This window comes from Actinoplanes auranticolor, assembly GCF_018332655.1.
In the GTDB taxonomy this organism is placed as follows: domain Bacteria; phylum Actinomycetota; class Actinomycetes; order Mycobacteriales; family Micromonosporaceae; genus Actinoplanes; species Actinoplanes auranticolor.
Genome location: NZ_BOQL01000017.1, coordinates 1 through 55556 on the forward strand (window position 1 = coordinate 1; position 55556 = coordinate 55556).

Sequence of the window (55556 nt, forward strand, 5' to 3'; positions counted from 1 at the left end):
CCTTATTTACCAGGGTCTAAGAGGTGCAACTTGCATCCGGGACCGATCGATAGGAGTCAGGTGAGCGCGGGTACGCAGGAGGAGTCGCCGACCAGCGGCCCTACCGTGCTGCGCATCCTGCTCGGTGCCCAGCTGAGGCGGCTGCGCGAGGGCAAGGGCATCAGCCGGGAGGACGCGGGTTACGAGATCCGTGCCTCGGGATCCAAGATCAGCCGGATGGAGCTCGGCCGCGTCAGCTTCAAGGAGCGTGACGTCGCCGACCTGCTCAGCATGTACGGCGTCAAGAACGACGCCGAGCGGGAGGCTCTGCTCAATCTGGCCCGCCAGGCCAACACTCCGGGCTGGTGGCACCACTACGGCGACATCCTGCCGCCCTGGTTCCAGTCGTACCTGGGGCTCGAGGCCGCGGCGTCGCTGATCCGCACGTACGAGATCCAGTTCGTCCCCGGCCTGCTGCAGACGCCGGAGTACGCCCGGGCCGTCATCCTGCTCGGCCACGCCGGCGCGAACGCCGACGAGATCGACCGCCGCGTCGAGCTCCGCCGCCAGCGCCAGCAGATCCTGCACCGGACCACACCGCCCCAGCTGTGGGCCGTGATCGACGAGGCCGTGCTGCGCCGGCCCATCGGTGGCCCCGAGGTCATGCGGGCCCAGATCGAGGCGTTGATCGAGGCGGCCAAGAAGCCCAACATCCGGCTGCAGATCATCCCGTTCCACGCCGGTGGGCACGCCGCCGCCGGTGGCCCGTTCGCCATCCTGCGCTTCCCGGAGCCGGAGCTGCCCGACGTGGTCTACGTCGAGCAGCTCACGAGCGCCATCTATCTGGAAAAGCGTGACGACGTCGACCACTACGCGATCGCGATGGAACGCGTCTGCATCGATGCCGAGCCGCCGAGTCACACCCAGGAGATCCTCGGCAAGTTGCTGCACGAGGTGGGCCGGATCAGCTGACCCGCAGGGTCGGCGTGATCACTGTGGGTCAATCGCCCCCTGGGGTGACTCACTGGAGCAGGTTGTCGAAGTCCCCGTCGCGGACGCCGCCCAGGAACGCCTCGATCTCCGCCGGGGTGTAGATCAGGGCCGCACCCTCCGGGTCGCGTGAGTTCCGCATGGCGACGCTGCCGTCCGGGAGTGCGGCGCACTCGACGCAGTTGCCGCTGGGGTTGCTCCGGCCGCTCTTCTGCCAGGTCACACCCTCCAGCTGCCCGGCGGGCATGCCGTTCACAATGCGCGTCATTACTTGCTCCCTAACGGTTTGACCGGTCCGGGGACCGGCTCTGTGTGTCACGCCGGCTACCTGCTGTGCAAATGCACGTGCATTTGGCCTTGCGTTCTCACATGATTGTGAGCATGATAACGCACGAGCCCCACAGAAGGTGGGTCACGGAGGGTGACATCTTTGAGTGACGGGTCGGTCGCGGAGAGACCTCCGCGGCTCCGGCACCGCGCGACGCGAGGCTCCCTGGCGGGGGCGTCCGAGCGGGAGGAAACGAGCATGACGGTCCCGAACGCCGGCCCGCAGCAGCCGGAGCCGGCCGACGCCGACGGCACGGACAACCGGCGCGGCAATCCGGCGCTGGTCTACCGGGACGAGCCGCTCACCGGAGGCATGGAAGCGGCGTCGACCCGGGCCACCGCGTTGTCGCACCGCTTCGGCGGCGTCCGCCACCCCCTGACCCGCCCCGACAGGTTCCCCCCGGCCGAGCAGGACCCGAGCGACGGCGGTGATTCCGACGCGAGTCACTGAGCACGTCCACTGCGCGCGCCGGCGGCGCACGGGGACGGCACCCGGCCGCAAGGTCTGGGCCCTGGCCGCCCCGATCATCCGCAGTGGACGCATCCAGCTGAGCGTCCCGCGCTGGCCGGTGCACGTCTTCGCGGAGACCGACTACTGCTACGGCATCGGCCCGCTCACGCTGCGGGTCGACCGGGTCGAGTGGGGCAAGCCGATCCCGTACGAGGGCGACACCTGGCTCGAGGTCGAGGGCACGGTGATCGACCGGGCCGGCCAGGAGGGTTCACGCCGTCAGGTGCTGGTCCGGGCCGGCCGGCTGCCGCACCCGCCACCGCGGAAGAGGACCCGCCTGCGGGCCTGAGAATTTCATACTTGCGAGCGACACCGGCAGGTGTCGCTCGGAGCGCGCCGCAGGGCGCGCAGCCCGACTCCGGCCGGGCGGTCCGGTTCCCCCGTGCCGGATCGCTCGGCCGGGCCCTTTTGCTTCTGGAACACACCTGAAACCCAGCACAGATGCAAGGTCAAGAGCTGGATGTCGTGCCTGAGTGGGTGGTGCTGGACGTCGCTCCCGCCGACACCGGTCGCTGCGCTCCCTGCCGGCTGATTGCACGGCTGAGCTCGCTCGCTGCGCTCACCAACCCCGCTGTCGCTCCGGACGAACCACGGCTTCAGGCCGCGGACGCGCTGTCGCGGTAGGAGCGGTGGCGGGCGTCGCGCGGGCCTGTGGAGATGACGCGGTCGCGGCCGGCGTGCTTGGCCACGTACAGGTTCCTGTCCGCCATGGACAGCAGGCTCGCCTGGGTGGCGGCCGGCGCGTCCCGGAGGCCGGCCACGCCGATGCTCACCGTCACGGGCAGGCCGCGGGTCAGCTCGGCCCAGTCGTAGTAGCTGACCGCCTCGCGGACACCGTCCAGCCGGTTGGTGGCCTCGGGCACGTCGGTGCCGGGCAGCACCATCAGGAACTCCTCGCCGCCCATCCGGGCCACAAAGCCGTCCGGCGACACCGCGGCCAGTTCCGTCTCCAGCAGCTTGGCCACCAGGACCAGGACCTGGTCGCCGACGTCATGCGACAACTGGTCGTTGATCCGCTTGAAGTGGTCCAGGTCGACGATCGCCACGGTGAGCGGTCCGCCGGCCTCGATCAGGCCGGGCAGTTCCTCGTCCAGGTAACGCCGGTTGCGCAGCCCGGTCAGCGGGTCGCGGCGGGCCTGCTCACGGAACCGCTCGGCCTCCTGCCGCGCCTCGGTCGTCTCGAACATGGCCTGCCGGGTGCGGGCCTGGGCCTCCCGCTGCGAGGAGTGCAACGCGTTGTGGGCAGAGAAGAAGATCTTGTGTACGGCGAACGCCTCCGCGAACTCACCCCGCGCGGCGTGCAGCTCGGCCTGCTCCTGGTGCACCCGGACCAGCACGTCGCCGAGACCGCGCTCGACACAGAGGGTGCGGGACATGTCCAGGTTGACCTGCGCGCGGTCGGTGGCCCGCAGGAAACGCTGGGCGCGGGCCAGCGTCAGCATGTACTCGGCCAGCGCGTCCGCGTCCTCGTAGTTGCCGTCGTGGTGGCGCCGGACCGCCTCGCGCAGGGTTCGCTCGGCCGCCAGGTAGTTGCCGTTCTCGATCTCGATGACGCCGATGGTGTCGAGCACCGCGGGGTCGAGGGTGAACCCGTGCCGCTCGGCCACCTGCTGCAGCCGGCGCGCGACCTCCTGGGCCCGGCCGTTCTCGCCGGCCGCGTGCTCGGTGTACGCGTAGTTGTTGAGCATGCCCATGAGCAGCCGGGGCAGGCCGAGATCGACCGCCAGCTCCTCGGTCTGCTGGTACCGCTGCCGGGCCGCGTCCATCGAGCCGGCCAGGCCGAGCGCGTCGGCCAGCTTGGCCCGGTGCCAGACCTGCATGTGCGGGGTGGCCTGCTCGTCGAGCAGCTCGACGGCGAGCACCGAGTGCTCCAGGCACTGGGCGGCGTCGCCCAGGTGCCGGTGGATGTTGGCCCAGACCAGGTGGGTGCGGGCCAGCACGATGGTGTCGGTGTGGTCGGTGGCCCACTGGTGGATCTTCCAGATCCGCCGGGCCGCCGCGGCCACTTCACCCTTACGCATTTCCATGTTGGCCTGGCAGAGCCGGGCCCGGAAGACGAGCCGCTCGTCGCCGAGGGCGAGAGCCTGCTCCTCGATCGCGACGGCGGTCGTGAGGGTGGCATCGGCGTCCCAGAGATACTGGTCCTCGATCTCGGTCAGGGCAGCCGACAGCCGTGTCGCTTCCTGCTTGCGTACGTCCATCCAGCTCACCCCTTCCCCTCCACGCGAATCATCGACACCACGGCCCCGGGTTGAAGAACAATGACCAACCTTTCAGGGGTACGGGACATCGCGCTCTGTCTCCAAAGGCTAGCCGTGAGTGACACCGGGTCCCAGCGTCCCAGACGTGATCCACCTCGCCGCCACCGCGGGTCACCCCGCCATGTACGTCGTACAGTTGCCGGATGGCCAAGCGGAACGACACCACCCGGGGACGGCTGAGCCGCGACGCGATCGTCCTCAGCGCGGTCGCTCTGGCCGACGCCGAGGGCCTGGAGGCTGTCACCATCCGCCGGCTGGCGCAGGAGCACGGCGTCACGCCGATGGCCATGTACTGGCACTTCAGTGACAAGGACAGCCTGCTCGACGGTCTCGCCGAGCATCTGATCGAGGCCGTGCGGCTGCCCGAGCCGGGCGATGCACCGTGGCACGCCCAGCTCCGCGAGATCCTGCAGGCGTTCCTGGTGGCGATCCGACCGCATCCGGCGATCGCCGGTCTGGCGCTGCGGCGCATCCTGGCCGCCGAGTCCGGGCTGCGGATCGCCGAACGGGTCCTCGGGCTGCTCCGTGAAGCCGGTTTCGCGGCCACCCAGGCGGCCGAGGTCGGCACCTTCCTGATCTGCTCGGTCATCACGCTGGTCGGCGCGGACCCGGCGCCCGGCCCGGCGCATGCCGGTGAGGAGCGCGAGCAGGCCCTGCGGGACAAGCGGGCCCGGCTCGAGTCACTGTCACCGGCGCGTTATCCGAACGTCATCGCCGCCGCGCCCGCGCTGGTGGTCTGCCGCGATGAGGACGCCTACTTCGCCCTCAACCTCGACCTGCTCGTGCAGGGCGTACGCGGCCTCCAGCGCGGCTGATCAGCGCGTCGTTCATCACACCGAAGCACCCGAACCTCCGCTTGACGCGCCTATACGCCGTACATCTACGGTGTACATGTACGCCGCACAGGGCGGCGCTCGGTGGAGGTGGAACCGGTGCAACGCAATCCGTGGTCGACCCTGGCCGTCATCGCGGTCGCCCAGTTCATGGTCGTGCTCGACGTGACGATCGTGAACGTGGCGCTGCCGGACATCCAGCGGGATCTGGGCTTCTCGGCCTCCGGGCTGCAGTGGGTCGTCAGCGCGTACACCCTGCTCTTCGGGGGTTTTCTGCTCCTCGGCGGCCGCGCGGCCGACCTGCTCGGCCGCCGCCGGGTCTTCATCGTCGGGATGGTGCTGTTCGGGTTGACCTCGCTGATCGCAGGTCTCGCGCAGAACCCCGAGCAGCTCGTGGTGATGCGCGCGATCCAGGGCCTCAGCGGCGCGCTGCTGTCGCCGGCCGCGTTCGCCATCCTCACGGTGACGTTCAAGCAGGGCCGCGAGCGCAACATCGCGATGGGTGTCTGGGGCGGGCTGGCCGGCCTCGGCGGCACGCTCGGGGTGATCGCCGGCGGGCTGCTGGTCGACTCGCTCAGCTGGCGCTGGGTGTTCCTGGTGAACGTGCCCATCGCGGTGGCGCTGGCCGCGATCGTTCCGCTCTTCGTCGGTGAATCGAAGGTCACCACGACGGGTACGCGCACCTTCGACGTGGCGGGTGCCCTGCTCAGCACGGCCGGCCTGCTGGCCATCGTGCTCGGCGTCATCCGGGCCGAGCCGCTGGGCTGGTCGTCCTTCCAGGTGATCGCGCTGCTGGCCGGGGGCCTGGCGCTGCTGGTCGCCTTCGTCCGGGTGGAGGCCCGGTCGGCGGCTCCGCTGGTGCCACTGAGCCTGTTCCGCTCGCGCGGCCTGACCACGTCGGTCGTGGCGCTGGCCCTCAACGGCGCGGCGTTCCTGGCGATGTTCTTCCTCACCGCGATCTTCCTGCAGCAGGTCCGCGGACTGACCGCGCTGGAGACCGGCCTGCAGTTCCTGCCGATGGGCGTCGCGGCGATCGCCAGCGCGGTGATCGCGTCGCAGCTGGTGACCCGCTTCGGCACCAAGCCGGTCCAGTTCGGCGGCGCGGCGCTCAGCGTGGTCGGCCTGCTGCTGCTCTCCGGCGCGGACGCCACCGGCTCGTACGCCCTGACGATCCTGCCCGGCCTGGTGCTGTTCGGGGTGGGCATCATCGCGGTGGGCACCCCGGCCTCGATCGCGGCCGTGGCCGATGTCTCGCACGACCACGCCGGTGCGGCGTCCGGGGTGGTGAACGCGGGCTACCAGGTCGGCGGGGCCCTGGGCCTGGCCGCGATCACGACGCTGGCCACGTCCCACGTCGAGTCGCTGGTGACCGGCGGGACGGGCCAGCAGGATGCGCTGGTCGGCGGCTTCGAACGGGGTCTCATGATCGCGGCGCTCTTCGCGGCGGCGAACATCGTGATGGCGCTGGGAGCGCCCCGGCTGCGCCCGACCGCCGACCAGATGGCCGAGGCCACCGCCGCGGCTTGATCCAGGCCGGCAAGGCGAGCGGCGCCTCGGCCCGGCTCGGGCCGGCAAGGCGACAGCGGCGCCCGGGAGGGCCGGGTCGCCAGGACGAGCAGCGGCGCCTGGGAGGACCGGGGCCGCCAGGACGAGCAGCGGCGCCCGGGAGATCTGGGCGCCGCTGCTCATTACATCGCTTACCGGCTGATCGATCCGGCCGGGATGGCCGACTCGTCCTCGGCGCTCTTCGCCTCCGGGGCGGCGCCGGCGAGGTCGATCGTCGAGCGCAGCGTGATCTGCCTGAACAGCAGGGCCGCGATCACGCCGACCACCGCGATGGCCGCCGAGAGCAGGAAGATGTGGCCGGTCGCGTCGCCGTACGCGGCCCGGACGATGTGCTGCATCGCCGCCGGGAGCTCGGCCAGGTTCAGGCTGCTGGTGTCGCCGCCGGAGCTGCCCGCCGGGACGCCGGCTGCCGCGAGCTGCGTGGTGATCGAGTCGGTGACCCGGTGGGCCAGGACCGCGCCGAGCACCGAGACGCCGATGGTGCCGCCGAGCGAGCGGAAGAACGCCACCGTCGAGCTGGCCGCGCCGATGTCCTTGAGCTGCACCGAGTTCTGCACCGCGAGCACCAGGTTCTGCATCGACATGCCGACGCCGATGCCGACCAGGGCCATGCCCACGCCGACGTACCAGAGCGGGGTCTGGTGGTCGATCACCGAGAGGACCGCGAAGCCGGCCACCAGCAGCAGCGTGCCCGCCACGATGTAGGGCTTGATCTTGCCGGAGTTGCTGATCATGCGGCCGGAGATGGTCGAGGACACCAGCACGCCGGCCATCAGCGGGATGGTGAGCAGGCCGGCTTCGGTCGGGCTGTAGCCGCGGCCGATCTGGAAGTACTGGCCCAGGAAGACCGAGCCGCCGAACATCGCCATGCCGACCGCCAGGCTGGCCAGGATCGACAGGGCGGTGGTGCGCTGCTTGACGATCTCCAGCGGTACCACCGGCTCGGCCGCCCGGGACTCGATCCGGACCGCGATGGCCAGCAGTGCCAGGCCCGCGCCGACCAGGGCGCCGGTCTGCCACGAGATCCAGCCGAACGAGCTGTCCACGAACGACACCCAGATCAGCAGGACGCTGACGCCGGCCGCGATGAGCGAGGCGCCCGCGTAGTCGATCTTCACGTTGTCCCGGCGGATCGTCGCCAGGTGCAGGGTGCGCTGCAGCACGACCAGGGCGATCACGGCGATCGGCGCGCCGATGAAGAAGCACCAGCGCCAGCCCAGCCAGGAGGTGTCCACGATCAGGCCGCCGAGCAGCGGGCCGCCGACGGTCGCCAGGGCGAGCACGCCGCCGAGGTAGCCGTTGTACCGGCCGCGCTCGCGGGGCGGGATCATCGCGGCGATCGCGACCTGGACCAGCGCCTGGACGCCGCCCATGCCGATGCCCTGGAAGGCGCGTGCGGCGATGAGCTGGCCCGCCGTCTGCGAGAAGCCGGCCACTATCGAGCCGGCGATGAACAGCACGATGGCCAGCTGGACCAGCAGCTTCTTGCTGTAGAGGTCGGCGAGCTTGCCCCAGATCGGGGTGGTGGCGGTCGCGGTCAGCAGGCTCGCCGTGACGACCCAGGTGTACTGGGTCTGGCTGCCGTTGAGCGAGCCGATGATCTTCGGCAGCGCGGTGGCGACGATGGTGGCGCTGGACATCGCGACGAACAGCACGAGCAGCAGGCCGCTGAGGGCCTCCATGATCTGCCGGTGGCTCATCGCGCCGGGTTCGGCGCGGGTGACGGTGGGTGCGCTCATCGCGCGACCTCCAGGTTTCGGTCGGTACGGGTCAGCAGGTCGGAGGCGAAGCGCTGGAGCGGCGCCGAGAGGACCGCGATCTCCTCGGGGCTCCAGTCGCGGAGGGCGTCGGCGAGGCGGTGGAACTCGTCGAGGGTGTGCCGCCCGTTGGGCGTGACAGTCAGCACGCTGGCGCGGCCGTCCCTCGGGTCGGCAGTGCGGGCGGCCAGGCCGGAGCGGACCAGGGCGGCGAAGGCGCGGCTGCTCGTCGAGGGGTCGAGGGCGCACCGGACGGCCAGGTCCTTGAGGTGGCACCCGCGTCGTGGGCCATGGCCACCTCCTCAAGTTGATTGCCACATACAACTATCGGCTGATGTTGCCCACTGCGCAAGTTTGCTCATTGGGAAGTGAATCACATCCTGGTTAGGCTCGGCCCATGAGCACGACGACCGCCGAGGTGGGCCTCCGGGAGCGCAAGAAGGCCGCGACCCGCCAGGCCCTGCACGAGGCCGCGGTGCGCCTCGCGATCGCCCACGGCGCGGACAAGATCACCGTGGAGGCCGTCGCCGACGAGGCCGGGGTCTCCCGCCGCACGTTCTCCAACTACTTCGCCAGCAAGGAGGAGGCGCTGCTCTACGGCGACCACCAGCGGATCACCGTGCTGGTCGGCATGGTCGCGGCCCGGCCGGCCGGCGAGGGGCCGTGGCAGGCGCTGACCGAGGCGGCTCGGCAGTTCTACCGGCAGGTCGGCGAGCGCGACCCGGCCTGGGTGGCTCAGACCCGGATGCTGCGCAGCCGGCCCGCGCTGCTGGCGCAGCAGCTCAACACCTTCGCGGCGGTGGAGCGTGAGCTGGCCGCCGCGGTCGCGGCCCGTACGGACCAGCCTGACCCCTCGGGGGTACGCGCCCGGCTGGCGGCAGCCACGTTCATGGCGTCGTTGCGGGTGGCGGTGCACGTCTGGCTGGACGCCCCGGCCGAGACGTCCCTGCCGGACCTGGTGGACCGGGCCCTGACCGAGGCCGGCCGCGGCTTCGCCTGAGCGCGTGCCCCGGAACGGGGGCACGGCGCCGAGAGTGGGGGCTCTCGACGCCGCGCGATGGGTGGTGGGTCCGGGGAAACCCTGGGGGACGGGCCGTCAGCCTGACGTGTTGATCCTCACTCCGCGTGCATTAAAGGAAGAGGGGAAATTCCTTAAATCTCTCTCAAGCACGACTGCCCCGTGGAGTGCCGATGCCCGGAGGGTACGAACGCCGCAGTACGGTCGAACTGATCACCGATGGCGCTCAGGAGGCAGGCATGCGCAAGACGATGGTGGACGTGCCGACCGGGGACGGGACCGCGGACGCGTACCTGGTGGTGCCGGACGGTGACGGGCCGTTCCCGGGCGTGCTCTTCTACATGGACGTCTTCGGTCTGCGGCCGCGTCTCTACGAGATGGCCGAGCGCATCGCGGAGCGTGGCTACGCCGTCCTGGCGCCGAACCTCTTCTACCGCAGCGCGCGGACGCCGGTCGCCGACACCTCGAGCCTGGCCGACCCGGAGGAGCGGGGGAAGGTCTTCGGGCGGCTCATGCCGATGATGCAGCAGCTGGACACCGCGGCGATCACCCGGGACGCCGGGGCCTACCTCGACTTCCTCGCCGCCCAGGACGGTGTCTCGGCCGGTCCCGACGCCGTCGTCGGCTACTGCATGGGTGGCCTGAACGGTCTCAAGGCGATCACGGCGTACCCGGACCGGATCGTCGCGCTGGCCAGCTTCCACGGCGCCCGGCTGGCCACCGACGAGCCGGACAGCCCGCACCGGCAGGTCGCGAAGATCAAGGGTGAGGTGTACTTCGCGCACGCCGACCACGACCACTCGATGCCGCAGGAGGATATCGACCGGCTGGAGGCGGCCCTGGACGCGGCGGACGTGCGTTTCCGGTCGGAGATCTATCCCGGCGCGGAGCACGGCTTCACCATGGCCGACACCGCCGCCTTCTCCGCCGAGGCCGAGAAGCGGCACTGGGAGAAGCTCTTCGAGCTGCTCGACGCCACCCTGCCCACCCCGGCGCGCTGACCGGCCGGGTTCTGCTCAACTGATCGCGGCGCCGGTCGTAGGCGGGTTCGAAGAGAGTCCCGACCACGGCGCCGTCGGCACAGGCGCTGACCACGCAGGCCGCGTTCATCTATCCGAAAAGGTGGCGCCGGCCCGAAGAGCAAGCAGCTGGTCAGCACCCGGGAGGTCGGCCGCAGAGCTTCACCGGCGACGTCTACTGGAACCACAAGTGGATCACGCCGGCCGTCGTCTCCCCGGCCTACAAGGCCACCGGGCAGATCTCCACCCAGCCGCCGAACCTGGTGCCGTACTGCCTGATGCCGGCCGGCTCGTCGGTGGACCCGAGCCCGCTGAAGTCCATGAAGGAGAAGTAGGTCAGTCCTCGTCCAGCAGGCCCGGGAAGTAACGGCGCAGCGCCACCACGTCGTACACCTGCCGGATCCCGCTGAGCACACCGTCGGCGACCGTGACGAACTCGGCGATGCGGACGGTCCCGAACGGGGCCACGCAGTCGTAGACGAGGGCGGCACGGTCGCCGACGCATGTGGTCGACACGACGGTGACCGAGTCGGCGAACGCCGCGATCCGGTCCAGGGTCTGCACGAGTTCCTCGTCGTCGACCGGCACGTCCAGGTTCCACTCGATCTCGGCGTCCCCGGCGATCACCCGGCGCGCCGCCCGGGGGTCACAGTTGATCCAGGACTGCGCGTAGAAGGCGGCCACCTCCGCCGTGCCCGACATCAGCCGGCCAGCATCGAGGGGCCGCTGACGAAGGTGTAACCCTGCGCCTTGATGCCGGTGACCAGGTCCTTCAGGTGGTCCGTGCCCAGGTACGGGTGGTAGAAGAAGCTGGCCACACCGTCGCGGACGACCAGGTTGCGACCGGCCGAGGCGAGCAGGTCGGCGGGCAGCCGGGCCGGGTGGTTGTTGAACGCCTCGGGCTCGACGTTGCCGATGTTCTCCGGGATGACCACCGAGCCGTAGACGTCGCGGACGGTGTACGGGAAGAACTGGCCGAACTGCCGGGTGTAGTCGAACTTCCTGCCGGTCAGCACGCCCGGGAAGTACAGGCCGCGGTCGTAGCGCTTGCCCAGGGCCGAGTTGACCGCCTGGTAGTCCACGGCGCTGCCGGCGTAGTGCGGGAACTCGAAGACAGTGGGCACACCGAGGCCGGCCAGGGCGAAGGTCAGGCCCGAGGCGGAGATCCGGCTCGCGGCCCACGCGGCGGAGTCACCGGGTACGGGACCGTCGTAGATGACGCTGTTGTTCGCGTCCACGTGCGCCGAGTAGAACTCGAAGTCGTTGGCGCTCTCGCCGTCGTACGGGTTCGCCACGCTGCCGAACTGGTGGGTGTAGCCGTGCATGAGCAGGGTGCCGCCGCGCTGCTGCATGTACTTCAGCGCCGCCACCACCTTGGGCTTCTGCAGCAGGGTGTAGTCCTGGGCCTTGCCGCCGTTCTGCACGCCCCTCGGGTCGCGGTAGCGCGGGTAGACGGCGACGCTGAACGCCACCTTCTGCGCGTACAGGTAGTCGGCGATCGCGCGCAGCTCGACCGGGTCGGAGTCGGGGCCGACGTCCTCGATGCGGGCCAGCGCGCGGTGCCGCTCCCGGGACAGGCCGGTGTCGCCCAGGGAGTCGAAGAGCAGGTCGGCGAAGGCCAGGTAGCGGTCGTCGTGGGTGACGTACGCGAACGGGATCTCCCCCACGTAGGTGAGGTTGCCGGACTGCACGGCCCAGGGGAACGTGGTGCCGTCCGGGCGTACCGCCGTCGCCAGGGTCTTGACCTTGGTGGCGTCGGTGATCGTCAGGTTCATGATCCCGGACTTGTCGGTCGTGTCCCGGGTCAGCTTGCGGCCCTTGTAGCCAACCTCGGCCACCGCGGCGAAGTCGAACGCGCCACTGGTGAAGCCGCGGGTCGCGGCGAAGTTCGTGTCCCGCGCGGCCAGCTGCCAGATGTTGTCGAATACCCAGGTCACCGGCTTGGTGGTGGCGGTGACGTCGTCCAGGAAGGCGGCCGGCAGCGGCTCGTCGTAGGTCGACCCGAGGTAGATCACCGCGGTGTACGCGGACAGGTCACCGGCCCGGTAGTTCGCCACCGGTGCGGCGGTCCAGGAGCCGAAGTGCGAGCTCAGGTTGGCCGTCTGGGTCGCGTAGACCTCTCCCATCCAGCCGTAGTCGCCGGTGGTGTCGTAGAGGACCAGCGTCTTCGCGGTGCCACCGCCGGGAGCGGCCTTGCCGGACTTCGCGGCGATCGCCGTGGTGGCGGCGGTCCGTACGGCGGCGTCGGCGTTGACCACGCCGAGCCCGAGAGCGGCGGTTGCCGTGACGGCGACACCGGCACCGAGCAGGGCGCGGCGGGAGAGCCTGGAGTTGCGCATCAGAAGGACGCTCCGAACGTGGCGGTCGTGGCGGAGGAGATGCCGGTGGGCATGGGGGACGGTGCCGGGGCGAGCCCGAGCAGAGCGGCGGTGGCCTGGGCGGTACGGGCGGCGGCGAGCCCGTCGCCGTACGGGTTGCCGCCCGCGGTCATCGCGTCGCGGCGGACCCTGCTGTCGAGCAGGGCGGACGCCTCGCTGACGATCAGGTCGGTGTCGGACCCGACCAGCAGGGCGCAGCCGGCGTGCAGGGACTCGACCCGCTCGGTGACCTCGCGCAGTACCAGCGCCGGTACGCCGAACGACGGCGCCTCCTCCTGGATGCCACCGGAGTCGGTGAGCACCAGGTAGGCCTCGGAGAGCAGCCGGGACAGGTCGGGGTAGGGCAGCGGGTCGGTGACGGTGACCCGCTCGATGCCGCCGAGCCCGGCCTCGACCTGCGCGCGGACGGCCGGGTTGGGGTGGCTGGGCAGGATCACGTCGATGTCGGCGTACCGCTCGACCAGCCGGCGGACCGCGGCCAGGATGCGGTCCAGCGGCGCGCCCCACGACTCGCGCCGGTGGGCTGTCACGACGACCAGCCGGCGCCCGCCGGCGGCGGTCCGGGCCGCGGCCACCTGCGGGTTCTCGAACGGCAGGCGGCGCCCGGCGACCGCCAGGGTCGCGTCCACCACGGTGTTGCCGGTGATGAGCACGTCCGCGGTGGCGATGTTCTCGTCGAGCAGGTTCATGGCGGCCAGCGGGGTCGGCGCCAGGTGCAGCGCGGCGACCTGGGCGACCAGGCGGCGGTTGGCCTCCTCGGGGAACGGCGAGTCGAGGTCACCGGAGCGCAGACCGGCCTCCAGGTGCACGACCGGGATGCGGCGCCAGAACGCGGCCAGCGCGCCGGCCAGGCTGGTGGTCGTGTCGCCCTGCACCAGCACGGCGGCCGGGGTCCGCTGCGCCCAGAGCGCGTCGAGCTGCCGGATCATCTCGGTGAGCAGCTCCGCCTGGCTGCCGGTGCCGCGCTCGACCCGCAGCGTGACGTCCGGGGTGAGGTCGAAGGCGGCGAGCGCCTGGCTGACCATCGCCGGGTGCTGGCCGCTGGCGACCAGGACCGGGGTGAGCAGGCCGGCGTCCCGCATGGCCAGGGCGACGGGAGCGAGCTTGACGGCCTCGGGGCGGGTGCCGCCGATCAGGTGGACTTCGGGGAGCGACATGTGGGGGGAGCCTTCTTCCGGGAGGGGGGAACCTTCAGGCGGCCAGTGCGACTTGCAGGTGGTGCGGGAGCGGCTCCTCGGCGAGCCGTTCGGTCTTGGCCCAGGCCTGCCGGCCGGAGGCCTGGCGGCCGATCGCGCGGTAGGTGGCGACCAGGCCGAGGAGCAGGAAGACCGGGTACGCGGCCGCGGCGATCAGCAGCCGGCGCAGGGTCTCGTCGCGCAGCCGGTAGCGGTGCACCAGCGCCCAGACGAAGCCGGGAAAGAACGTGACCGCGAACCACGTCGCGCCGCTCGCGGCGAGCGCCGTCCAGCTCTGCAGGTAGGGCACCGGGTGGCCGATCAGCAGGCCGGCCGTGGCGATGGTGACCCCGCCGAGCAGCACGACGGTGACCACCGCGTTGATCCACGGGGAGATCAGGTAGTGCATGACCTCGAGCAGCGAGGTGGTGCTGATCCGCTTCGAGCTCATCAGCCGGCGCAGGTACCGGACGCACTGGATGTTGCCCTGCGCCCAGCGGGTGCGCTGCCGGGTCAGCCGGCGCAGGTCGACGACGGCCTGCTGGGTGACCGAGGCGCGGGAGGTGTAGCGGATGCCCACCCCGTCGAGGTGCATCCGGAGCCCCAGCTCGAGGTCCTCGACCAGGCACGCGGACCAGGGCGCGTCGCCCAGGGCGAGCAGCGCGGACAGCCGCGTGAACTGCCCGTTGCCGCCCAGGCCGACGGTGTCGATCGTGTCGCGTAGGCTCTGGCAGGCGTTGACGATCGCGCCGAACTCCAGGTCCTGCACCGCGCCCAGCAGCTTGTCGCGGTTACGGATGCGGACCTGCACCTGAACGGCGCCGATCGTGGTGTCCCGCATCATCCGGGAGACCTCGAGCAGGATGTTGCGGCTGCCCTGACCGTCGCCGTCGATGATGCCGATGACGACCTTGTCGGGGTCGACGCCGTCGGAGGCAGTGCGCTCGGCGATGTAGCGGTAGGCGGCGTTCAGGGCCTCGCCCTTGCCCTGGCGGGCCTCGGGCAGCTCCCGGCGCAGCACCCGCAGCCGCGGGTGGTCGATGGCGGCGAGGACCTCGGGGGTGCGGTCGTCGGAGCCGTCGTCCACCACGAGCACCCGGGCCAGCGTGCCGCCGGGTCCGCTGAGCCCGAGGGCGGCGTTGACGGTGTTGCCGACGACGACCTCTTCGTTCAGCGCCGGCACGATGATCCAGAAGTGCTGCGGGGTGCCGTCGCCGTGCTCCAGGGAGCGGCTGACGGTCGCGGTGCGGTGCGACGCGGCGTAGCGCACCGCGAAGCTCACCAGGGCCAGCGTCGAGACCGGCCAGGCCAGCATGATCGCGTATCCGACGATCACCAGGTACCAGCTGTCGGCTGCCGTCATCACTCGCCTCCCTTCGTCGCTGTCCGTGTTGGTGGCCGGTGTTTCAGGGCCGCGCTATTGGACGTATCAGGACATTAAGACGCTACGGAGCGTCACACAATAGCGGCGACCGGACCGTTGCGGCGAACTGGCCATTCGGCCTATGTCAGACATCCCAGGCGGGCCGAATCTCCGCAGATGGCCCGAAAAGCCGCGTCACCGCGCGTGAGGACGCCGACTGACAAAGCGGGACGGGAGGGGTGAGCGAGCGAAGTTGCGGTTACTCAACGTATTGACGAGTCGTTTGCCCCGGCGAATTGCCGACCGGCTTCGTCTGATTACAGTCGGTGAGAAACCGTCGGTCTTCCGACTGAAGAGCCAGCACGATCTGGTCGGTTCGGGGACAACACACGTTGACGGCTCCTGCGATCATCGACATCACCGCAGGAGCACGGGCCGCCCACCTTCCGGGCGGCCGATCGCGGTCGGCACACGGGGAAACGGGGCGGACGCATGGGTGGGTTCTTCGAGGCTGCGCTCAGCTTCCCCGCCGTCATCTTCACCCCGCTCCTGGTCGTCGTCATCGGTTACTGGCTCGTGGTCATCGTCGGCGGGGCCGATCCCGACGGCGACGGCGGCGGTGACGACGGCGGCTTCCTCGGTTTCCTCGGCTTCGGCGGCGTGCCCGCCTCGGTCGTGCTCTCGCTGCTCATCGCGGTCGCCTGGTTCGCCGCGCTGGCCGGTGGTGAGCTGCTCGGCGCGGTGCCGGCCGGGCTGGTGCTGGCCGGCGCCCTGGTGGTGGCCTGGGTGATCGCGCGCCTGGCCGTGCTGGTGCTGCGGCGTTTCCTGCCGTCGGGCGCCGAGCCGTCGCGGGCCGACTTCGTCGGACTGACCTGCGTCGTGCGCACCGGGCGGGTCACCGCCACCTTCGGCCAGGCGGAGGTGCACGCACCCGACGGGTCCTCGGCGGTGGTGCAGGTCCGCCAGGCCGGCAACGACGATCTCCGGGCCGGCACGGTCGCCGTGCTCTACGACTTCGACGCGGACGGCGAGTTCTTCTGGATCGTCCCCGCAGACGTAGCTCTCTAGTCAGCCCCTCGGCAAGAAGGATCAATGATGGACGTGATTTCCACCGGACTCGGTGTGCTCATCGCCGTCGTGCTGCTCATCGTGCTCGGCGTCGTCTTCTTCCTCAGCCGCATGTTCCGCAAGGTGGAGCAGGGCAAGGCGCTCATCGTGTCGAAGGTGCGCCGGGTCGACGTCACCTTCACCGGCGCGGTCGTGCTGCCCGTACTGCACAAGGCCGAGACGATGGACATCTCGGTGAAGACCATCGAGATCTCCCGGACCGGCCGGGAGGGGCTGATCTGCCGGGACAACATCCGGGCGGACATCCGGATCACGTTCTTCGTCCGGGTCAACAAGACCACCGAGGACGTCATCAAGGTCGCCCAGGCGATCGGCACCACGCGGGCCAGCAGCGAGCAGACGCTGCAGGAGTTGTTCAGCGCCAAGTTCTCCGAGGCGCTCAAGACGGTCGGCAAGCAGCTGGACTTCGTCGACCTCTACACCAAGCGCAACGAGTTCCGGGACCAGATCATCGAGGTGATCGGCACCGACCTCAACGGCTACAGCCTCGAGGACGCCGCGATCGACTTCCTCGAGCAGACCCCGATGCACTCGCTGGACCCGAAGAACATCCTCGACGCCCAGGGCATCCGGAAGATCACCGAGCTGACCGCGATCGAGGCGGTCCGCACCAACGACTTCCGGCGCAACGAGGAGAAGGAGATCACCCGGCAGAACGTGGACGCCCGGGAGGCGATCCTCGAGCTGGAGCGCCGGCAGGCGGACGCGGAGATCAAGCAGAACCGCGAGATCGAGACCATCCGGGCCCGCGAGACGGCGGAGATCCAGCTCGCCCAGGCCGAGGAGCGGCTCCGCGCCGAGGGCGCCCACCTGCGTACCGAGCAGCAGCTCGGCGTGCAGAAGCAGAACAAGGACCGGGAGATCGCGGTCGCCGAGAAGAACCGCGAGCGGGTCATCGCGATCGAGACCGAGCGCATCGAGAAGGACCGGATGCTCGAGGTCATCGGCCGCGAACGCGAGACCGAGCTGTCCACGATCTCCAAGGACAAGGAGGTCGAGGGCGAGAAGCGGGCCATCGCCGAGGTGATCCGCGAGCGCATCGCCGTGGAGAAGACGGTCGCCGAGCAGGAGGAGAACATCAAGCGCCTGCGCGTCGTCGAGGAAGCCGAGCGCACCCGCCAGGCCGTGATCATCAACGCCGAGGCCGAGGCCCAGGAGGCGCTGGTCAAGGACATCAAGGCGGCCGAGGCGGCAGAGACCGCGGCCCGGTTCAAGGCCCGCGAGGAGCTGCTGCTGGCCGAGGCGCGCCAGCAGACCGCGGAGCTCGACGCCCGCGCCAAGATCCGGCTGGCCGAGGGTACGCAGGCCGAGGCGGCCGCCGCCGGCCTGGCCGACGTGCAGGTGCGCGAGCGCAACGCCGAGGTCATCGAGAAGACCGGCCGGGCCAACGCCGAGGTCACCGAGCTGACCGGCCGCGCCGAGGCCATCGTGGAGCGGGAGAAGGCGCTGGTCGCCGCCGAGGCGATCCGCGAGAAGCTGAAGGGCGAGGCCGAGGGCCTGACCGAGAAGGCCGCGGCGATGGGCGCGCTGGACGACGCCACCCGCGAGCACGAGGAGTACCGGCTGCGGCTGGAGACGGAGAAGGAGATCCGGCTCGCCGGCATCACCGTGCACAAGGAGATCGCCGAGTCCCAGGCGATGGTCGTGGCGGCCGGCCTGGAGAAGGCGAACATCGACATCGTCGGCGGCGACTCGGTCTTCTTCGACAAGCTGCTCGGCTCGATCACCATGGGCAAGAGCCTGGACGGCTTCGTCGAGCACTCCACCGTGGCGCAGGGTCTCGGCTCGCGCTACCTCGACGGTTCGGCCAGCATCACCGACGACCTGAGCCGGCTGCTCGGCTCGGTCTCCACCGGTGACGTGGCGAACCTGACGCTGGCGGCCTTCCTCACCCAGCAGATCAAGAACGGTGGCGAGGACTCGGGCAAGCTGCGCGAGCTGCTCGCCGCCGCGAAGAAGCTGGGCGTCGCCGACACCAGGGTCTCCGCCCTGACCGCGACCCCGGCCAACGGCACGGTGGTGGCCCAGCAGTGACGACCGCGCCCGTGGGTGCCGCGGCCACCGAGGCCGCGGCACTGGATGCCGGCACCTACGAGGTGCTGCGCGCCCGGCTCGGTGGCCAGGCCAAGGAGCTGGCCGCGCGGGCCGAGGCGCTCAACGCCCGCCGGGTGGAGACCTTCGGCGGGCAGCAGATGCGGCTGCTCGGCACCGAGCGCATCCGCACCGTCAACAACTGCGTGCCCCGCGACGTCGTGCAGGTCGGCGGCGCGATGCTGTTCGGCTACAACGTGTTCATCGGGCTCAAGACGGAGACGTCGATCGACGACGTGTTCTCGGTGCACGGCTTCGGCCGCGACGGCGAGGCGTTCCGCTTCGACCCGGGCACCGCGCTGCCCGGCCTGCTCGACGATCCGGTCTTCCAGCGCGACTTCGCGGAGCTGTACAGGTACTACCGCGAGACCCACCTGCTGCAGCTGCGCCGGCTGGAGGGCCTGCTGCTGGCGGTCTTCCAGACCGGGGCGCGGGCGGACGACCTGAAGGTGCTGCGCTGGAAGGTCGGCGTCGACGGCTCGGTGGCGTACGTGGACAACCGAGGCGAACGCGACCACGTCTTCCCCTCGTCGCACGACTTCGAGTGGACGCCGACCACCCGGGAGCAGCACGTCCTCGGCCGGCACCCGCACGTGTCCATCGAGGACGAGGTCTTCGTGGAGACGGTCGGCGGCAGCCTGACCGTCAAGGTGGAGAACAACACCGAGGACGGCGAGGGCATCTTCTCCGAGCCGGTCGACGAGCCGCTGCAGAGCCTCGCCGACGCGGAGATCGCGTACGCCCGGATCGGCCCGCTGATCCTGCTGCGGGTGCTGCCGTACAAGGAGACCACCCAGCGGTATCTGATCTTCAACACCCGTACCCGGGACGTGCGGCGCCTCGACGGGATCGGCCAGGCCTGCCAGCGGCTGCCCGAGGACCAGGGCGTCATCTTCCCGGGCGGCTACTACCTCGCCACCGGGGTGGCCAAGACGTTCGACGCGGACGTCACCGACCTCGAGTTCGAGCGCGTGGTCCGGTCGGTCAACGGCGAGGACGTGCTCTACGTCTTCCACGCGCGGGCCTCGGGGCGGTATCTGCTGCTGCCGTACAACGTGATCCGCAAGGAGGTCGCCACCCCGATCACCTGCCACGGGTATTCGCTGTTCGACGACGGCACGCTGATCGCCTTCCGGCACGTCACCGACGAGCCGACCCGGGTGCACCCGATGCAGGTGTGGCAGACGCCGTACGTCTCGGACACGTACGCCGCGGCGCAGCCGGTCGGCAGCGGACCGCTGGACCGGGTGGGCAACGCCGACCTGGTACGGGGCATCGCCGACACGCTGTCGGTGGCCCGGATGGTCGACGAGATGACGCCCTCCGGCGCGGTCTTCGAGGCCATCATCGCCGCGTGCGGCCGGCTCTTCGACCACTACCACTGGCTCGGCGAGCGCGAGCTGGGCGACCTGCGGACCCCGCTGTCGGAGGTCCGCGCCACCGCCGAGCAGGTCCTGGACGAGTACGAGTCGGTGCAGGAACTGACCACCCAGGCCGCCACCGCGGTCGACGAGGCCGCCACCGCGACCACCTCGCTGATCCGCCGGGCCCGGGGCGAGGTGCCCACCACGACCGACGCCTGGATCCGGCAGCTCGCCTCGCTGCGCCAGGCCCAGGGGCGGATCGTCACCCTGCGCGAGCTGCGCTACGTCGACCTGGGCCGCCTCGACAGCCTCGAGCACGACCTGGCCGCCGAGGTGGATTCCACCGCCCGCCGCGCGGTCGAGTTCCTCCAGCGCGCGGATGCCTTCGCCGGCTATCAGCAGTCGGTCGAGCAACTGGTGGCCGACGCCGCCGGGATCGCCACCGTCGCCGAGGCCGGGCCGGTCGGCGAGCGGCTCACCGAGCAGGCCGACGGCCTGCAGGTGGTCACCGAGGTGGTCGGCGGTCTGGACATCGCCGACGCCACCGTGCGGGTGGCCATCCTGGAACGCATCGGCGAGGTGCTCGGCGGAGTCAACCGGGCCCGCGCCACGCTGGACGCGCGCCGGCGGGAGCTGGCCGCGGTCGAGGGCCGGGCCGCGTTCGCGGCGGAGTTCACCTTGCTGGGTCAGTCCGTCACGGCCGCGCTGGCCGCCGCGGACACCCCGGAACGCAGCGATGAGCAGGTCGCCAAGCTGATGCTGCAGGTGGAGGCGCTGGAGTCGCGGTTCGGCGACTTCGACGACTTCGTGGACCAGCTCAGCGCCAAGCGCTCGGAGGTCTACGAGGCGTTCGCCGCCCGCCGGCAGTCGCTGCTCGACGAGCGGGCGCGGCGCGCCGACCGGCTGGTCGACTCCGCCCAGCGCACGCTGGCCAGCGTGCAGCGCCGAGTGGCCGCGCTGGGCACCCTCGACGAGGTCAACACCTACTTCGCCACCGATCCGATGGTCGGCAAGCTGCGCTCGGTCGCGGGCGAGCTGCGTACCCTCGGCGACACGGTCCGGGCCGAGGAGCTGGACGGGCGGGTCAAGGCCGCCCGGCAGGAGGCCGGCCGGGCCCTGCGCGACCGCCTCGACCTGTACGGCGCCGACGGCAACACCATCCGGCTGGGCCGGCACACGTTCGCGGTGAACACCCAGGCCATCGACCTGACCCTGGTGCCGCACGGCGACGAGCTGGCGTTCGCGATCACCGGCACGGACTACCGGGCGCCGGTCCGGGACGCCTCTTTCTTGGCCACCCGGGCGTACTGGGACCAGACCGTCGTCTCCGAGACCGCCGCGGTCTACCGCGGCGAGCACCTCGCGGCCGCTCTGCTCGCCGACGATCCGGCCGGAGTCGCGGCAGCCGCCGCGGACGGCACGCTGCTGACCGTCGTGCGCCGGGCCGCCGAGGCCCGCTACGACGAGGGTTACGAGCGCGGTGTCCACGACGCCGACGCGGCGCTGATCCTGGATGCGCTGATCCGCCTGCGCGCCGCCGCCGGCCTGCTGCGCTTCCCCGGTCCGGTGCGCGCAGCCGCTCAGCTTCTCTGGGCATTCGGCGAGGGCGACAAGGCGAGCTGGGCGCGGCGGGCGTCCTCGCTGGTCCGCGCCCGGGACATGTTCGGCTCGGCCGGTTCCGCCCTGCCCGAGCTCTACGCCGAGCTCAGCCCGGAGCCCCTGGTCGGCGAGTACCTGGTGGAGGAGCTGGCGAGCACCCCGGCCGGGTTCGTCACCAGCGCCGGGGCACGCACCCTGGTCGAACGCTTCCACCGGGCGCTGGGCAGCGGTCCGGCGACGGCATCCCGCGACTACGCGGACGACCTGCGGACGCTCGCGGATGATCTCGCGGCGCGGCAGCAGCTCGTCACCACCTGGCTGACCGCTTTCCTGGCCGCGCAGCCGGACGCCGGGTCGGCCGACGACCTCGCCGAGGCGGTGGCTCTGGAACTGACCGGTACCGCGCTGACCCGGTACGACTCCGCGGCGGCGCTGACCGAGACCGTTTCCCGGCTGCTCGGCAACCACCCGCGGATCGCCGACGGCAAGATCACTTTGCGGCTGGACGAGGTGCTGACCCGTACCCGCGAGTTCCGGGCCACCGCGGTGCCGGCGTACCGGGCGTACCAGAAGCAGCGGACCGCCCTGGCCGCCGCCGAACGCGAACGCCTGCGCCTGGACGAGTTCAAGCCGGGCGTGATGACCGCCTTCGTGCGCAACCGGCTGCTGGACGAGGTCTACCTGCCGCTGATCGGCGACAACCTGGCCCGCCAGCTGGGCGCGGCCGGCGACGCCAAGCGCACCGACCAGTCCGGCCTGCTGCTGCTCATCTCCCCGCCCGGCTACGGCAAGACGACCCTGATGGAATACGTCGCCAACCGCCTCGGCCTGGTCTTCGTCAAGGTCAACGGCCCGGCCCTGGGCCACGACGTCACCTCGCTGGACCCGGCCGAGGCGCCGAACGCGACGGCCCGCCAGGAGGTCGAGAAGATCTCCTTCGCGCTGGAGATGGGCAACAACGTCCTGCTCTACCTGGATGACATCCAGCACACCTCACCGGAGCTGCTGCAGAAGTTCATCTCGCTCTGTGACGCGCAGCGCCGGATGGAAGGCGTCTGGGAGGGCCGGACCCGCACGTACGACATGCGGGGCAAGCGGTTCGCGGTGTGCATGGCCGGCAACCCGTACACCGAGAGCGGGCAGCGCTTCCGGATCCCGGACATGCTGGCCAACCGGGCCGACGTGTGGAACCTCGGCGACGTGCTGGCCGGGCGCGACGACGTCTTCGAGATGTCGTACCTGGAGAACGCGCTGACGTCGAACCAGGTGCTGGCCCCGCTGTCCGCCCGCGACCGCGCCGACCTGCCCCTGCTGGTGCGGCTGGCCGAGGGCGACGACTCGGTACGGCCCGACCGGCTCAGCTACGCGTACTCGGCGACCGAGCTGGAACAGGTGCTCTCGGTGCTGCGCAAGATGCGCCGGGTGCAGCGGGTGGTGCTGCGCAACAACCAGGCGTACATCGCCTCGGCCGGGCAGTCCGACGCGGCGCGCACCGAACCGCCGTTCAAGCTGCAGGGCTCGTACCGCAACATGAACAAGCTGGCCGAGCGGATCGTCCCGGTGATGAACGAGGCCGAGCTGGAGCTGGTCATCGACGACCACTACCGCGGCGAGGCGCAGACGCTGACGACCGGCGCGGAGGCGAACCTGCTGAAGCTGGCCGAGCTGCGCGGACGGCTGACCGCGGAGCAGGAGCAGCGGTGGGCCGAGGTGAAGGCGGCCTTCCTGCGCGAGCAGGCGCTGGGCGGCGACGGGGACGACCCGATGAGCCGCGCGGTGGGCGCGGTGGGCCTGCTGGCCGACCGCGTCGGCGGCATCGAGAAGGCCATCGGCCGGCTCGCCGACCCCGGCTGAGCCGCGGGGCGTCAGTCCTGGGAGCGGAGCAGGGTCGGGTTGTCGCGGAGCAGGGCAGCCAGGCGCTTCGCCGCGATCTCCGTCTCCTCGGGCTCGACCCGCAGCGGGATCGGCTCCGGCAGCGGTGCCGGCATGCCGCGCTGCTGATCCTGGTAGTCGGCCGTGCGCTGGGCCGCGCTCGGCTCCTCCGGGGCCCGGTGCTGCTCGGCGTGGATCCGCCGGGTGGTCTGCGGCGGCACCTCCGGCGGGGGCGTCGCGGCGAACGGGTGCGGCTGGAACTGTTCCGGTCGGCGGGGGGCCGGCTCCGCGTACCGCTCGTGGTCAACCGGCTCCTGATAGTGCAGGCGACGGGTTTCCTGGCCACTCTCCGCGGGCTGCTCGAAGCGGTAGCCGTGGGGCGGGGTGTACGCCTCCGGCTCGTCCAGGTCGATGTCGAAGTCCGCGTGCCGGGGTGAGGTGGGCGCGGCCTCGGCCACCCGGTCGGCGACCGTGTTGTCCGCGCTGACCTGCACGATGCCGTCCTCGACCGCGAAGTGCAGCAGCACGGGGTCGCCCGCACCCTCGACGCCGACGGTCACGCCGAGCTCGGGGTTGCGGCCGACGACAGCGGCGATCGCCTCGACCAGCTCCGTCACCGCCGGCGGGGTGCCGTTGGCCTCCGCCGCGGCACGGCGGCGCAGCTCGTCCCGGCGCGCCAGCTTGTCAAGCGCATCGTCCAGTCCGCCTCGCACGTCACCGTCCTCCCGTCACATGCAGTCGCCGGTAATACTGTGCCCGTTCCGGGGGCGGTTTGGGAACCGGCTGGGAAGCGACCCGGCGCACACTGAGCCCCGCAACCTTACGACCGCATCTTCATGGCCTTGTCGAGAGCCTGGTCCAGAACCACCAGCAGAGCATCCCGCACCGACCCCCGGAAGCGGGCGTCGAACTGGACGATCGGCACGTCATCGCGGACGGCGAGGGCCCAGCGGACCTCGTCCAGGTTGTAGCCGAGCTGGCCGTTGAAGGTGTTGACGCCCACCACGAACGGCAGCCCGGCGCGCTCGAAATAGTCCACCGCGGGATAACAGTCATCGATCCGGGTCGTATCGACCACCACGAGTGCACCGAGGGCGCCGCGGACCAGGTCGTCCCACATGAAGGCGAAGCGGGTCTGGCCGGGCGTGCCGAACAGGTACAGCTTCAGCGTGTGGTCGATGGTCACGCAGCCGAAGTCCATGGCGATGGTCGTGGTCGTCTTGCTGGACGCCTGGCCGGGGTCGTCCACGCCGACGCCCTCCATGGTCATCTCCGCCTCGGTGGTCAGCGGCGAGATCTCGGAGATGGCGCCCACGGTGGTCGTCTTGCCCACGCCGAAGCCGCCGGCCACGATGATTTTGACCGGCACCGGGGGCGCGGTCCGCTGGGGCCCGCTGGGCACGCGGGCCGTGCCGACGACGCGGTTGTCAGGATATGGATCGAAGTCCACGGATCACTCGCATGATGGTCTCGGGGTCGGGGAAGTCGTTCTCCAACACGTGAACGTCAAGGTGTCCGGCGGCCCTCAGATCGCCGACGAGAATCCGGGTGACGCCGAGGTGCAGCCGGAGCCGGGCGGAGATCTCCGCCACCGACAGCGGCTCGCCGCAGAGGTGCACGATCGCCCGCTGCTCGGGCGACAGACGCGCGGACAATGCGCCCGGGTGGGAGCTGACCTGGGTCTCCAGCCCGATGTTGGGGTCGAGCCCGTCGACGCGTCCGGACGTGAGGACGAACGGCCGCAGCGACGTGGTCTGCTCGCCGGGTGGGGGCCCGGAAGAGCCGGGTGGGGGCCCGGGAGAGGGGGCCGGCGGCGGTTCCGGTTGGTACCGCACGCCGGGGCCCGTGTTGCGCAGGTACGGCCGGACACCTGGCGCCGCCGGGTGTTCCGGGTCGTCGGGGTCGGCCGGGTGCCTCACTGCTGGACGGCGTTCTTCAATTCAGCGATGAGCCGCGGGCTGAGCGCGCCGCCGGCCCGGGTGGCGAACAGCGTCATCTCGTACGCCAGGGTGCCCAGGTTGGCGGTGCGGTCCGCGATGACGCCCAGCACCGAGCCGGCGCTGATCGCGGTGACCAGCAGGTAGCCGTCGGCCATGTCGATGATGACCCGGTTCAGGCTGCCCAGCGCGTACCAGCTCGCGGCGCCGCCGGCCAGGCTGGTCAGGCCGGACACGACCGCCGCCAGGCGCTCGGCGTTGGGCCGGTCCTTGATCGCGGACATGGCCATCAGCAGACCGTCGGACGAGACGGCGATCGCTTCGACGACTCCCGCGGTGCCGGACGTGAACGAGTCCAGCAGCCAGTTGAAGGTCTTCGCCTCGGCACTGAGCTGGGAGTGCGCGTAGTCGCGACCGTTGCCGGTTTCGGTGGAGTAGGGGGAAGTCATCGCGGTTGTCCCTCTGGTTGTGGCTGGGTTTCGTTCAGTGCTCGGGCGACACCGAACTCGAACTGTTCCATCGACGCGCGTGCAGCGTCCGGGTCGAGCGGCTGGGCCGGCGAGGCCGCCGGCACCGGGTTCATGGGTGGGTCACCCACCGGCAGCGTCGCGCCCGGTACCCGGCGGGTCAGCGGCGGGTGGCCGGCCGCCGGCGGCGAGGACATGTCCTGTTCGATGACGTCCCACTGGGCGCGGGACACGCCGGCCTCGAACGCTTCGAACGCCTCCCGGGCCGCCAGGGCGTCGTCCGAGGTGGGCGGCGTGACCGGAAGCTTGGGCCCGCTCTCCACCGGCAGCTGGTTGCCCGGCACCCGGCGCCGCAGCGGGGTGACGGGGGCACCGTTGCGCGCCTCCGGGCTCGTGCGCTGCTGCGGCACCGGCGGTACGGGCTGGGCCGGCTGCTGGAACTGGTTCGGCGGCTGGGGCGGGGCCGGCTGCTCGAACCGGGCGGGCTCGGGGCGGCGGTACGGGTCCGCCTCGGTGCGCTGGCGCGGGAGCTGGATCGCGTCGGACGGCGCCGACATGACGATCGGTCCCTCCACCACCTCGGGCTCGGCGTACCGGCCGGCCGAGGGCAGCTCCGGGGCGGTCGCCGGGAAGCGGCCGGCCACCGGCGTGCCGGCGCCGAAGTTGGCCGGCGCCTCGTACGCCGACTGGTGGGCCTGCTGCTCGGCGTAGCCGCTCGGGGCGGCCTCCAGCGCCGGGGCGCCCGCGCGGACCGGGGCGAAGGCGTTCCAGGAGCGGCCCGCCTCCAGGGTCTTGGTGGCGCGGTGCAGCACGTTGGCGTCGAAGGGCTGGGCGCTGCCCGGCACCGACCGGCTCGACGTGCCCGCGATCAGCGGCGCGAACTCGGTGTGGTGACTCGGCACGGTCGCGTGGATCGGCTGCATCGGCGGCATGGCCTCGCGGGGGGCCACGAGGTGGGCCGGGCTCAGGTCGACCCAGGCGGTGACGCCGCCCTCGGGGGTGTCGGTGAGGGTGACCTCGATGCCGTGGCGGCGCGCGAGGCGGCCGACCACGAACAGGCCGAGCACCTCACTGGGGGCCAGGTCGAGCCGCTCACGGCGGGTCAGCCGGGCGTTCTCCTCGGCGAGGCGTTCCGGCGTGAGGCCCAGGCCGTGGTCGACGATCGCCAGGCGGGCACCGCCGCGCAGTTCGGCCGCGGTGACGCTGACCCGGGTGTGCGGCGGCGAGAACGACGTCGCGTTCTCCATCAGCTCGGCGAGCAGCAGCGTCAGGTCGGCCAGCACGGCCGGCACGACCACGATCTCCTCCGGCACCTCGACGTCGACGCGGGTGTAGTCCTCGATCTCACCGAGGGCGAGCCGCACGACGTCGGAGAGGGCCAGCGGGGCCATGTGGTCGTTCGCGCCGACGGCACCGGAGAGCACGACCAGGCTGCTCGCGTTCCGGCGCAGACGGCTGGACATGTGGTCGAGCCGGTACAGCTCGCGCAGGCGGTCGCTGTCGGTCTCCCGGCGCTCCAGGTTGTCGATCAGGGCGAGCTGGCGGCCGACCAGGTTCTGGGTACGGCGGCCGACGTGGCCGAACATCTGGGCGACGTTGCGGCGGCCCTGGACCTGCCGGGCCACCAGCCGGGCGGCGGTGTTCTGCACCCGGTCGAAGGCCCGGGCCAGGTCGCCGATCTCGTCCTTGGCCTGCACGTCGACGGCGTCCAGGCGGATCGGCCGGGCCGTCTCGGCGTCGTCGTCGGCGACCCGCTCGAGTTCGGCCTCGGCGGCGCGGGCGATGCGCTCGGCCGAACCGGTCAGGCGGCGCAGCGGCCGGGCCACCGCGCGCGCCATCAGCAGCGACAGCGCGATCACGATCAGCAGCAGGAGCACCGCGCCGCCACCGACCAGGGTGGCGGTCCGCAGAGCGTCCTCCCGGTCGTCGGCCACGGCGGCGTCCACGTCCGCGGCGATCCGCTTCTCCACGAAGCCGCCGAGCACGATGACCGAGACCAGGGACGGGAACAGCGTGTCCGGCTTGAGCAGCTTGACCGCGGAGGCCGGGTCGGTGGCCGCCCGGGCGAAGAACTGGTCCCCCACGCGGGCCGCGAACGCCTGCTGGGCGCCCGTGTAGAGCTTGTACTGGTCGGGCGTGAAGTACGCCTGCGCGCCACCGATGATGAACTGCAGCTGCAGCAGCGTGGCCGAGAACAGGTTGGTCAGGCCGGCGTTCTGGGTCGCCACGGCCGCGGTCAGCTGGCTGGACGCCTGACTGATCAGGTCGTCACTGCGCAGCGCCTGGTCCAGCGCGAAGACCTGGCGGCCCGTGGCGCTGGTCAGGTCGGCGGCCTTCTGCAGGCCGAGCGCTTCGAGGATCGGCGTGATCACGGCGGTGAACTCGGCGGAGATCTGGTCCGGGCGGATGGTCCGGTTGAGGATGTTGGCCCGGGTGCCCTCGAGCTTCTTGACGTCGTCCACGGCCCGGGCCAGCTGCGGCGTGAGCGGCTGGTCGAGACGCTTGAGAGCCAGGATGCGGTCGGTCGCCTCGGCGCTCTGCACCACCAGCTGTGGCTGGTCGACCAGGCCGAAGAGGAAGCCGACCGCGAGCAGGCGTTCCTCCGAGAGCTCCTGGACGGCCGAGCCGACCTGGGTGGCGAGCAGGACCGTGTCGGCGGTGTCCTGGGCCTTGCCGGCCTCGTCGATGCGGTTGGCCACGATGGGCAGGGCGAGCACGATGACCCCGATGAGCGGGACCAGGACCAGCAGCGTCAGCTTGCCGAGGATGCGGAGCTTACCGAAGAGCACCGGATCGCTCCCGCCGTGTGGGGTTGGCCTCGCCGTAGGCCGGGGCCCGGTGCCCGGCGTCGGTGCGGCCGGGGTCGGGTCCGGTCGGGCCCACGTTCACGTCGCGGGTGCCCTCGTCGGGGATCGCCGGGAGGATGCGCCGGCCGCTGCCGGTCAGCGGCACCATCATGGCCGCGGCGACCAGCAGGACAGCGGCGGCGGCCGCGGCCAGCGCCACGATCATCTCGTTGTCCAGGCTGTCCAGCCGGTCGTCGAGCAGGGAGGTCATCTCCCGGGTCACGATGCCGGACAGGTTCGACAGGGAGGTCTGCAGCTGGCTCTGCGCGGTCGCCATGGTGGCCGCGTTGGGCGTGCCGCCCGGGTTCGCGCCGCGGGTCAGCGACTCCACCCCGCGGCGGAACGAGTCCAGGCCGTTCACCAGGTTGCCGCTCAGCGAGACGCTGGTGGTGTCGTCGACCGCGGCCTGCAGGTTGTCGGTGAGCTCGCTGACCGAGGAGTCCACGGCCTCGACGGCGGCACCGAACTGGGGGGTGAGCTGCGCCCGTACCTTGTCGTCGGCGCGGGCGACCAGCTGGCTGAGGTCTCCCATCCGGCTCACCTGCACGACCGATTCCGGCAGGTCGACGGCGACGGCCTGCTGCAGGTGCGAGATGTCGTTGTCCGGGTCGCGGACCAGCTCGGAGTTGTCCCGCACGGTGTCGTAGAGCGCCAGGGCCAGGTCGGTGACCTCCACGTGCGCCTGGAACACCGCGATCGGGTTGCCGGTGACCTTGGCCAGACCGTCGATCTTCTGGTTCAGGCCGGTCCAGCGGTCCCGGGTGTTCAGCTCGTCGCCCAGGCGCTGGTCCACGGCCGCGACGCCGTTGACCGCGGCGTTCAGCGAGCCGGGCGCGGCTGCGACGCCCGCCAGCGCCGAGGACTGTGCCTCGGCCAGCGCGCTCACCAGGGGAGCGAGGGCGGAGATGTACTCCACGCCCTGCTTCTCCCGCTGCGCGTCGTCGCGCTTGTCGGAGATGGTGCCCCACACGCTGGCGAACAGGATCGCCGCCGGGACAAGAATCAAGACCGTCAAAACAGCCGCGAGCGCTGAGCGCGTACGGGTTCGCCGGTTGTCCACCGAGACTGACATTGCCAATTCCTCCGCCATGCATCCGCGATAGACCGTTTTGGCGGCTACCCTCCGTAGCCAAGCGGGCGCACCGATCCGGGTCAATCTATCCGAGAAATAATCATGCGACCCCTTTCCAAGGGTCAGAGTTGGCTCGGCTGATCGGGGGATACGCCTCGGGGGCGCGGTAGTTGTACCGCAGTGCGGAAACCGGCCTCTGCCAGCACCGGAACGAATGGAAAAAGATGCTCGGGGGTTGCCTTCGGCAGCGCTGCGAACGAACTTCGGGGGGCCGTCCGGCGCTTGCTGGGTAGCCAGGAAAGCGTTCCACAATGGAAGCTGGCCGCGCCGTCCCCGAGTGTCTCCGTTCGGTAACGAACACCTTACGTAGCGCTAAAATAACACGCAGAGTAGTGAGACGGACACGGTGTCCGTCTCGCGATGCGGACGATTTCGTGAGAAAGCCCGCCCGGCGGAAGGCCGGGCGGGCTGTTCTGGCTGGTACGGATCAAGCGGTCAGAGGCGGGCGAGCGCCTTCCGGAGCGGATCGAGCCCCAGAGCGCCGAGATCCAGCGCCTGCCGGTGGAAGACCTTGAGGTCGAAGTCGGCGCCCTTGCGCGCCCTGGCGTCGTCGCGGGCCTGGAGCCAGATCCGCTCGCCGACCTTGTACGACGGCGCCTGGCCCGGCCAGCCGAGGTACCGCTTCCACTCGAAGCGCAGCACCTCTTCGTTCATCCGGGTGTGCGCCCGCAGGAACTCCCAGCCCAGCTCGGGCGTCCAGCGCTCACCGGGATGGAAGCCGAACGGATTGTCGCGCGGGATCTCCAGCTCCAGGTGCATGCCGATGTCCACGATCACCCGGCTCGCGCGCAGCGCCTGACCGTCGAGCATGCCGAGCCGGTCGCCCGGGTCGGCCAGGTAGCCGAGGTCGTCCATCAGGCGCTCGGCGTACAGGGCCCAGCCCTCGGCGTGCCCGGAGCAGAAGCAGAGCAGCCGCTGCCAGCGGTTGAGCAGCTCGGCGCGGTAGATCGTCTGGCCGATCTGCAGGTGATGGCCCGGCACGCCCTCGTGGTAGACGGTGGTCACCTCACGCCAGGTGGAGAACTCCGTCATGCCCTCCGGCACGGCCCACCACATCCGGCCCGGCCGGCTGAAGTCCTCGCTCGGCCCGGTGTAGTAGATGCCGCCGTCGCTGGTCGGGGCCAGGCAGCACTCGATGCGCCGGACCGGCTCCGGGATGTCGAAGTGGGTGCCGTCGAGCGCCGACACCGCCTTGTCGGCCAGCGCCTGCATCCAGTCGCGGAAGGCCTCCTTGCCGGGGATGCGCCGGGCCGGGTCGGCGTCCAGCACCGCCACCGCCTCGTCGACGCTCGCGCCCGGGCCGGCGATCTCGCCCGCGACCACGCGCATCTCGCGCTCCAGCCGGGCCAGCTCCTCGAAACCCCAGGCGTACGTCTCCTCCTGGTCCACGCGCGCGCCGAGGAAGTACTGCGACGCGCGGGCGTACCGCTCAGCTCCGGCCGCCTCCTTGTCCCGGCCGTGCGGGGCCAGCTCGCTGCGCAGGAACTCCCCGAAACCGGCCGTGGCGGCGGTGGCCGCCGCGGCGTTGCGCTGCAGCTCCGCGCCGAGCGTGCCGTCGGCGCCCAGCCCGTCGGCCAGCCGGTGGAAGAAGTTGTCGCGGGACGGATCCGTCCACGCGTCGCACTGCTCGGCGACCTCGACCATCTGCACCCGCGCGCTGACGTTGCCGCGCCCGGCCTCGTCGAGCAGGGTCCGCTTGTACTGCTCCAGGGCCCGGGGGAAACCGGCGAGCCGGGCCGAGATGTTCGCGACCGCCTCCTCGCCCTGGGTCGGCATCAGGTCGAAGACCATCCGCAGGCCGTGCAGCGGGCTGGAGATGACGTTCAGGTCGCTGGCGATGTCACCGGCGTCGTAGCGGGCGAGCTCCAGCCCCAGGCGCTCCTGCATCGCGTCCTTGGCGACGCGCTCGGCCTCGGTCTCGGGCTCCAGCGGGTCGAGCCGGGCCAGCGTGCTCCGGGTCAGCTCGGCCTGGGCCGCGAAGCCCTCCGGCGACAGGTCGTCGAGCTCCCGGTCGTGGCCGGGAACGCCGATGAAGGTGGCGCCGGTCGGGTTGAGCGGAGCCCACTCGTCGACGTAGCTGTTGGCGAGGTCATCAATCTGTCCCACGGGCCGACCCTACGGGAGCCACCGGCGCGGTGCGTCCCCTAATTACCGCCCGAGTGGCCGGCGGTCCACTCCAGCAGGCGGTCGGCCGGCCACGCATTCACCACCCGGTCCACCGGTACGCCGCACAGCGCCGCACGCTCGCAGCCGTACCGCTGCCAGTCGAGCTGGCCGGGCGCGTGGGCGTCGGTGTCGATGCTGAACAGGCAGCCCGCCTCCACCGCCACGGTCAGCATGCGCTTGGGCGGGTCCAGCCGGTCCGGCCGCGAGTTGATCTCCACCGCCTTGCCGTGCTCGACGCAGGCGGCCAGCACCTTCTTGACGTCGAAGTCGCTCGGCGGGCGGGTCCGCCCGGCCCGGTGTCCCTTGTCGCCGGCGCCGGCCGCGGCCACCTTGCGGCCGGTCAGGTGGCCCAGGATGTCCAGGTGCGGGTTCTCGATCGCCGCCAGCATCCGGCGGGTCATCTTCGTCGAGTCGTCCCGCAGGTTGCTGTGCACCGAACCGACCACCACATCGAGTCGGGCCAGCAGCTCGTCCTCCTGGTCCAGCGAGCCGTCGGCGAGGATGTCCACCTCGATGCCGGTGAGGATCCGGAAACCGTCGGGCAGTGCGTCGTTCAGCTTCGCCACGTGGTCGAGCTGGCGCCGCAGCCGCGCCGCGGTCAGCCCCCGCGCCACGGTCAGCCGCGGCGAGTGGTCGGTGAGCACCAGGTACTCGTGGCCGAGCTCGACCGCGGCCAGCGCCATCTCCTCGATCGGCGAACCACCGTCGGACCAGTCGGAATGCGCGTGGCAGTCCCCGCGCAGCGCCTCGCGCAGCGCCGCCGCCGCGCCCTGCAGATCCGTGCCCTCGGTGGCCGCCAGTCGCCGCAGATAGGCCGGCTCCTCGCCGTTCAGCGACTCAGCGACACATCGGGCGGTGACGTCACCGACGCCGGACAACTTCGACAGCGTGCCGGCGGCCACCCGCTCGGCCAGCTCCGCGGCGGGCAGGGCGGCGACCGTCGCGGCCGCGGACCGGAACGCCTTCACCCGGTACGTCGCCTCGTTCGCCCGTTCCAGCAGGAAGGCGATACGCCGCAGGTCAGCGACTGGATCACGAGATGCCATGGCGCCAGACTAGGGCTCAGGAGCGGCCGGCTGCGCGGTAAGCCTTGGCGCGGAAGCGCGGGTATGCCCGTCCGGCGTCGCGGTAGTAGCCCCACGGCAGCTCGGTCGGCCGGTCACCGATGGCGTCGAAGCGTTCGGCCGCCGCCTCGTGGTCGCCCGCCAGGTGGAAGACCAGGGCGAACCAGCCGTCCGCGGTCTGATGCCCGGGGATGCGGCGGAAATCCGGGTGCCGGACCGACTTGTCCGCGGCCGCGTGCACCTCCGCGCGCACCTGCGGCCGGGCCAGGTAGTCCTCGGGGCTGCCGTCGGCCTGCAACGCCGCCTCGAAGTGCGCCACCGCCACCATCGAGCCGAGCGAGCAACCGGCCGGCATGAGGTCGACGGTGTCACGGGCGAACGCCAGCGCCAGGTCGTCGCTGCCGCCCCACTTGGCGCACTTCTGCTGGAGCATCCGGGCGTGCGCGGCCCGGTGCCACCGGTCCCGGGCGACGACCTCCTTGAAACGCCGTTCCGCCTCGTCGGCACCGAGCCGGCGGCCAAGGGCCGTGGAGATCAGCTCGGCCCAGGCGGTGGCATCCGCCGGATCGCGGCTCACCGCCTCGTCCAGACTGTCCTCGGCGACCTCGAGACGGTGGAGGAAGGCAGCGGACTGCTCCTCGGACACCGTGCTCGCCGAGCCGCTGCCGCGGGCCTCCCAAGCCCACTGGACCGCGTGCGCGCCCTTGACCAGATGCGGCAGCGCGGACTCCGGCTCAGCGGCGAGCCACTTGCCGATCCACGGCTGCGGTCCACTGCGGCCGGCCAGCACCCCCACGTAGAAGGCGCGCAGGTCCTGGTCCACGACCGGGGTGAGTGTCGCCGAGACAGCGGACCAGTCGCCGCGCCCGGCCGCCTCGTCCAGCCGCCGCGCGGTCCCGTCGCCGAGACAGGGGTCGATGACGACAGACGACCTGCCGGCGCGCTTGAACGGCCACATGGCGATGAGTCCTCCTCGGCTCCGGACGGATGCTAGACGCGCATCGGAGCCGCCGGAAGGGGTTGCCGGGCAAAGATCGAGGTCGGTATCTTCCCTGCGCCGTCCGGTGCAGCCGGGCGTTGCCACGGGGAGGAAACACCAATGCTGCGCGCTGCCGCGTCCGTCTTCATGCTGCTCGGTTTCTATGTCGTCGCCCTGCTCCAGCTCGCCGCCGTACTGGCGTTGGTGGTGTGGATCTCGGTGGTCGGCAACGCCGGCGTCGGCATCAAACTCGGCCTGCCCCTGCTCTTCGCGGTGGGTGCCACCGGCGTGGGACTGTGGCGGGCCATCCGTACGCAGCCGGAGCCGCTGCACGGCCTGGTCGTCGCGCCGCACGACGCGCCCGAGCTCTGGGGCCTGGTGCACCACCTGGCGAACGAGGTCGGCACCCGTACGCCCGACGAGATCCGGCTGGTGCCCGAGGTCAACGCGGCGGTCAGCGAGGACACCAAGCTGCTCGGCCTGATCGGTGGCCGGCGCCGGCTCTACCTGGGCATGCCGCTGCTGCAGGCGCTCAGCGTCGACCAGCTGCGCTCGGTGGTGGCGCACGAGCTGGGCCACTACTCCGGCGCGCACACGCGGCTGGGCGCGGTCGCGTACCGGGGGCGGCTCGCGATCGGGCACACCATCGGCCGGATCGGCCGGTGGAACCCGGTGGGCTGGACCTTCCGCGGTTACGCCCGCCTCTATCTGCTGGTCGACAACGCCGTCTCGCGCCGTCAGGAGCTGGACGCGGACCGCGCCTCGGTGCGGGTCGCCGGCCCCGACGTGGCCATCTCCGCCCTGCGCGAGCTGCCGGTGATCGACGCGGCCTGGGACTTCTACTTCGACCGGTACCTCAACCAGGGTTGGGAGGCCGGCTTCGCGCCGGACGACTTCTTCGGCGGTTTCGGCCGGCTCGTCGCGGCCCGCCACGAGGAGCTCGCCAGGCTGCGCGACGACCAGCCCGAGCAGCACCGGTCGCGCTGGGACACGCACCCGTCGCAGACCGAGCGCATCGCGCTCATGCGGACCGCGCCCCGGGCGGCGCACCCGGTGGACGGCCGGCCGGCCGCGATGCTGGTGCCGTCGATCACCACCGTCGGCATCGCCCTGCAACGCGAGGTCGTCGACATCGGCAGCCGCCAGGTGCTGCCCTGGCCGCAGTTCACCGCGGCCGCGGCGACCGCGAGCCTGCAGCGCAAGGCGGACCGGGTGTTCCGCTCGCTGGGCCGGCTCACCGGCACCGAGGACCCCGGGCTCGGCACGCTCTTCGACCTGGTGGCGGCGGGCCGGCTGGGCGAGCTGGCCGAGGAGTTCTACCCGGACGCCACCCGCAAGGAGGCCGCGGTCAAGTTCGTCGGCGCCATGGACATGCTGTTCACCCTGGCGGCGATCCGGTCCGGCACGGCGTACTGGCGGCACTCGTGGACCGAGCCGGCCACGCTGGTCGACGCGCACGGCACCGAGCTGGACTACGAGCAGATCGCCAAGCTGGCCGTCTCGCCCGCCACGCTGGAGGAGGCCCGGGCCCGGCTGGCCGAGGCCGGCATCCGGGTCGAGGCCGCGGCGATCGTCGAGCGCCGGGCCACCGCCGGCGGCTCGGACGTGATCGGCGCGATGGCCAACCTCAAGGTCGACGGCCTGCACACCGACCTGGTGCTGCTGGACCGGGGCCTGGTGTTCGTGCCCGCGCCCAAGTCGACCGACAAGGGCAAGGACCGGTTGCACTCTCTGCTGTCGTCCGGGCCGGTCGAGGAGCTCGCCACCCGGTTCCGGTTCCTGCCGTACGAGGAGATCGTCGCGGCCACCGTCAGCAAGCGCACCCCGGTCAAGGCGGAGCTGCGCACGCACGCCGGCGTGACCGTCACCGTCGAGGAGCGCTGGACCGGGGAGCAGCTCGGCGAGAGCCGGGAGGCTCTGCTCAGCGTGCTGGACCGGATCGCGGACCGCTCGGTCGTCTGAGCCCGGTTGGTTAGGCTCCGCCCATGCGGACGATCGACTGGGTGGACGACGCCATCGAGATCATCGACCAGACGGCGTTGCCGGGTGAGGTGCGCGTGCTGCGGCTCACCACGGTCGCCGAGCTGGTCGCGGCGATCCGGTCGCTGGCGGTGCGCGGGGCGCCGGCGCTGGGGGTGGCCGGGGCTTTCGGGGTCGCGCTGGCCGCCCGGCAGTTCGCCGGGGACGAGCGGGCGCGGGCTGACGCCGTACAGCTGGTGGAGCATGCCCGGCCGACTGCCGTGAACCTCGCCCGCGGCGCCCGGCGGGCAGCCGCGCTGCTCGCCGCCGGGCCGCCGGCCGTGCTGGCCGAGGCCTGCGCGGTGCGCGACGAGGAGATCGCCGCCTCGGCCGCCATGGCCGCCCTCGGCGCCGACCTGATGGTCGAGCTGTGCGGTGCGCGGCCGCGGCTGCTGACGCACTGCAACACCGGCGGGCTGGCCGCGGTGACCGGCGGCACGGCCCTGGGGGTGGTGACCGAGCTGCACCGCCGGGGCGCGCTGGCCGGGGTGATCGCCAGTGAGACCCGGCCGCTGTTGCAGGGTGCCCGGCTGACCGCGTGGGAGCTGCGCGAGGCCGGCATCGACTTCCGGGTCGCGGTGGACTCGGCCGGGCCGTTCCTGCTGGCCCGCGGCGAGGCCGACGCGGTGATCCTGGGCGCGGACCGGATCTGCGCCAACGGCGACGTGATCAACAAGGTCGGCAGCTACGCGCACGCGCTCGGGGCCCGCCGGGCCGGCCTGCCGTTCGTCGTGGTCGCCCCGGAGTCGACTGTGGACCTGGACACCCCGGACGGCGCCGCGGTGGAGATCGAGGACCGGGGCGCGGCCGAGGTCACCGACTACGCGGCCGCGGTCAACCCGGCCTTCGACGTCACCCCGCACGACCTGGTGACGGCGATCGTGACGGACCGCCGGGTGATCCGCCTCGACCGCGGCGAGCGGCCTTAGGCGGCCGGCTGCCAGGGCTCGAGCCAGGGCGACGCCGGCCAGCCCTCGGCGGCGGCCATGATCGGGTACGCGGTCCCGCCGTCCACAGCCTCCCGGATGATGTCGGCGTGCCCCGTGTGCCGGGCCGTCTCCTGGATCAGGTGCAGCAGCATTGGCCTGTCTCCTGTCCTGTTGTCCGGGGTTACCGCCTCAGCCTAGGAACCATTGCGGCCACTTCCTGGCCGCATTGTGGAGACCTTGTCGTCCCGTACCGCCGTCACCCAGCCACCGGCCCGGCCCAGCGCGAGCAGCGCCTCCGGCTCGGCTGTCATCTCGGCTGTCTCGCCGGGAGCCGCCGGCCAGGCCCGGCGCAGGTCGCTGGGCGTCCGCAGGCGCTCGGTGAGGGCCGCGACCGGGTCCGGCGCCGCCAGTTCCCGGCCGTAGCTCTGCAACTCGGCGACGATCCCGGCCAGCACGTCGCCTACGGCCGGGGCGTTGCCGCCGCACATGGCCGCGATGAGCTCGGGCCGGGTGCCGGCCACCCGGGTGCCGTCCCGGAACGAGCCGGCGGCCAGCGTGCCCGCCAGCGGATTGCCGGCCAGCACCGTGCTCAGGGCGGCGGCCAGCAGGTGTGGCACGTGGCTGATCTCGGCGACCGTCCGGTCGTGCGCGGCGGCGGTGACGGGCACGACGCGGGTGCCCAGCGCGGTGTACAACCGGGCCAGCGCCAGCCAGTCCGCCAGGTCGGTGCCGTCCTCCTCCAGGCACAGCACCCAGGCGCAGCCGTCGAACAGGTGCGGGTCGGAGGCGAGGAAGCCGGAGGACTCCTTGCCGGCCATCGGGTGCCCGCCGACGAAGCGGCGCCCGCGCAGCAGGTCACGCACGGGCCCCTTGACCGAGGTGACGTCGGTGATGAGGCCGGGATAGCCGGCCAGCTCGGCCAGCACGCCGGGGATCGCCGGGAGCGGCACGGCCAGCACGACGAGCTCCGTGCCCGCCACCGCCTCGGGGATGGTCTCGGCCACCCGCCAGTCGCCCTTGATCGGGATGGTCCGGGTCCCGGGGTCGGCGGTGGGCGGCAGCTCGGCCGCCCGGGCCAGGCTCCGGGCTTCCTCCCGGGTCTGCCGGCTCATGTCGTGACCGGCCACCCGGTGCCCGTGGGCGGCCAAGGCCCGCAGGAGAGAGCCGCCGATGAGACCGAGGCCGATGACTGCGACGTTCACGCGGCAGACTCTCGCACACGATCGGCATCAGCCGTACGGACCTGTCGGTTTTGGTCCGTTTCGCCACTGGTCCGGGAGGATCGTCACCCTTACGGTGATTGTGTGACGTACATGGACAAACTGGCCATACTGGGCGTCGTCGGCGGACTGCTCACCGCGCTCGCCACACCGGCGCAGGCAGCGCCGTCGGAGTCACCGGACGCCGTGCCGAGCTTCAACGGGACCGTGCTGGCCGTGGCGTACTCCGGCAGCACCGTCTACGTCGGGGGCGACTTCACCGCCGCCGTCGTCAAGGGCAAGGCGGTCGCCCGTAGCCGGCTCGCCGCGATCAACGCCGCCACCGGTGAGCTGCTGCCCTGGGCGCCCACCGCCGACGGCCGGGTCAAGGCCATTGCCACCAGCGGCTCGGCCGTCTACGTCGGCGGGGACTTCGGCACCGTCAGCGGCCAGCGGCGCGACAGTCTGGCCCGGCTCGACGGCCGCAGCGGCGCCGTCGCCGGCACCTTCAAGCACAGCATCGAGGGCCGCCCGTACGCGCTGGCCGCCACCGGTGGCCGGCTCTACCTCGGCGGCTCGATCACCAAGGTGAACGGGCAGAGCCGCACCCGGCTGGCCGCCTTCAGCCTGAGCACCGGGGCCCTCGACACCAAGTGGAAGCCCACCGCGGACGACCAGGTCGAATCGCTGGCCACCGGCGGCGGCCGGGTCTACGCCGGTGGCAAGTTCCACAAGGTCAACGGCACGAGCGGGTACAACCGGCTGGTCGCCCTGGACCCGGCGTCGGCCGCGATCGTCACCGGTTTCAAGCCGAAGCCGCCGGTGATCACCTTCGCCGTCGCGGTCACCTCGACCGGCGTCTACACCGCGCACGGTGGGCGGGGCGGCGCGGCCAGCAGCTACAGCACCACCGGGGCCAAGCGGTGGACAGCGACCTTCGACGGCAACGCTCAGGCGATCGGCGTACTGGGCGACACCGTCTACGTCGGCGGGCACTTCGACCGGGCGTGCCGGACCGCGCGGACCGGAAGCCAGGGCACCTGCCTGGACGGCTCGGACGACCGGGTCAAGCTCGCGGCCCTCGCCACCACCGACGGTCACCTGCGCGACTGGACCGCCGATGCGAACGGCGTCGACGGCGTACTGGCCATGGCCGTGCACCCCGGCCTCGGTGCGCTCGCCGTCGGCGGCGCCTTCACCACGATCGGCGGACGGTCACAGAAACGCTTCGCGCAGTTCGGCTGAGCCGGTTCCGGAAAGCTTTATCCGCACGGCGGGGCCGCATCTCTTGGGCGAGGGATGCGGCCCTGTGCTGTGCGTCAGGCCTTGCAGTTGTGCGCCTTCTTCCACTTCGCGACCGTGGCGACCGGGCTCTTGTTGCCCTTGGCCCGCCAGGACTTGAGGAACGGCGCCGGCCACACCACGCCGCGGCGGACCTTCCAGTCGCCGGTCTCGGCGCACGGCGGGGAGATGCCGTAGTGCAGGTGGCAGACGTTGTTGGCGTTGCCGGTGCGGCCCACCTTGCCGAGCTGCTGACCGGTCTTGACCCGGGCGCCGACCTTGATGCCGGTCTGCACCTTGCTCAGGTGCGAGCCGTAGTAGCGCACGCCGTCGTCGCCGAGGATCGACACCGACAGGCCACCGTTGAGCGGACCGTCCGGCGCGCCCTTGACGTACTGGTCCTTGCGGCTGACCTCGAGCACGACGCCGCTGGTGGTGGCCACCACGGTCTCACCGCAGTCGGCGAAGATGTCCGTCGCCGGATATTTCGCGTGCGTGGGGTGGAAGGCCACGTTGGACGCCTTGACCGGGAAGGCGTACCTCAGTCCGGCCGGCGCCGTCCGGGGCGCCTTGCTGGGCGTCTTCTTCGGGGTGGCCGAGGACGTCACGGTGCCGCCCGCCGGCGCCTTCTCCGGGGTGGCGGCGGGGCTCGGCGTGGGAACAGCCGAGGCCGACCGCGACGGCTCCAGGAACTGCGGCGCGCTGGTGGTCGTGGGCGCATCGCCCGGCGAGCCGCAGGCCGCGAGCGAGAACGCCGCGACGGTCAGAACCGAGAGGGTACGCAGGGAAAGCACCGGGCCATCCTGGCAGACGCCAACAGTTCCCGCTGACCCAGCGGAGGTGGATAGGCTGGCCGGGGATCGTCCGACCCCGCCGGATGGAGGCGACATGGCCGAACAGCACGGGACCTGGCCCGCAGCGGCGCAGCCACCCGCCGGCTGGCTGCCCGACCGCCCGGCCGCTCCCGTCGGGCTGCCCCCGCGGCCGGTCTACCGCGAGCCGCACCCCATCGGCGTCGCCCCGCTGCTGTCCGGTGTCGGTGCGGCGGTGGTCTGGTTCGCCCTGTTCGGCAGCCTCGGCCGCGACCTGGCCGGCTATGCGTGGTGGACGCTCACCGCGGCCGTCTCCGCCTGGGCGGTCGCCATAGTGCTGGCCCTGCTGGGTGATCGCGGCGTCGCCACCGGCGTGGGCCTGGCGGCGGGCATCGGTCTATCGGTCGCCGCCGGTTTCGTGACGGCCCGCTGGATCTCCACGAACGACTGGCCGTTGTGGTGAATGTCCAGCTCTGCACCCCTCTGTCATTGACGATCAGTACCCCCGTGGTGGCGCAGCGCACTCGGCCTTGACGAACGTCGCGCGGCTGGGCACGCTCGGCCTCATGGCCCACGTACCGCAACGGCTCGACCCCGATCGCCGCCGTCGCCGCCTGGAGCTTCTGGCCGCACTGGCCGATGCGAAGTCCGCCCGCGAGCACAGCCAGCCGCAGCGTCTGCGCGGCGCCCGGCTCCGCGAGCTGATCGCGAATCGCCGCCGCCACGCCAACTGAGCCCACCCGCGGCGGAAAACTCAGGCAAGTTCGTTACATGAGCTACCCCCTTCGGGGCGTGGCGCGGCACCAGCGCCGCACCACCGGCTACCGTCAGGCGCTGAGGACCGCAGTTTCGTGGGGGGATTCGTGTCGACTTTCGCTGCCGCCGTCGCCCGGGGCAAGAACGGCTGGACGGCATCCGAGCTTCAGCTCACCGGCGCCGCCGACCTGGACGAAGTGGTGGACCGGCTGCGCGACGCCGAGCCGGACGCCGAGCTGTCGCTGTTGTTCGTCGAGGCCGACGACCAGTACCTGGTGATCCTGCGCCTGGACGAGGGTGAGGATGTACGGGTGTTCTGCTCCGACTCGGCGTTCGCCGACGAGTCGCGGCTCGGCGCCCTGCTGCTCGCCGACGTGGAGACGCCGGCGCTGGAACTGGACGAGCTGGCCGCGCCGCGCGTGGCCGACGACGACGATGAGGACGACCGGCCGGCCGCCGACCCCGACGCCGACCCGGTCGGTGACGTCGAGCTGCTCGCCGACCTCGGGGTCAGCTCACACCGGCTGCTGACGCTGTGCGGGCTCGAGGGCATGCTCCCGGCCGACGTGACCGCGGAGATCTGCCAGAAGCTGGGCTGCGGCGACGAGCTGGAAGAGCTGCGCGAGGTCTGATGCTCCGCCCCCGGCACGAGTCCTGGATGCGGCGGGCGCTGTCCGTCGCGTCCTCCTCCGCGGAGGACGTGCCGGTGGGTGCGGTCATCTACGGTCCGGACGGCGTCGAGCTGGCCGCGGCCGGCAACGAACGCGAGCTGACCGGCGACCCGACCGCGCACGCGGAGATCATCGCGCTGCGGCGGGCCGCCGTCCTGACCGGCAGCTGGCGGCTGACCGGCTGCACCCTCGTGGTCACCCTGGAGCCGTGCACGATGTGCGCCGGGGCGCTGGTGCTGGCCCGGGTGTCCCGGCTCGTCTTCGGCGCCTGGGAGCCGAAGACGGGCGCGGTGGGCTCGCTCTGGGACGTGGTCCGGGACCGCCGGCTGACCCACCGGCCGGAGGTCTACGCGGGCATCCTGGAGGACGAATGCGCCGCACTGCTGCGGGACTTCTTCCGGTCCTAGGGTCTTGTCTCGGCCCTACGCGATGGCGGTGTCCAGGCCGATCTGCACCATGTCGGAGAAGCCCTGCTCGCGCTGGGCGGCATCCATCTTGTCGCCGCGCTTGATGTGGTCGCTGACGGTCAGGATGGTCAGCGCCCGAGCGCCGTAGCGGGCCGCGATCGTGTAGATGGCGGCCGACTCCATCTCGACGGCGAGCACGCCGTAGTCGGCCAGGGTGTCGTACAGGTCCGGCCGGTCGGTGTAGAAGGCGTCCGCGGCCAGGATCGGGCCGACCCGCAGCGCGACGCCGCGCCGGTCGGCGACATCGGCCGCGGTACGCAGCAGCGCGAAGTCCGCGACCGGCGCATAGTCGACCAGCCCGTCGAACCGCACCCGGTTCATGTTCGAATCGGTGGCGGACCCGATCGCGGCGATGACGTCACCGAGATTCAGATCCATGGCGAGGGCCCCGCAGGAACCGATCCGGATCAGCGACTTCGCGCCGTACTCGTTGATCAGCTCGTGGGTGTAGATGGAAGCCGACGGCATCCCCATGCCGGACCCCTGGACGGAGACCCGCACGCCCTGCCAGGTGCCGGTGAAGCCCAGCATGCCCCGCACCTGCGTGTAACAGACGGGATCGGTCAGGAAGGTCTCGGCGATCCACTTCGCCCGCATGGGGTCACCCGGTAGGAGGACCCGCTCAGCGATGTCGCCCGGCTGCGCGCCGATGTGCACACTCATGGCCGAGATCCTGCCAGGCGGGCCGGGCGAAGGTGCCACGACCTCGCGCTTTACCCAGGAGGGTAACCCGGCGGCGAACCCGGTGAGCCATCCGGTAATCTACTGCGCGGTGGTGTGTCCGAGCGGCCTAAGGAGCACGCCTCGAAAGCGTGTGAGGGTGCAAGCCCTCCAAGGGTTCAAATCCCTTCACCACCGCCAGCAACAGGCGAAACGCCCGGCAGTCTGCCGGGCGTTTCGTCGTCTTGCGGCAGTGCTTTCGGGCCCTGGCGTGTAGCTACCCCGTGGTGGAGAGGCGGCGTAGCGCCGGCGGGGCGACGATCCGCAGGGCCGCGTTCTGCTCGGCGCACACGGCGAGCGCGTCCCCCAGCGCTTCCCGGGTGGCCACGACCGCGGCGTCGTCGGCGATGGTCGCGGCCTCGTCGAATGCCAGGGTCAGCGTGGTGAGCGGTTCGTCGCGTAACTGGAATGCGCCGCTCACCAGCGGGAGCAGCCGGCGCATGTCTTCGGCCGACAGCGTCCCGAAGATGTGGATGGTGTCCTGGTCGTCGGTGAACATCCTGCTCATCACAAGATCGTAGACGGTGCAGGCATCGCCTTCAGTCGATGAGTACGCGAGCTGTCCCGAGCCGTGCTGGGCCCACCCTCGGGCCCGGGACGATACCGCGTTGTACGACGGGCCGGACAGGGCAGCACGTGGTCCGTACAGTGCGCAGCATGCGAACGTCTTTCGTCGCGCCGGCAGCCGCCGTTCTTGTGCTGTCCCTCATTCCTGCTGTGCCGGCATTTGCCGGTGCGGCCGCGGACACCGCGCCGCCCGAGCTCAAGTCGATCACCCTGGAGCGGTCCTCGGTCACCGTGTCCGGCGTCCGGACCGAGCTGGTCGGCGTGTCCGTCCGGCTGACCGACGAGACCGGTGTCAGGCCGATCGAGTACATGGCGAGCGAGTACCTGGCGTCGCCGGCGTTGAGGATGAGCGCTTCGCCGAACTCCTGGGTGTTGCTCCGGCTGGCCGAGGGCACCGAGCAGGACGGGATCTGGACCGGCACCATCCCGGTCACCTCCGCCTGGAGCGGCGCGATCCAGCCGGTCGGCATCCATGCCACCGATCAGACCGATGCCAACGTGCTGAGCGCCGATCCTCGGACCCTCGTCGACACGCCCACGCTCCAGGTGCAGAGTTCGCACCGGCCCGCGCTGGACATGACGTTCTCGCCGGAACCCGCCATCGCCGGCAAGCCGGTCACCCAGAAGATCCGCGTCTGGGACACCGCCACCGGTAAGCCCCTGGCCAATCAGCCGGTGGTGCTCGGCATCGACAACGGTTGCGTAGAGCCGGGTGAGATCACGACGGTCAAGACCCGGGCCGACGGTACGTATCAGCGGACCCTCAGCGCCGCCCGGTGGCAGTGGGCCCAGTGTGCCTGGGTGCCCGGGGTCGACCAGCCGACGATGCCGTACCCGCCGACCGTCATCGCCCGTGACAGCGGTGGGGTGCGGACCATGCGTTACTCGGTCAGTGCGACACCGGCCGCGAAGTCGGCGCCGGTCGGTAAGAACGTCGACGTCAACGGCAGCGCGACTCCCCTGCACAAGGGCAAGGTCATGCACCTCCAGCGGCTGTACGCGGACAAGACCTGGCGCAAGGTGAACTCCGCCACGGTCCGGACCAGCGGCCGCTTCACCCTCGTGGCCTCCCCGCCGGGCAAGGCCACGTACTCGTATCGCGTCTATGCGCCGGGCGACAGTTACGCGGTCGGCAGCCTCTCCAAGGTGTTCAGTATCCGCGGCACCTGAGCGGTCCGTCCGGGGGAAATCCCCCAGCTGAAGGCTCGGGTGATCGAGGCCCGGAATCTCACCAGGCGATACGGCCGGACGGTCGCCGTCGAAGCGCTCAGCTTCGACGTGCGGCCGGGCAGTGTCACCGGCTTCCTCGGCCCCAACGGGTCGGGCAAGTCCACCACCATGCGGCTGGTCCTCGGGCTGGACCGGCCCGGACGCCGGCCGGGCGTTGGTCGGCGGCCGCCGCTACCGCGAGCTGCGCGGGCCGCTGCGCGAGAACGCGGGCATCGCCGAGGGCTCGTGGTGAGCGGCGGAACCGTGGAGAAGCATGTCGCGAGCATCTTCGACAAGCTTGGCCTGCCGCCGGACGAGGCGGACAACCGCCGAGTCCTGCGCTACCTGAGCTCGTGAGCCCGCGCACCAGCTCTTACAGCGATCGCGCCCACTGGTGCCAGTACTCCGCTGCTGCCGCCGTCTGACGCGCCACGTGCTCGGGCGCCCGGGGTGCCGGCCACATCTGCAGGAGATAGCGGTCGACGGAATGCTCGTCGCTGCCCTCCTCCACCTCGTCCATGCCGCTGGCGCAGTAACGGACGCGGTAGTCACCGCCGGGGATGGGCAGCGGGTGCCAGCCGCTGCCGCCCCACTCCGACAGCGTGATCTCGCCGCCGTCCGCGACGAACGACACCTCGACGGCTTCCTCCCACGGGTCGTCCAGGGCCGGCTCGCGGTCGTGCAGCTCGATCCGGAAGCTGACATCGCCGGTGTGCGTGGCGGTCATCAGGAACAACATGCCGGGGACCGCGGCCCCGCACAGGCCGTTGCTCTGTCCGCGGAACGACTCGTCCATCTCGCCGTCCATCCGGGCGGTTGAGCTCTCGACGTAGATCTGTCCGTAGGCGACGAACACGTCCTGATCCAGCAGGACCTCAGCAGGCATGCGCAGACTCTACGATCACCGCCATGGTGCGCGGACGATTGCCGGCGGTCGCCGCGGTGGCGCTGATTCTCGGGCTGGCCTTCGGGATCCGCGCGTGGAGTGACGGCTGGCTCGAGCAACACTCCGGCACCGCGCTCTACGCCTCGATGATCTACGCGGGGATGTTCGTGCTCCGGCCGGCCTGCCCACCCGTCCGGGCCGGTGTGCTCGCGGTCGCCTTCTGCTGGGCCGTGGAGGCGTTCCAACTCACCGGCGTTCCGGCGGCGCTGGCGGAGCGGAGCCTGGCGGCTCGGCTGGTGCTGGGCGCGCGGTTCGACTGGGCGGACGTCGCCTGGTATCCCGTCGGCGTCGTGCCGCTCGTCGTGCTGCACCTGCTCGTCATCCGGCGCGCAGCCGTTTCCGCAGCCACAGCGGGTCGGGGTTCACGTGTGGGGTCCCCGCCAGGATGACGGTCGGGACGGTCTCGTTGCCGTCGGCCACCGCGCGGACCGCGGCCGCTCCCTCCGGGTCCTTCCAGATGTCGACCCAGTAGGCCCGCCGCGATGTGACACCCAGCACCGTGCGCAGCCGCATGCAGAACGGACAGCCCGGGCGCCAGTAGACGATCGCCCGGCCGTCGGCGGCGCTGCGGCGCTGCGCTTCGGCCGCCGGTATCGAGCGCGGAAAGATCAGCGGCGACACGAAGGCCGCCAGCAGGGCGAAGGCGAGGAAGACGAACACCGACCGGCCGACCGCCCAGAGCAGGGCGCCGAGCACCAGGAGCAGACCGGCCGGACCCCATCGACGAAGCATGATGGGGACGCTACGCCAGCGGGGCGAGGCGCCGCGACTAGCCGTAAGGTGCGCTCTCGTGCCCACCGCGATCTCATTGCTGCTGCTCCTGGCGGTGCTGGGCTTCGCGGTCGTACGGCCACGGGGCCTGCCCGAGGCTGTCGGTGCCGTTCCGGCCGCCGTGCTCACGGTCGTGGCCGGGCTCGTGCCGTGGCGTGACGCCGTGCACGAGCTCGGTGACCTCGGTCCCACCGTGGGCTTCCTCGCCGCGGTGCTGCTGCTCGCGTACCTCGCCGACCGCAGCGGGGTCTTCCGCTTCGCCGGCGCGGTCGCGGCGCGGTGGAGCGGCGGTTCGCCGCAGCGGCTGCTCGGCATCGTCTTCGTCATAGCCGCCGCCGTCACGGCCGCGCTCAGCCTCGATGCCACCGTCGTGCTGCTGACCCCGGTCGTGTTCACCACGGCGTCGGCCCTGGCCATCCGGCCCAAGCCGCACGTGTACGCCTGCAACCACCTGGCCAATTCCGCCTCGTTGCTGCTGCCGGTGTCGAATCTCACCAACCTGCTGGCGATGTCCGCGGCCGGCCTGTCGTTCCTCGGTTTCGCCGGACTGATGGCGCTGCCCTGGCTGGCCGTCATCGCCGTCGAGTACGTGATCCTGCGCCGCTTCTTCGCCGATGATCTGGCGACGCCGCCGCACCGGCCGCCGGTCGAGCCGGTTCCGGCCCCGCGCTTCGCCCTGGCGGTGCTCGGCGTGACGCTGGCCGGCTTCGCGCTGGCGTCCCCGCTCGGCGCCCACCCGGCGTGGGTGGCGCTGGCCGGTGCTCTCGTGCTCGCCGTACGGCTGCGGGTGGGCCTGCCCACCCTGGTGCGGAAGGCGAATCCCGGGTTCTGCGTCTTCGTCCTCGCGCTGGGCGTGGTCGTGCTGGGCGTCAGCCGGAGCGGCTTCGGCACCCTGGTCGACCGGGTGGCACCGCACCACCCCGACCTGCTCGGCCTGCTGGCCATGGCCTTCCTGGCGGCGCTGCTGGCCAACGTGCTCAACAATCTGCCGGCGACTCTGATGCTGCTGCCGTTCACCGCGCACAGTCCCGGTCTGGTGCTGGCCGTGCTGCTGGGCGCCAACATCGGGCCGAACCTGACCTACGTCGGCTCGCTCGCCACTCTTTTGTGGCGCCAGATCCTGCACAAGAGTGGTCACCCGCCCGTGACGGGTGAATTTCTCCGGCTGGGTGCACTCACTGTGCCGGCCTGCCTGATCGTCGGGGTGGCGTCACTGTGGGTGAGTCTGCGAGTGTCGGGGTTGTGAGGATCCTGGTGTGGGTCACCGAGGGCACGTGGCCGGCCTGTGTCGATGCGGTCCGCGCCCTGCCCGGGGACGTGACGTTGCTGCATGTCGTGGATGTCGCGACGGCCGCCGCGCTGAGTGGGCCGGTGGGTCTGCTCGGGCGCTCCGGCCCCGCCGATCAGGGGGAGTTTCTGCTGGCCGAGGCCGCGATCGAGCTGCTGGACGCGGCGGCTGCCCGGCTCGGCCGCGGTGCCGTCCGGCAGACCCGGCAGGGCCGGCCGGAGCGCGAGGTGGTGGCCGCCTGCGCCGATGTCGATCTTCTGGTGCTGGCCCGCGACGGGGACCGCAGCCGGCTCGGGCCGCGTAGTCTCGGCCACCACGCCCGCTTCGTCGTCGATCACGCACCGTGCCAAATATTACTTGTCTGGCCGGAGTCGACGCCGGCCCTCCGGACCCTTCCGCCGCCGCCTCACCATGATCAAACTCGCTGATCAGGTGACGGATGCGTGTCGGTACCGTTTCGTCCCTGGCGAACCGGCGTTGTTACCTGGGAAGATTACCGGGAGTAACAGTTAATACGCCGCCCTAATATGTCGTGTCTGCGCAAGGCGTGGGGCCGAAATCCACCGGATCGGACAACCCGTCCCACCCTGGCGGCGAAAAAGTTTCACACGACGGCCTCGCGCAAAGGTGTCTATGTCTGCCTTAAGGTTGGTCAGGTGAGAGTTGAGCAGCACTGGTGGAATGGTGACAACCGGCTCGCGCGCCGGGATGTCTACGTCCGCACCGACGGCGAAGTCTGGGAGGTCGAGGCCCAGATGGGTGGCCCCCAGGGCAAGTCCAAGGTGCAGCAGTGTCCAGGAAAGGCGTCCGCGCTGATCCTGGCCGACGCGTGGCGCGGTCCACGCTGGCAGTGGCGCAAGCTCTGAGCGCCAGGAGCCGGGCTGTGCCGCACGCTTGAGCTTCTCGGCCAGCCGATAGTTGTCGATCAGGCCGGACCCTGCGGGGTCCGGCCTGATTCTGTTAGAAACGGCCGATGCGCCCCGCCGCCGGCCAGGTACTGCATTTCTCCGAAGACCCCGCCATCACGCGCTTCGAGCCGCACGTCGCGGCCACCGCTCAGCAGCCTGAGCCGTACGTGTGGGCGGTCGACGCCGAGCAGGCCCCGGCTTACTGGTTCCCCCGGGACTGCCCCCGGGTCCTCGCCTGGCCGGGCCCGGAGACCACCGCGGCCGACCGCCGCTTGCTCTTCGACCGGCGGGTGCATGTCATCGAGTACGGCTGGCTGCCGGCCCTGCAGACGATCCGCCTGTACGCGTACCGCTTCGACGCCGCCCCGTTCCGCCCTTTCGGCTCCCCGCAACCGCACGCGATGGTCGCGACCACCGCCGTGACCCCGCTTGCGCCGGCCGAACCCGTCGGTGACCTGCTCGCCCTGCACCGGTCCGCGGAGATCCAGTTGCGGCTCGTCACCGACCTCTGGCCGTTTCTGGACGAGGTGGCGGCGAGCTCGCTGCGGTTCAGCGGGATCCGCCTGCGCAACGCCGATCCGCGAAGGTGAAACAGCGGACGAACTGTCCGCCATCGGCCGTTCGGGTGGATCTACGCTGTGAAGCCCCTCAACCAGGACGAAAGTGATGCCATGCAGGCCACCGTGACCGACACCCGTTCCGACGTCGCTGTGCTGCGCCTGAGTGGCGAACTCGACGCCGACACCGCCACCCAGCTGCACAAGGTGCTCGCCGAGCTGCTGGAACGGCCGGTGCCGCGCATCGTCGTGGACCTTTCGGACCTGAAGTTCTGCGACTCGGTGGGGCTCAGTGCGTTCATCACTGCCAAGCAGGTGATCGCCGCACGCGGGGGGTGGCTGAGCTTCGCGGGGGCCAACCGGTTCCTGGCCTCGCTGCTGGCGACCGTGGGCCTGAGCCGGTACTTCGCCATCTTCCCGGAGGTGGAGGACGCGATCGCGGCGGCGCAGATGTAGCGCCGGAAAACGTGAGAGGCTACTCTCGAGACATGTCTCTCACGAATCCGTTCGGCGATCTGCAGGTCACCGACCCCCAGGCGATGCGGGCGCTCGCTCACCCCGTACGGCTGGCGATCCTGTCTTTTCTGCAGCGCAACGGGCCTGCCACGGCGACTGTGCTGTCGCCGCACGTGGGGGCGACGCCGTCGGTCACCAGCTGGCACCTGCGCCACCTGGCCGGATTCGGGCTGGTCACCGACGCCGACCCGGAGGAAGTGCCGGGCGACCGCCGGCAGCGCTGGTGGAAGGCCAAGGCGCGCGGCTTCTCGGTGACGGCGGGCGAGGACCCGGAGTCCCAGGTGGCCGCCCGGGCGCTCGGGGAACAGCTCGCCGCAGCCGCCCAACAGCAGGTCACCACCTGGATCACCGACGTCGGTCCGGGGCTGCCGGCCCGATGGCAGCGCGTCGTCGGAGTCTCCAACACCAACGTCCCGTTGACCCCGGATGAGCTGGAAGAACTCAGCCGCCGCATCGACGAGCTGATCGCACCGTACGTGCACCGCGCCGAAGCGGACGCACCCGACGGCGCCCGCATCGTACGGATCCTGCGGCACTACCTGCCGGGAGCGGACGATCTGCGGCCCACCCCGGGGGAGGAGTCGTGAGGCGCTTCGAGCGGCTGTGGGCCGGACAGACCATCTCCCAGTTCGGCGACCGGATCAGCGAGCTCGCCCTGCCGCTGATCGCCGTCCTGACGCTGTCCGCCACCCCCACCCAGGTCGGCCTGCTGACGGCGGCCGTCTGGACACCGAACCTGCTCTCGCTGCTCGTCGGCTCCTGGGTGGACCGCCGGACCCACCGCAAGCGCCTGCTGGTGGCGGCCGACCTCCTGCGCGCGGCGGTCCTGCTCAGCCTTCCCGTCGCGCACTGGCTCGGCGTCGTCACCCTCGCGCAGCTGTTCGCCGTCGCGCTGCTGGCCGGGGCCGGACAGGTGCTGTTCTCCGCCGCGTACCCCTCGTTCTTCGTGGCCCTGGTCGACCGCAGCCGCTACGTCGAGGCGAACAGCAAGCTCAGCATCAGCCGGTCGGCGTCCTTCGTGGCCGGTCCGGCCCTGGGCGGCCTGCTGATCCAGGTGCTGACCGCGCCGGTGGCGATGCTGGTCGACGCGGTGTCGTTCCTGTTCTCGGCGCTGCTGATCGGCCGGATCAAGGTGGAGCCGGTGCCGGTCGAGCCGCGCCACTCCCTGCTCGTGGATGCGCGCGACGGCCTGCGGTACGTGCTCGGGCACCCGTACCTGCGCGCGGGGCTGGGCTGTGTCACCACGGTCAACTTCTTCGGCTTCGTCGCGCAGGCGCTGGTCGTGCTGTTCGCCAGCCGTACGCTCGGCCTGCCGGTCGGCGTGATCGGCCTGGCGCTGGGACTCGGCGCCCTCGGCGGCCTGGCCGGGGCGGCACTCGCGCCCCGGCTCTCCCGGCGTTTCGGGGTCGGCCGGATGATGGTGCTCGGCGCGATCCTCTTCCCGGCGCCGACCGCGGTCATCGCTGTGGCCGGTGGCCCGGTCTGGCTCGCGGCCACGCTGCTGGCCGTCGCGGAGGCGATCGCCGGCTTCGGCGTGATGATGATGGACATCAACCTCAACTCCGTGCAGGCCGCGGTGATGGCCGACGGGATGCGCAGCCGGGTGGCCGGCGTGTTCGGCACGATCAACTACGGGGCCAGGCCGCTGGGCGCGGTGGTCGGTGGCCTGCTGGGCAGCGGCCTCGGCCTGCGGCCGACCCTGCTGATCGCCGCCGTGGGCGGGATGCTCGGGTCGCTGTGGCTGTTGCGGTCACCGCTGCCCGGGGTACGCACGATGGACTCGCTGGCGCCACCGGCCGAACTGGCGAACGTCCGGCCGGCGGCGTAGCGCGGTGCGTCACAGGTAGAGCGTGCGCCACCGCTGCTGCGTCTGGTTGTTGCAGTCCCGGAGCTGAACCTTCGTGCCGTTACCGTTGATCGTATTGAGATCGGCATCCAGGCAACGACCCCGGAACGGGGACCGCTCGCAGGCGTGACGGACCGAAAGGCAGCGGAAGCGGAGTTGGGCCGATCGGTCACCGACATTCGGCGATCCGTCGCTTTCAACTCAGGGCCCGGCGTCGCGCAGCGATGTGGGTGAGAGGAACGGCTGAAGAGGCCCGTCCCCGGCGGTCCCCGGCAACCGCCGGGCCACTCCGGCGAGAAGGTCGGCCACCTGGACCCGAGGATCATCGCGGGAGTCCACTGTGACCAGCCCGGCCAGCGGTGACACCCGGCCCGGCGGCAACCCGGCCTCGTCGGCCAGCAACTGCTGCAGCCGCCGCAACCGTCCGGCCGTGAGGGCACTCTGCTCGTCGTGGATCACCAGGACCTGCCGCTGCCCGCCGCTCCAGAACAGCACGGTCTCCGTCAGTGCGGGCAGCATCGGCTCCAGCGGCGGCGGGATCGACCGGTCGTCGTCGAAGAGCCGGGCCAGGACCGTCTGCACACGTGCCCGGTCGAGCCCTTCAAGTCCCTCCGGCCCCAACTCATCACGCGCCCGGAAGAACTGGGCGAACGCCTCCGGATCGGGGCGGTGCCGCCGTTTGAGCCGTACCAGCTCGACGAACGCAGCGAGAAAGACGCCCCACGCGTCCCCGGCCGACCGCCCGGCCCGGTACAGCCGCAGAGCGGCCGGCCGATTCTCCTGGGTGAGGCGGGTGCCGGCCGCGTAGGAGGGCTCGGCCAGGAAGAAGTCGACGATCCGGGTGACCAGGAAGAACTCCTTGTCCACCAGCTGAACGTGCGCCCGGCCCCGCAACTCGGTGAGGAACCACTCCAGTGCCTCGCCCGCCTGCGGGCTCCGCAGGAACTGGCCCGACTTGAACTCGTACGGCGAATATCGGAACCCCGACCGCAACGCCGCGATCAGCCCGACCGCCTCACCGACGCTCAGGTCGACGCTCGCATGCGTGATCACCGGGGTGGTCGGGTCGAGCAGATTGCTCCCGGAGAAGCCGGACTCGTCACAGGCGATCTCCACGACGGGGCCGGACACCGCGCCGACCGGCGGCAGGCCGCCCTGCAGCGGTAACCACACCCGGTCCCTCGCCATGGCGACCATGCTCGCCCGCCCACCCGGATCCGACCACCGAATTCACCCGACGCTCACTGCCGTGGGGCAGTCGGCTGCCGGTTCCCAGATCTCGTAACCGGCCAGGTGCCACCGTTTCCGCCAGGGACAGGGCGAGCGGGCCAGGGCGGTGTTACGGGAGTCGCCGGAGCGGAATACGTACGCCGCACGGGGGTCGGCCCGCACTTCGGCCCGGTAGGGCAGGTAGCGGTCGAACCCCGGACGGAGGCCACCGGCGGCATCGCCGAACAGGACGGCGCAGACGATCTGCTCCCGGCTGATGAAAGTCAGCCGGTTGCAGTCCAGGTAACCGCTGTAGATGTGGGATATACCGCCCGGCGCAGAGCATCGATCAGCTGCCGACCGGCCGCCTCACCGGGCCCGCGGGCCGTGTCCCGGTAAGCCTGCACAGTGCCGAGAGCCAGCGTGATCGCGACGAACCCGAGCACGACAGCTCTCAGCGGCCCACCGGCTCTCGGCGCCACCGAGCGCAGGCTCCCCAGGGAGGCTAGGACGGCTGGGGTGGCGATGAGGACACCGATGATGTAGCGGAAGTTGTTGGCCGGGGCGACGCCTGGTGTGGAGCCGGCCGCGAAGGCCGCGACAGTCAGACCAGCTGCGGTGAGCATCGCCAACCGGCTGTACACCTGCGCATCTGGCTCCTCCTGCGCGCGGCGCCGGTGACGCACTGCGCGAACGCCGGCAGCTACCGCCCCGGCCCACAGCACGATCAGGGCGACTCCCCACAGCGTGGCTACCGCGTCGTCCGTCGGTGGACGCCAGCTTCCGGTGAAACCGAAGGGCCAGGCCGGCCGGGAGTACGGGTGGGCGATCGCCGAGCCTCCGCTGACGTAGGCGAGGCTGGTCGTCACCGTATTGGTCACCTGGCTGACGAGCCCGGGCGACTCTCCGCCGTTCAGCCCGGTGCCACCCATCAGGTAGATGTTCACCACGCCGACCACCCCGCTGTCCCGCCAGGGATGGGTGAAGTCGTGCAGAAGCCACGGGACGGCGCCCGTGAGCAGGCCGCCGCCGAGCGCCCACAGCCCGCCCGGCAGTGCCGCCGATCGCCGCCGGAGGGTCATCCAGACCAGCACGGCCGAGGTGAGCACGAACGGGGCTGTCAGCACGGTGCTCCACAGCCCGAGCGTGGCGGCGGCGCCCCAGCCCGCCAGCCGCCACCGCTGCGCAGCCGCGTGGCTCGGATCGTCCGGCGTGGCCAACAGCCGGTGGCCGAAGAGAAGCAGCAGCGTGCCGGCGAGCAGTGTCTCGGGGATCGCGCCCTGGGCCACCACCTCGTGGCCGTACAGCTCCCGTGATCCCAGCGCCAGCAGCCCGACCGACACCAACGCCACTGCGGTGCCGTACAGGCGCCGGGCCAGCACGTACATCGCGATGAGGAAGAGCAGGAACAGCAGCAGCATCGGGATGCGCAGCCCGGCCAGCGACGGGCCGAACACCCGGAACACCGCGGCGGAGAGATAGGCCTCCGCTGTGCCCATGTACGACTGGCCGTACATGAAGCTCGGGAAATGGCGGCCCTCGGCGATGTGCATCGCCATCAGCCCCATCGTGCCCTCGTCGCTGTTGCTGGCCGGCCACTCCCGGACCAGCAGACCGATACGGACGGCGGCCGCGACGATCAGCAGCAGGATCAGAGACAGCGACGGCGACCAGCGCACCTTCAGCAAGACAGCGCCCGCTCGTAGGTTCCCGGCTCCCGACCGGCGGCCACCGGATCGGTGTAGAACCAGAACATCCGGGGATAGCCCTCGGGGTTCATCTCCTTCAGTGCTGCCCAGTGGTGGCTGCCCTTCAGGGCCTCCTGGGCCTTCGTCACGGCCGCATCGTCGCCGGTCTTTCTGGCCCGCTTCCACTCCTCGATCCAGCCGCAGCCGACCGCGCCGATCACCCGGGCGTTGAACTGGTACGCGTCGTTCGTGCCGAGGCCGTTCAACGACCGGACGTCGAAGCCGGGCGGCAGCGGCACGTCAGCGAGCGCCCTGGCCGCCGCCTCCTGCACCTCGTCCGGCGTGATGATCTCCGGCGGCATCGCGGCCAGCCAGGTCGGCACGTCGACCCGCCTCACGTGCAGCAGGAGCTCGTCGTACTGCGCCTTGTCCACCGCCCCCTGGACGCGCAACTCGGCGAACACACCGTCCCGCGGCTCCAGCATGGTCGCGAAGTCGGTGTCGGCGTACCGGATGGTGAAGCCCGGCCAACCGGCGACCGTCACCGGCTCGGGCGGGCTCTGCCCCGCCCGGTCGTCGCGGTACTCCGGGTAGTACTTCGCGTCGAACCAGGCCATGTTCAGGCTCACGCCGCCCTTGGCGAACCCCAGGGAGCCCTGCCGGTCGCGGACGCCGAAGCCGTCGACGTTGACGACCTTCCAGCCGTCCTGGGCGATCAGCAGGCGCGGGCTCTCCTCGGCGAACCTCTGCCACGCCACCGGGGTCCGCTCTGCCGGAGCCCGCGAGGGCTCGGGTTGCGGGCGGAAGGAGAGGAGCAGAGCGAGAACGCCGAGGAAAGCCGCGGCCGCGGCCAGCGGCACCAGCAGACGCTTCCTCGCCGGCGACGTCTTGACGACCGTCAGGCTCGGCACGGACATGATCTCCTCCAGGAGATGCTGCTCCGCCCCCTGGAGGCGGGCGGTGATCTCCGGACGGAAGGGGTCGGCAGCGCGGAGCTCCTGATCGAGCCGCTCGTCGGTCATCGGGCCTCCTTCGGGACGGGCGCGGTCAGGACGTCGAGCACATGTCCGGGCGGCCCGAGATCGTCACCGGCCAGCTCCCGGAACCGGGCCCGGGCCCGCGACAGCCGGGTACGCACAGCGGCCGCACTCACCCCGAGAACCACGGCCGCCTCCCGCGGCTCCAGCCCCTCCCATCCGGTGAGCATCAGCACCTCCCGGTCCAGCTCACCCAGCCGGGCCAGAGCGGCCCGTACGGCGAGCCGCTCGGGCACCTCGGCGCCCGGATCAGCGGCGAACACCGTGGTCAGGCGCTGCCGCAACTGCGCACCGAGCCGCTCCCGGCGGACACCGGCACGGTGGTGGTTGGCCAGCAC

General features: G+C 71.4%; 53 protein-coding genes, 1 tRNA gene and 3 pseudogenes (1 of these 57 running past the window's edge). 28 read left to right on the forward strand and 29 right to left on the reverse strand.

Features of this window, described 5'->3' with window-relative positions; all coding sequences use genetic code 11:
• The first annotated feature begins 60 nt into the window (after positions 1-60).
• The gene (locus Aau02nite_RS08375; RefSeq protein ID WP_212987753.1) at positions 61-951 is read left to right on the forward strand and encodes a Sco1979 family transcriptional regulator; all 891 of its coding nucleotides are present in this window, start codon (positions 61-63) and stop codon (positions 949-951) included.
• A gap of 49 nt (positions 952-1000) precedes the next feature.
• On the opposite strand, the gene Aau02nite_RS08380 is transcribed toward Aau02nite_RS08375, so the two are convergent.
• A complete protein-coding gene (locus tag Aau02nite_RS08380; protein ID WP_212987754.1) occupies positions 1001-1237 on the reverse strand; it encodes a DUF397 domain-containing protein in 237 nt (78 codons plus the stop codon).
• A 258-nt stretch (positions 1238-1495) separates the two neighbouring features.
• Between Aau02nite_RS08380 and Aau02nite_RS08385 the strand changes: the two genes are divergently transcribed.
• Together Aau02nite_RS08385 and Aau02nite_RS08390 are read left to right on the forward strand one after the other, a co-directional pair.
• The gene (locus Aau02nite_RS08385; protein WP_212987755.1) at positions 1496-1747 is read left to right on the forward strand and encodes a hypothetical protein; all 252 of its coding nucleotides are present in this window, start codon (positions 1496-1498) and stop codon (positions 1745-1747) included.
• A complete protein-coding gene (locus Aau02nite_RS08390) occupies positions 1725-2096 on the forward strand; it encodes a hypothetical protein (RefSeq protein ID WP_246594993.1) in 372 nt (123 codons plus the stop codon). Before Aau02nite_RS08385 ends, Aau02nite_RS08390 begins: the two co-directional genes overlap by 23 nt.
• 307 nt (positions 2097-2403) lie before the next feature.
• On the opposite strand, the gene Aau02nite_RS08395 is transcribed toward Aau02nite_RS08390, so the two are convergent.
• Positions 2404-4008, reverse strand: coding sequence for a GGDEF domain-containing protein (locus Aau02nite_RS08395; protein ID WP_212987756.1), 1605 nt, complete (start codon positions 4006-4008; stop codon positions 2404-2406).
• A gap of 203 nt (positions 4009-4211) precedes the next feature.
• Here Aau02nite_RS08395 and Aau02nite_RS08400 point away from each other — a divergent pair, with 203 nt between their 5' ends.
• Positions 4212-4883 carry a TetR/AcrR family transcriptional regulator C-terminal domain-containing protein gene (locus Aau02nite_RS08400; RefSeq protein ID WP_212987757.1) on the forward strand — a complete coding sequence of 224 codons (672 nt, stop codon included), beginning with the start codon at positions 4212-4214 and terminating at the stop codon, positions 4881-4883.
• Positions 4884-5000: 117 nt separating this feature from the next.
• Positions 5001-6428, forward strand: a complete 1428-nt coding sequence (locus Aau02nite_RS08405) for an MFS transporter (protein WP_246594994.1) — start codon at positions 5001-5003, stop codon at positions 6426-6428.
• A gap of 170 nt (positions 6429-6598) precedes the next feature.
• On the opposite strand, the gene Aau02nite_RS08410 is transcribed toward Aau02nite_RS08405, so the two are convergent.
• From Aau02nite_RS08410 to Aau02nite_RS47280, 3 genes and pseudogenes are all read right to left on the reverse strand, one after another.
• The gene (locus Aau02nite_RS08410) at positions 6599-8206 is read right to left on the reverse strand and encodes an MDR family MFS transporter (RefSeq protein ID WP_212987758.1); all 1608 of its coding nucleotides are present in this window, start codon (positions 8204-8206) and stop codon (positions 6599-6601) included.
• Entirely contained in the window at positions 8203-8373 is a 171-nt protein-coding gene (locus Aau02nite_RS46265) for a hypothetical protein (RefSeq protein ID WP_246594995.1), read from the reverse strand. The genes Aau02nite_RS08410 and Aau02nite_RS46265 overlap by 4 nt, the downstream gene beginning before the upstream one ends.
• Positions 8374-8388: 15 nt before the next feature.
• Positions 8389-8499 (reverse strand): annotated as a pseudogene (locus tag Aau02nite_RS47280) (hypothetical protein); the annotation flags it as partial.
• A 122-nt stretch (positions 8500-8621) separates the two neighbouring features.
• On the opposite strand from Aau02nite_RS47280, the gene Aau02nite_RS08420 reads away from it, so the two are divergent.
• Positions 8622-9224: a TetR/AcrR family transcriptional regulator gene (locus Aau02nite_RS08420; RefSeq protein WP_212987759.1), complete on the forward strand. Its 603-nt coding sequence runs from the start codon at positions 8622-8624 to the stop codon at positions 9222-9224.
• A gap of 257 nt (positions 9225-9481) precedes the next feature.
• Positions 9482-10243: a dienelactone hydrolase family protein gene (locus Aau02nite_RS08425; protein ID WP_212987760.1), complete on the forward strand. Its 762-nt coding sequence runs from the start codon at positions 9482-9484 to the stop codon at positions 10241-10243.
• A gap of 354 nt (positions 10244-10597) precedes the next feature.
• Here the strand turns inward: Aau02nite_RS08425 and Aau02nite_RS08430 are convergent, their stop codons facing one another.
• The 4 genes from Aau02nite_RS08430 to Aau02nite_RS08445 are packed head-to-tail and all read right to left on the reverse strand — an operon-like array spanning position 10598 to position 15177.
• Positions 10598-10963 carry a hypothetical protein gene (locus Aau02nite_RS08430; RefSeq protein ID WP_212987761.1) on the reverse strand — a complete coding sequence of 122 codons (366 nt, stop codon included), beginning with the start codon at positions 10961-10963 and terminating at the stop codon, positions 10598-10600.
• Positions 10963-12600, reverse strand: coding sequence for a DUF2334 domain-containing protein (locus tag Aau02nite_RS08435; RefSeq protein ID WP_212987762.1), 1638 nt, complete (start codon positions 12598-12600; stop codon positions 10963-10965). The genes Aau02nite_RS08430 and Aau02nite_RS08435 overlap by 1 nt, the downstream gene beginning before the upstream one ends.
• On the reverse strand, positions 12600-13796 hold the full coding sequence (gene wecB, locus Aau02nite_RS08440) for a non-hydrolyzing UDP-N-acetylglucosamine 2-epimerase (RefSeq protein ID WP_212987763.1): 1197 nt from the start codon (positions 13794-13796) through the stop codon (positions 12600-12602). Before wecB ends, Aau02nite_RS08435 begins: the two co-directional genes overlap by 1 nt.
• Positions 13797-13830: 34 nt before the next feature.
• Complete coding sequence (locus Aau02nite_RS08445; RefSeq protein ID WP_212987764.1) at positions 13831-15177, reverse strand: glycosyltransferase family 2 protein; 1347 nt, start codon at positions 15175-15177, stop codon at positions 13831-13833.
• 492 nt (positions 15178-15669) lie between these two features.
• On the opposite strand from Aau02nite_RS08445, the gene Aau02nite_RS08450 reads away from it, so the two are divergent.
• The 3 genes from Aau02nite_RS08450 to Aau02nite_RS08460 are packed head-to-tail and all read left to right on the forward strand — an operon-like array spanning position 15670 to position 23213.
• Entirely contained in the window at positions 15670-16245 is a 576-nt protein-coding gene (locus Aau02nite_RS08450) for a hypothetical protein (protein ID WP_212987765.1), read from the forward strand.
• A 27-nt stretch (positions 16246-16272) separates the two neighbouring features.
• Positions 16273-18339, forward strand: a complete 2067-nt coding sequence (locus Aau02nite_RS08455; protein ID WP_212987766.1) for a flotillin family protein — start codon at positions 16273-16275, stop codon at positions 18337-18339.
• The gene (locus Aau02nite_RS08460) at positions 18336-23213 is read left to right on the forward strand and encodes a DNA repair ATPase (protein ID WP_246594996.1); all 4878 of its coding nucleotides are present in this window, start codon (positions 18336-18338) and stop codon (positions 23211-23213) included. Before Aau02nite_RS08455 ends, Aau02nite_RS08460 begins: the two co-directional genes overlap by 4 nt.
• A gap of 11 nt (positions 23214-23224) precedes the next feature.
• On the opposite strand, the gene Aau02nite_RS08465 is transcribed toward Aau02nite_RS08460, so the two are convergent.
• The 9 genes from Aau02nite_RS08465 to Aau02nite_RS08505 all read right to left on the reverse strand — a co-directional run bounded on the left by Aau02nite_RS08465 (position 23225) and on the right by Aau02nite_RS08505 (position 33801).
• Complete coding sequence (locus Aau02nite_RS08465; protein WP_212987767.1) at positions 23225-23944, reverse strand: hypothetical protein; 720 nt, start codon at positions 23942-23944, stop codon at positions 23225-23227.
• A gap of 107 nt (positions 23945-24051) precedes the next feature.
• On the reverse strand, positions 24052-24681 hold the full coding sequence (locus tag Aau02nite_RS08470) for a GTP-binding protein (RefSeq protein WP_212987768.1): 630 nt from the start codon (positions 24679-24681) through the stop codon (positions 24052-24054).
• The gene (locus tag Aau02nite_RS08475; RefSeq protein WP_212987769.1) at positions 24659-25150 is read right to left on the reverse strand and encodes a DUF742 domain-containing protein; all 492 of its coding nucleotides are present in this window, start codon (positions 25148-25150) and stop codon (positions 24659-24661) included. The genes Aau02nite_RS08470 and Aau02nite_RS08475 overlap by 23 nt, the downstream gene beginning before the upstream one ends.
• On the reverse strand, positions 25147-25617 hold the full coding sequence (locus Aau02nite_RS08480) for a roadblock/LC7 domain-containing protein (protein WP_203768908.1): 471 nt from the start codon (positions 25615-25617) through the stop codon (positions 25147-25149). Before Aau02nite_RS08480 ends, Aau02nite_RS08475 begins: the two co-directional genes overlap by 4 nt.
• Positions 25614-28424, reverse strand: coding sequence for a sensor histidine kinase (locus Aau02nite_RS08485; protein WP_212987770.1), 2811 nt, complete (start codon positions 28422-28424; stop codon positions 25614-25616). The genes Aau02nite_RS08480 and Aau02nite_RS08485 overlap by 4 nt, the downstream gene beginning before the upstream one ends.
• The gene (locus Aau02nite_RS08490) at positions 28411-29487 is read right to left on the reverse strand and encodes a hypothetical protein (RefSeq protein WP_246594997.1); all 1077 of its coding nucleotides are present in this window, start codon (positions 29485-29487) and stop codon (positions 28411-28413) included. Before Aau02nite_RS08490 ends, Aau02nite_RS08485 begins: the two co-directional genes overlap by 14 nt.
• A gap of 561 nt (positions 29488-30048) precedes the next feature.
• Positions 30049-31719, reverse strand: coding sequence for a DUF885 domain-containing protein (locus Aau02nite_RS08495; protein ID WP_212987772.1), 1671 nt, complete (start codon positions 31717-31719; stop codon positions 30049-30051).
• Between the two features lie 38 nt (positions 31720-31757).
• Positions 31758-32825: a PHP domain-containing protein gene (locus Aau02nite_RS08500; RefSeq protein WP_212987773.1), complete on the reverse strand. Its 1068-nt coding sequence runs from the start codon at positions 32823-32825 to the stop codon at positions 31758-31760.
• Between the two features lie 16 nt (positions 32826-32841).
• Entirely contained in the window at positions 32842-33801 is a 960-nt protein-coding gene (locus Aau02nite_RS08505) for a DUF4034 domain-containing protein (RefSeq protein WP_212987774.1), read from the reverse strand.
• Between the two features lie 141 nt (positions 33802-33942).
• On the opposite strand from Aau02nite_RS08505, the gene Aau02nite_RS08510 reads away from it, so the two are divergent.
• Positions 33943-35784, forward strand: coding sequence for a M48 family metallopeptidase (locus Aau02nite_RS08510; RefSeq protein WP_212987775.1), 1842 nt, complete (start codon positions 33943-33945; stop codon positions 35782-35784).
• 23 nt (positions 35785-35807) lie between these two features.
• Entirely contained in the window at positions 35808-36770 is a 963-nt protein-coding gene (mtnA, locus tag Aau02nite_RS08515) for an S-methyl-5-thioribose-1-phosphate isomerase (RefSeq protein WP_212987776.1), read from the forward strand.
• Here mtnA and Aau02nite_RS08520 read toward each other — a convergent pair.
• Positions 36767-36955: pseudogene (locus Aau02nite_RS08520) on the reverse strand (mycothiol transferase); the annotation flags it as partial. The gene mtnA and the pseudogene Aau02nite_RS08520 sit on opposite strands and share 4 nt — an antisense overlap.
• Before the next feature lie 9 nt (positions 36956-36964).
• Positions 36965-37972, reverse strand: a complete 1008-nt coding sequence (locus Aau02nite_RS08525) for a prephenate dehydrogenase (RefSeq protein ID WP_212987778.1) — start codon at positions 37970-37972, stop codon at positions 36965-36967.
• A gap of 111 nt (positions 37973-38083) precedes the next feature.
• Here Aau02nite_RS08525 and Aau02nite_RS08530 point away from each other — a divergent pair, with 111 nt between their 5' ends.
• The gene (locus Aau02nite_RS08530) at positions 38084-39214 is read left to right on the forward strand and encodes an NHL repeat-containing protein (protein WP_212987909.1); all 1131 of its coding nucleotides are present in this window, start codon (positions 38084-38086) and stop codon (positions 39212-39214) included.
• A gap of 74 nt (positions 39215-39288) precedes the next feature.
• Here the strand turns inward: Aau02nite_RS08530 and Aau02nite_RS08535 are convergent, their stop codons facing one another.
• The gene (locus tag Aau02nite_RS08535; protein ID WP_246594998.1) at positions 39289-40044 is read right to left on the reverse strand and encodes a M23 family metallopeptidase; all 756 of its coding nucleotides are present in this window, start codon (positions 40042-40044) and stop codon (positions 39289-39291) included.
• A 94-nt stretch (positions 40045-40138) separates the two neighbouring features.
• On the opposite strand from Aau02nite_RS08535, the gene Aau02nite_RS08540 reads away from it, so the two are divergent.
• The 4 genes from Aau02nite_RS08540 to Aau02nite_RS08555 all read left to right on the forward strand — a co-directional run bounded on the left by Aau02nite_RS08540 (position 40139) and on the right by Aau02nite_RS08555 (position 41896).
• The gene (locus Aau02nite_RS08540; protein ID WP_246594999.1) at positions 40139-40525 is read left to right on the forward strand and encodes a hypothetical protein; all 387 of its coding nucleotides are present in this window, start codon (positions 40139-40141) and stop codon (positions 40523-40525) included.
• 67 nt (positions 40526-40592) lie between these two features.
• Positions 40593-40796 carry a hypothetical protein gene (locus Aau02nite_RS08545; RefSeq protein ID WP_212987928.1) on the forward strand — a complete coding sequence of 68 codons (204 nt, stop codon included), beginning with the start codon at positions 40593-40595 and terminating at the stop codon, positions 40794-40796.
• 129 nt (positions 40797-40925) lie between these two features.
• Complete coding sequence (locus tag Aau02nite_RS08550) at positions 40926-41450, forward strand: tRNA adenosine deaminase-associated protein (RefSeq protein ID WP_212987780.1); 525 nt, start codon at positions 40926-40928, stop codon at positions 41448-41450.
• Entirely contained in the window at positions 41450-41896 is a 447-nt protein-coding gene (locus Aau02nite_RS08555; protein WP_212987781.1) for a nucleoside deaminase, read from the forward strand. Before Aau02nite_RS08550 ends, Aau02nite_RS08555 begins: the two co-directional genes overlap by 1 nt.
• Before the next feature lie 15 nt (positions 41897-41911).
• On the opposite strand, the gene deoD is transcribed toward Aau02nite_RS08555, so the two are convergent.
• A complete protein-coding gene (gene deoD, locus Aau02nite_RS08560) occupies positions 41912-42619 on the reverse strand; it encodes a purine-nucleoside phosphorylase (protein ID WP_212987782.1) in 708 nt (235 codons plus the stop codon).
• A gap of 108 nt (positions 42620-42727) precedes the next feature.
• On the opposite strand from deoD, the gene Aau02nite_RS08565 reads away from it, so the two are divergent.
• Positions 42728-42817: transfer RNA gene (locus Aau02nite_RS08565), tRNA-Ser, on the forward strand.
• Positions 42818-42893: 76 nt separating this feature from the next.
• Here Aau02nite_RS08565 and Aau02nite_RS08570 read toward each other — a convergent pair.
• Positions 42894-43184, reverse strand: a complete 291-nt coding sequence (locus Aau02nite_RS08570; RefSeq protein ID WP_212987783.1) for a hypothetical protein — start codon at positions 43182-43184, stop codon at positions 42894-42896.
• A 149-nt stretch (positions 43185-43333) separates the two neighbouring features.
• On the opposite strand from Aau02nite_RS08570, the gene Aau02nite_RS08575 reads away from it, so the two are divergent.
• Complete coding sequence (locus Aau02nite_RS08575) at positions 43334-44413, forward strand: hypothetical protein (RefSeq protein ID WP_212987784.1); 1080 nt, start codon at positions 43334-43336, stop codon at positions 44411-44413.
• A 39-nt stretch (positions 44414-44452) separates the two neighbouring features.
• A pseudogene (locus Aau02nite_RS08580) lies at positions 44453-44669 on the forward strand (ATP-binding cassette domain-containing protein); the annotation flags it as partial.
• A 156-nt stretch (positions 44670-44825) separates the two neighbouring features.
• Here the strand turns inward: Aau02nite_RS08580 and Aau02nite_RS08590 are convergent.
• Entirely contained in the window at positions 44826-45338 is a 513-nt protein-coding gene (locus Aau02nite_RS08590; RefSeq protein ID WP_212987786.1) for a hypothetical protein, read from the reverse strand.
• Positions 45339-45361: 23 nt separating this feature from the next.
• Here Aau02nite_RS08590 and Aau02nite_RS08595 point away from each other — a divergent pair, with 23 nt between their 5' ends.
• A complete protein-coding gene (locus tag Aau02nite_RS08595; protein WP_212987787.1) occupies positions 45362-45787 on the forward strand; it encodes a ribosomal maturation YjgA family protein in 426 nt (141 codons plus the stop codon).
• Here Aau02nite_RS08595 and Aau02nite_RS08600 read toward each other — a convergent pair.
• Complete coding sequence (locus tag Aau02nite_RS08600) at positions 45717-46130, reverse strand: glutaredoxin domain-containing protein (RefSeq protein WP_212987788.1); 414 nt, start codon at positions 46128-46130, stop codon at positions 45717-45719. The two genes, Aau02nite_RS08595 and Aau02nite_RS08600, sit on opposite strands and share 71 nt — an antisense overlap.
• 58 nt (positions 46131-46188) lie before the next feature.
• Here Aau02nite_RS08600 and Aau02nite_RS08605 point away from each other — a divergent pair, with 58 nt between their 5' ends.
• From Aau02nite_RS08605 to Aau02nite_RS08635, 7 genes are all read left to right on the forward strand, one after another.
• Complete coding sequence (locus Aau02nite_RS08605; protein ID WP_212987789.1) at positions 46189-47415, forward strand: ArsB/NhaD family transporter; 1227 nt, start codon at positions 46189-46191, stop codon at positions 47413-47415.
• Positions 47412-47885, forward strand: coding sequence for a universal stress protein (locus Aau02nite_RS08610; protein ID WP_212987790.1), 474 nt, complete (start codon positions 47412-47414; stop codon positions 47883-47885). Before Aau02nite_RS08605 ends, Aau02nite_RS08610 begins: the two co-directional genes overlap by 4 nt.
• A gap of 228 nt (positions 47886-48113) precedes the next feature.
• Positions 48114-48323, forward strand: coding sequence for a hypothetical protein (locus tag Aau02nite_RS08615; RefSeq protein ID WP_203768881.1), 210 nt, complete (start codon positions 48114-48116; stop codon positions 48321-48323).
• A 107-nt stretch (positions 48324-48430) separates the two neighbouring features.
• The gene (locus Aau02nite_RS08620; protein WP_212987791.1) at positions 48431-48955 is read left to right on the forward strand and encodes a DUF6886 family protein; all 525 of its coding nucleotides are present in this window, start codon (positions 48431-48433) and stop codon (positions 48953-48955) included.
• Between the two features lie 81 nt (positions 48956-49036).
• On the forward strand, positions 49037-49378 hold the full coding sequence (locus Aau02nite_RS08625; RefSeq protein ID WP_212987792.1) for an STAS domain-containing protein: 342 nt from the start codon (positions 49037-49039) through the stop codon (positions 49376-49378).
• 32 nt (positions 49379-49410) lie between these two features.
• On the forward strand, positions 49411-50025 hold the full coding sequence (locus Aau02nite_RS08630) for an ArsR/SmtB family transcription factor (RefSeq protein ID WP_212987793.1): 615 nt from the start codon (positions 49411-49413) through the stop codon (positions 50023-50025).
• The gene (locus Aau02nite_RS08635; protein ID WP_212987794.1) at positions 50022-51266 is read left to right on the forward strand and encodes an MFS transporter; all 1245 of its coding nucleotides are present in this window, start codon (positions 50022-50024) and stop codon (positions 51264-51266) included. The genes Aau02nite_RS08630 and Aau02nite_RS08635 overlap by 4 nt, the downstream gene beginning before the upstream one ends.
• A gap of 219 nt (positions 51267-51485) precedes the next feature.
• Here the strand turns inward: Aau02nite_RS08635 and Aau02nite_RS08640 are convergent, their stop codons facing one another.
• The 4 genes from Aau02nite_RS08640 to Aau02nite_RS08655 all read right to left on the reverse strand — a co-directional run.
• Entirely contained in the window at positions 51486-52472 is a 987-nt protein-coding gene (locus Aau02nite_RS08640) for a hypothetical protein (protein ID WP_212987795.1), read from the reverse strand.
• Positions 52473-52777: 305 nt separating this feature from the next.
• Positions 52778-54181 carry a glycosyltransferase family 39 protein gene (locus tag Aau02nite_RS08645; protein WP_212987796.1) on the reverse strand — a complete coding sequence of 468 codons (1404 nt, stop codon included), beginning with the start codon at positions 54179-54181 and terminating at the stop codon, positions 52778-52780.
• Complete coding sequence (locus tag Aau02nite_RS08650) at positions 54175-55203, reverse strand: hypothetical protein (protein ID WP_212987797.1); 1029 nt, start codon at positions 55201-55203, stop codon at positions 54175-54177. The genes Aau02nite_RS08645 and Aau02nite_RS08650 overlap by 7 nt, the downstream gene beginning before the upstream one ends.
• On the reverse strand, positions 55200-55556 hold the 3' portion of the coding sequence (locus tag Aau02nite_RS08655) for an RNA polymerase sigma factor (protein WP_212987798.1). 213 nt of this gene lie beyond the right edge of the window; the window shows 357 of its 570 coding nt (coding positions 214-570); its start codon lies beyond the right edge, outside the window; it ends in the stop codon at positions 55200-55202. Before Aau02nite_RS08655 ends, Aau02nite_RS08650 begins: the two co-directional genes overlap by 4 nt.

Coding starts and splice junctions, on each gene's coding strand:
- Aau02nite_RS08380 (WP_212987754.1), bottom strand. CDS start 1,237: ATGACGCGCATTGTGAACGGCATGCCCGCCGGGCAGCTGGAGGGTGTG.
- Aau02nite_RS08385 (WP_212987755.1), top strand. CDS start 1,496: ATGACGGTCCCGAACGCCGGCCCGCAGCAGCCGGAGCCGGCCGACGCC.
- Aau02nite_RS08395 (WP_212987756.1), bottom strand. CDS start 4,008: ATGGACGTACGCAAGCAGGAAGCGACACGGCTGTCGGCTGCCCTGACC.
- Aau02nite_RS08400 (WP_212987757.1), top strand. CDS start 4,212: ATGGCCAAGCGGAACGACACCACCCGGGGACGGCTGAGCCGCGACGCG.
- Aau02nite_RS08410 (WP_212987758.1), bottom strand. CDS start 8,206: ATGAGCGCACCCACCGTCACCCGCGCCGAACCCGGCGCGATGAGCCAC.
- Aau02nite_RS08420 (WP_212987759.1), top strand. CDS start 8,622: ATGAGCACGACGACCGCCGAGGTGGGCCTCCGGGAGCGCAAGAAGGCC.
- Aau02nite_RS08425 (WP_212987760.1), top strand. CDS start 9,482: ATGCGCAAGACGATGGTGGACGTGCCGACCGGGGACGGGACCGCGGAC.
- Aau02nite_RS08430 (WP_212987761.1), bottom strand. CDS start 10,963: ATGTCGGGCACGGCGGAGGTGGCCGCCTTCTACGCGCAGTCCTGGATC.
- Aau02nite_RS08435 (WP_212987762.1), bottom strand. CDS start 12,600: ATGCGCAACTCCAGGCTCTCCCGCCGCGCCCTGCTCGGTGCCGGTGTC.
- wecB (WP_212987763.1), bottom strand. CDS start 13,796: ATGTCGCTCCCCGAAGTCCACCTGATCGGCGGCACCCGCCCCGAGGCC.
- Aau02nite_RS08445 (WP_212987764.1), bottom strand. CDS start 15,177: ATGACGGCAGCCGACAGCTGGTACCTGGTGATCGTCGGATACGCGATC.
- Aau02nite_RS08450 (WP_212987765.1), top strand. CDS start 15,670: ATGGGTGGGTTCTTCGAGGCTGCGCTCAGCTTCCCCGCCGTCATCTTC.
- Aau02nite_RS08455 (WP_212987766.1), top strand. CDS start 16,273: ATGGACGTGATTTCCACCGGACTCGGTGTGCTCATCGCCGTCGTGCTG.
- Aau02nite_RS08480 (WP_203768908.1), bottom strand. CDS start 25,617: ATGACTTCCCCCTACTCCACCGAAACCGGCAACGGTCGCGACTACGCG.
- Aau02nite_RS08500 (WP_212987773.1), bottom strand. CDS start 32,825: ATGGCATCTCGTGATCCAGTCGCTGACCTGCGGCGTATCGCCTTCCTG.
- Aau02nite_RS08505 (WP_212987774.1), bottom strand. CDS start 33,801: ATGTGGCCGTTCAAGCGCGCCGGCAGGTCGTCTGTCGTCATCGACCCC.
- Aau02nite_RS08510 (WP_212987775.1), top strand. CDS start 33,943: ATGCTGCGCGCTGCCGCGTCCGTCTTCATGCTGCTCGGTTTCTATGTC.
- mtnA (WP_212987776.1), top strand. CDS start 35,808: ATGCGGACGATCGACTGGGTGGACGACGCCATCGAGATCATCGACCAG.
- Aau02nite_RS08530 (WP_212987909.1), top strand. CDS start 38,084: ATGGACAAACTGGCCATACTGGGCGTCGTCGGCGGACTGCTCACCGCG.
- Aau02nite_RS08540 (WP_246594999.1), top strand. CDS start 40,139: ATGGCCGAACAGCACGGGACCTGGCCCGCAGCGGCGCAGCCACCCGCC.
- Aau02nite_RS08555 (WP_212987781.1), top strand. CDS start 41,450: ATGCTCCGCCCCCGGCACGAGTCCTGGATGCGGCGGGCGCTGTCCGTC.
- deoD (WP_212987782.1), bottom strand. CDS start 42,619: ATGAGTGTGCACATCGGCGCGCAGCCGGGCGACATCGCTGAGCGGGTC.
- Aau02nite_RS08570 (WP_212987783.1), bottom strand. CDS start 43,184: ATGAGCAGGATGTTCACCGACGACCAGGACACCATCCACATCTTCGGG.
- Aau02nite_RS08575 (WP_212987784.1), top strand. CDS start 43,334: ATGCGAACGTCTTTCGTCGCGCCGGCAGCCGCCGTTCTTGTGCTGTCC.
- Aau02nite_RS08590 (WP_212987786.1), bottom strand. CDS start 45,338: ATGCCTGCTGAGGTCCTGCTGGATCAGGACGTGTTCGTCGCCTACGGA.
- Aau02nite_RS08595 (WP_212987787.1), top strand. CDS start 45,362: ATGGTGCGCGGACGATTGCCGGCGGTCGCCGCGGTGGCGCTGATTCTC.
- Aau02nite_RS08600 (WP_212987788.1), bottom strand. CDS start 46,130: ATGCTTCGTCGATGGGGTCCGGCCGGTCTGCTCCTGGTGCTCGGCGCC.
- Aau02nite_RS08620 (WP_212987791.1), top strand. CDS start 48,431: ATGCGCCCCGCCGCCGGCCAGGTACTGCATTTCTCCGAAGACCCCGCC.
- Aau02nite_RS08625 (WP_212987792.1), top strand. CDS start 49,037: ATGCAGGCCACCGTGACCGACACCCGTTCCGACGTCGCTGTGCTGCGC.
- Aau02nite_RS08630 (WP_212987793.1), top strand. CDS start 49,411: ATGTCTCTCACGAATCCGTTCGGCGATCTGCAGGTCACCGACCCCCAG.
- Aau02nite_RS08640 (WP_212987795.1), bottom strand. CDS start 52,472: ATGGCGAGGGACCGGGTGTGGTTACCGCTGCAGGGCGGCCTGCCGCCG.
- Aau02nite_RS08650 (WP_212987797.1), bottom strand. CDS start 55,203: ATGACCGACGAGCGGCTCGATCAGGAGCTCCGCGCTGCCGACCCCTTC.